The sequence below is a fragment of the Pedobacter sp. UC225_61 genome (assembly GCF_044452285.1).
Taxonomy (GTDB): Bacteria; Bacteroidota; Bacteroidia; order Sphingobacteriales; family Sphingobacteriaceae; genus Pedobacter.
The window spans coordinates 2,710,563-2,768,233 of the sequence record NZ_JBIOAL010000001.1; the positions used below are offsets into that span (position 1 = coordinate 2,710,563).

Genomic DNA, 57,671 nt, shown 5'->3' on the forward strand with positions numbered 1-57,671 from the left:
ATTGGTCGACTTTCTGCTAGCAAAGCTTTAAAATTGATTAATAAGTCAAAACTAAATCAAGAACCCTCAAAACGTATTGAACTTTTTATACCAGTTTATAGCAAAAAAGGAAAATCATTTCCAAAAAAATATTATAGCAGTCTGCATCAAAAATTAACTGATAAATTTGGTGGATTAACTATGTATTCAAGAGTTCCAGTTACTGGTTTTTGGAAAGAGAATTCATCGGCTACTCTTAAAGAAGATATAATTGTTTATGAAGTATTAGCCTCAGAAATTGATGAGAAGTTTTGGGATAAATTAAAAAAGTGGGCATTAAAAACCTTTAATCAAGATGAAATCATGATTCATGTTTCCTCTATAAGCACTATTTAGTTATTTCTTCCTCTCCAGATTTTTTCTAGGAGGACCACACAAAACATTTCCTTCTAGGTCAAATCTTCCCCCATGGCAGGGACAATCCCAGCTTTTTTCTACAGCATTAAAATTTACAATACATCCTGCATGAGTACAAACAGGATTTAAAATAGTCACTTTTCCATTTTTATGTTTATACAGCGCTAACTTTTCGCCATTATAATCAGCAACTGTGCCGCTTTCACTTTCCATTTCTTTTAACGTAGAAATAGATTCAGTATTAAATCTATCTGCTACAAAATGCCAAGCTACATTTGCGTTTTCTTGAACAAGTTCTGTAAACCCGGCAATTGGTTTAATTCTAGCAGCAGAAAATAGTTCTTTAAATTCATTTTTCTTACCTAAAATTTCATCACTAATGAGTATCCCAGATAACGTGCCAAACATCATTCCATTGCCGTTAAAACCTGTAGCAACGTATATGTTTTCTTCTCCTGGCATTTTACCAATGTAAGGTAATCCATCTGCTGGAACATAGTATTGAGAAGACCATCTATAAGAGATTTCTTTCACATCAAAATACTGTTTAACATAGCTTTCCAATTCTTTAAAAGCACTATCTGCATCGCCTTGACCAGTTTTATGATCCTCACCACCTACTAAAAGATATTTTTGTCCTTCAATTTCATGTGTTCTAAAATAGTGGTACGGTTCCATCATATCGTAAGCCAATTCATTAGGATAGTTTTCATCTGTTAAAGTTAGTCCAATAACATAACTACGGTATGGAGCACATTTAAAGCTAAATGAATTTACTCCTGGAACTGCATGTGTTGCATATACTAAATGTTGTGCTTTAAAAATCATATGATCTGCAACTGCATATACAAATTCTCCTTTCTTTTCAACCTCATTAATAAAAGTACGTTCAACTATTACACCACCATTTTTTTCAAACGCTTCTGCTAGTTTTTGAATATACTTTATTGGATGGAATTGGCCTTGTTTTTTAAACAATATAGCCGACGTGAAAGGGATTGGGAGACTAATTTTATCTGCTTGCTCAACTTCAATGCCAGCTCTTTTAGATGCTTCCAAAATCTCTTTTACTTCTTTACTTTGTTTTTCATCTTGAGCAAATAAATAGGCATTTTTTTCTGCTAAATCACATTCAATTTTTAAATCCTTTGCTAACTTTTTTATTAACGAAAAAGCTTCTTTTCCTGCTTTGGCTACCAGCTTTGAATTTTCTTTACCAAAATCAGATTCTATTTCTGGATAAGTAGCATCAAAAAAAGTATTTAAATGCGCACTCGTACCCCCTGTAGTTCCAAAACCAATGTTGCCACGCTCTAGTATTAAGCATTTTTTTCCTTGTTGTTGTAGCAATAATGCAGTTGTTAAACCGGTTATTCCACCTCCAATAATGAGTACATCAAATAGCTGATGTTTTTCATGATTAGCTGAATTTATTTTTTTTACCTGCTTATCTGCTTGCCATGGGCTAACTGTAATACTATCTCTTGAAATCATAATTGCAACGATTAAGTTTTTTAAAATGATAACAATCTTTACATAAATAGGTTCTCAAAATGTGTGATAAGCTGTTTTGGATAATTTATTTTTTTCAAAACCATTTTTTCAAAACCATTTTTTTTTTACAAGGTTAATTTAACAGGATGACATTAAATAATAAATTATGAAAGCAGCTGTATTCCATAAACCAGGCGATATCCGTTATGATAGCGTTGATGATCCCAGAATTGAAGATTCTAGGGATGTAATTTTAAAGGTAACTTCCACCGCTATATGTGGATCTGATCTTCATATTTTGAGTGGAGCCGTGCCACAGGCCAATAATATGGTTATGGGGCATGAGTTTATGGGGATCGTGGAAGAAGTAGGTTCTGCTATTACAAATTTAAAAAGAGGTGATCGAGTAGTGGTCCCGTTTCCAATTGCTTGTGGACATTGTTTTTTCTGTACTCATGAAGCTTCACCAGCTTGTGAAAATTCAAACTATAAACATTACGGTCCAAATGGAGATATGATGGGGCAGAAGGGAGGAGCGTTATTTGGTTATACTGATTTGTATGGTGGATATTCAGGTGGACAAGCAGAATATGTACGAGTACCATACGCAGATATTAGTCCAAGAATTGTTCCTGATGATATGAGCGATGAGCAAGTTTTATTTCTAACCGATATTTTCCCCACTGGATGGAGTGCGATAGATTGGGCTCAATTAAAAGGTGGAGAAGTTGTAGCCATATTTGGCTCTGGTCCAGTTGGGTTAATGGCACAAAAAGCAGCTTGGTTAAATGGTGCAAGTAGAGTAATTGCTATTGATCCTCTTGATTACAGACTAGAAAAAGCTAAAACAGTAAATAAAGTAGAAACATTAAATCCCCACAAAGTAAACGTAGTTGATGCAATTAGAGAAATGACGAATGGTAGAGGGGCTGATGTATGTGTTGATGCAGTTGGATTTGAACCAGAACGTAGTTTTGTAGATAAGTTTAAAGCAACCATCAATTTTGAAAAAGGTTCTATTAAGGTTTTAGAGATGTGCTTTGAGGCTGTTCGTAGAATGGGAACCGTTTCTATAATGGGCGTTTATGGGTCAACCTATGATAATTTTCCACTACATAGGGTTTTTGATAAAGGTATAACCATTAAACAAGGACAAGCGCCAGTACTCAATTACATTGATCATTTAATCGATTTGGTAAGTACTAAGAAAGTTGTTTTGGATGATATTATCACACATACTGTTCCTTTATCAAAAGTGAGTGAAGCATATGCCATGTTTGATGATAAAACAGATAATTGTGTAAAAGTTGTACTTAAACCATAAATTAAATGCCTTCATCAGTTGTTGAACATATTAGATACGATGCTGACAAGAAAGACTTATTTGTAGTTTTTGTATCTGGCGATGTATATCGTTATAAGGATGTACCTGAAAAGATTTATAAAAACTTTAAAGCCTCAATTTCAAAAGGAACTTTTTTAAATAGAACCATCAAAAAGAAGTTTGAAATGGAAAAAGTTGAGGACTAACATATAAAAAAGAATTACTAACATAAAAATCAAATATCATGGAAAATCAAAATCAAAACAGTGAAGATTTAAATAATCAATCACAAACAGAAAATCAATGGAGTCAAAAAAATGAAAGCCAAAATCAAGAAGAAAATTCTGGAGAAAATTCAACACAAGGAGAATTTAATAATCAGAATAGTGGTTCACAAGGTGGCTCAGGTCAAACGCAAAATAATGATTTAGGCAATTCAACTTCACAACAAAATCAAGGCTCAAGTGCAAGTGATAGTGGGTGGAGTCAAGACAGAAATAGCAGTCAGTCAGGAATGAATAGCATGGATCAACAACAACAAGGTTCTGATGCCGATTATGCTTCAAGTGCGCCAGGCACTCAAAATACTGCCTCAGGACAACAAACGCAAAATTCTGGACAACAGAATGGAGAAGATCCTAATGATAATGCAGATTTAGAAAATCGTAATGATCAAAGTGGAGAAAGTAGTTTAGATAGAGATGAGCGCAGTGGAGGATCAGCACTATAAAATGAAAATCAATAGTGTGTAGGGCAATTGAATTTTTTTAATTGCCCTATTTTTTTAACGGTTACAAACAAAATTCTACATCCCTGGCAATTTTAATCCAGCATCTTTAATATCAGCAATTAATTTCTCTTGAAAAGCGAATTTAGTATCCATAAATCCATGAGATTTTACCCACACACTAATACTAACTTTATACCCATCCGTCTCTATTGATGAAATGCCTATTCTTCTTTCAGGTTTTTTCAGCATATCCTTATTCTCATCTATTACTTTATTAATTAATTGCTTTACAGTGCCAAAATCGATTGAATTCATAAACTTAAGCTCTATATCTAATCGTCTACTTCCAATCCGACTTATGTTTACAATTACTTCATTAGAAAGCTTGCTATTCGGATAAATTACAGTTCTGTTATCAAATGTAGTGACTATGGTATAAAAAATCTGAATAGAGGTAACTGTTCCTTCTATTCCAGAAGCGATAATATTATCGCCAACAGCAAAAGGTTTAAGTAAAAGTATAATTACACCGCTAGCAAAATTTTGTAACGTACCTGATAATGCTAAACCTAAAGCAACACCCATTGCGCCAATTAGAGCAGCAAATACAGTCATTTGGATGCCAATAATTTGCATTACGCCTAGCACAAGCAAAACACGCAAAACAACGATAACTAAATTAAGCAAGAAAGGCTTTAAGGAAGGATCAATTTCTTTCTGATGCATTCTAGATGTTAACCATCGAGAAAGTATTTTTATTAACCAAAGCCCAATAAATAAAACTAAAATGCCAAATATAAAACTTGGACCCTTTTGAATTATCCAAGTGTAAAGCTTATCACTAAACTTATGTATGTTAAAGTCCATGTTAAAGGAACAAAAAGCAAATTAAATTGTTTAAAAGATGGGCTATAAATCATAATAATATCCACATTGATTAGTGAGACACAACAAATAAATAGGTGAGAAAAAGGTTAAATTAAGAAACATGGATGTAAAAACAATTATTGGATTTAGTGCTGGAATACTGACCGCTATATCCTCTATTCCTCAAATTGTGAAGATATTTAAAGAGAAAAAAGCACAAGCAGTTTCACCGTTAATGTTCTTTGTATTATTAGCAGGGAATCTATTGTGGTGTTGGTATGGGATAGTGTTAAACGAATTACCAATTACCCTAACTAATGCGTTTTCTGCAGTATGCGATATATTGATGATCGTATTAAATTATAGATATTCCAAAAAGTAATAAGAGTACTATTACCATTACACAAAAAAAGTCACGAAATTCCGTGACTTTTCTTATTGTGTAGTTGATTTCTTATTCAGCTGCTGCCTGCTCGTTCACAAATCCTTCTGCAATTGTTGTTAAAGCAACATCTGTAGCTTTTTCGTTTTCTAACGTTTGTGATAATAAATCTACCACATCTGTATGTCCCATGTTTTCTGCAAATACGCGAAGCGTTCCGTAGGTTGCAATTTCATAGTGTTCTACCTTCTGTGCAGCAAGAATTAAACCCGCATCACGAATCATCGTGCCCGAATCCGTGTCTTCTATAATTCCGTTAGCCTCTTCAAGAAGACCTGCCATCGCATCACATTTCTTAGCAGTTGCTTTTTCTCCCAAAAGCTCAAATACTTGTTCTAACGTGCTAATGTGTTGTTCTGTTTCAGCAGTATGTTTTTCAAAAGCTGCTGCTAGATCTGGACTAGTTGACGCTTTTTTCATTTTAGGAAGAGCTTTTGCTAAATGTTTCTCTGCCCAATAAATATCTTTTAATTCGTCAACAAAGAATTCATGAAATTCTGAATCTTCCATTTTTCCGGTCTTTCCGGTCGGTTTTTTTGTAGTTGCCATATTTGTTCTTTTTTAGGTATGTATTTTTGTTATTGTACTTTATTAACAGGGTCTATAAAAAAAGGTTTTACAAATTTTTATTCTTTTTTTATTTGTTATTTGCCTGTTTCCATATGTGGTGCATCTACTGGTTTTGACTCTGGAGAACCTTTTTGACGTAGATAAATAGTTAAAAATACAATTGCGGCTACGGAAAGAAATTCGCTTTGCCAATTCTGAAAGGTTTCGAACCAAAATTCACTTTGTCCTAAGTAGCTATAAATTGTATCTAGTGGTAAATGCTTTGCAGCTTGTTCTGCATTATGAGATTTTAAGCTACCATATAAATGCATTGCCCAGCTAAAAAGGAAAAGAATAGCAAAGCAGATTGAAAGAGACATGCTATACAATTTAAGTATCCAACCACCCTTTTTTACTGGCCAAGGAGCACCTTTAGTTACCTTTGGTTCTAGATCTACATCTTCAGGTTCATCTATTTTTTTAGATTCGGCCGATCCTTTTTGTCGAAGGCCAATAGTTAGCACAACATAAAGTGACATTTGAAGGAATTCCGATTCAAAATTCTCAAAAGTAGCTGAGATAAAATGACCGCTAAAAAGATAGGTTGAGAAAGACAATTGGTTTGCACCGAGATCTCTCATTTCATCATTATTCTCATGCCAACCTGTAATAGCTTGAGCGCCCAGCGTAATTAAAAATAATGTAGTAAATACAATGGTCAATGAGTTTCTATAAAAGAACGAGTGACTTGTTTTTTGTTTTTTCATGATTAACGTTTAAACGATTAATTCAGATTTTTTAACAACAGTTGAGCAACACGCTCAACAGTATCATTAATAATTGCTTCAGAGTTGCCTGAGAACACATGTCGATCTGTAAAAAAAGATTCCCCATTTTTTATGGCATGAATAAACATTGTTCCGACAGGTTTTTCAAAAGTTTCGCTGCCACCTGGTGCTGGAAGACCCGTAACTCCAATATGTATATCTGCATCAATAAGATGGGTTAAACCCAATGCAATAGCTTCGGTTACTTGAGCAGATTCTGGGGTATATTTTTCAATGATTTCACTATCTACACCCAAAATATCTGTTTTAAGTGAGGCATCGTAACACACTAATCCTCCTTTTAGGTATTTACCCGCATCAGCTGGCATAGAAAATTCGGCACACAAACGACCAGCAGTTGCGCTTTCTGCAAAAGCAATAGTAAGTCGTTTTTCAATTAAAAGTTTGGCTACTTCTTTAATGTTTTCCTTCATTTATATCCAAATTTTTAAATATTCAAACTGTTTACCAACTTAAGTAAGGTACTTTTGTCAAGTATAACCTTATTATTATTGCTATTTTTTCAGTTTAACAAACTATATGTTAATTAGTTTTGTTTACATGGTATAATAGAGACTTTATTTATTACCATTTAAGATAGTTGATAAAGAACAAGTCGATTAATACAAACGAATAATGATTACTTGTATGCTTTACAACGATGCCAAGTAAATTTTTGAATTATTTTTTACATTTGATCACAAGGTCACTCTTTTTGTTAGTACGTTAACAGATATAACTCAAGTAAAAAAATATGATTTTTGAACAGCTTGTTAAAGAGTCGCCTCTTGCCATGTATACTTGTGATGCAAGTGGACGCGTTACTTTTTTTAATAAAGCGGCAGCAATTCTTTGGGGAAGAGAACCCGAACTTTTAAAAGAATATTGGTGTGGATCTTGGAAGATTTATTATCCAGATGGTAGGCCAATGGATTTGGATAGTTGCCCTATGGCACTTACACTGAAACAAGGTAAACCACATGCTGGAGAAGAGATCGTTATTCAACAGTCAGATGGTGCATTCCGTTCACTATTAGTTTATCCATCACCTGTTTTTGATGAAAATAACGTACTATTAGGTGCATACAACACATTAGTAGATATAACTGATAAAAAATCAAGCGATGAGAAGCATGAAATCTTATCTGCTATTGTAGAATCTTCTGATGATGCAATACTAAGTAAAGGATTAGATGGAGTGATTAGGAGCTGGAATGTTGGAGCGCAAAAAATATTTGGATATACTGAAGAGGAAATGATTGGCAAACACATTAGTGTAATCATTCCTCCTCGCTTAATTAGCGAAGAAGAAGTCATCATCTCTAATATAAAAGCAGGCAATAAGATTGATCATTTTCATACAGTTAGGGTACACAAAGATGGGCATGAGATTGAGATTTCTCTAACAGTATCCCCAATTAAAGATGCTTTCGGAAATATTATGGGTGCTTCTAAAGTGGCAAGAGATATTTCTGAATTAAAAAGAGCTGAACGACAAGCTTACCAATTTGCAAAAAGACAAACCCTATTAAATTCTATAGGTACGGCTATTTCAGAAAAGTTAGATGTGAAAGAAATTTTGCAAAGAGTAACCGATGCAACTACGGAGATTACTGGTGCTGCATTTGGAGCTTTCTTTTACAATACTTACGATGAAAGTGGTGAGTCTTTTATGCTTTTTACACTTTCTGGTGCTCCAAGAGAAGCTTTCGAAAAGTTTGGTATGCCTCGTAATACTGCTATTTTTCATCCTACTTTTTCAGGAGAAAGTATTGTTCGACTAGACGATGTAAGAGAAGATCCTAGATATGGTAAGAATTCCCCACATTATGGGATGCCAGCTGGCCACCTTGCAGTAGTAAGCTATCTTGCCGTTCCAGTTATCTCCACGTCTGGTGACGTGATTGGTGGTTTGTTTTTTGGTCACCCAGAGGTAGGTGTTTTCAAAGCAGAGCATGAAGAGATATTAGCGAGTGTAGCTTCTCAGGCTGCGGTTGCATTAGATAATTCCAAATTATTCGAAGAAGTCAAAGCATTGTCTGAGAAAAAAGATGAGTTTATTGCTCTCGCTAGTCATGAACTTAAAACTCCACTTACATCTTTAAAGGGTTATCTGCAGATGCTACAAAAAGAAAAAGGAAGTAAAATGGCCGAGTTTTTTGTAGACAAATCGCTAAAGCAATTGGAAAGACTTGGCGCTTTAATAGGAGATTTGCTAGATGTTTCTAAAGTTGAGGCTGGACAACTTCAATTCAATTTCGAGTTTTTCGATCTTCATAAAATAGTAAAGGATATTATAGAAACTTTCCACTATAACAGCACTTCACACCTAATTTCCTTTTCAGGATTTCAAGAAAAGCTAATGGTTTGGGGGGATCAACAACGAATAGAACAAGTAATTATCAATTTGTTGAACAATGCTATTAAGTATTCACCACAAGCAAACGAGGTATTTGTTGTGCTTGAAAAGAAAGAAGATCAAGCAGTAATAAAAGTACAGGATAAAGGAATTGGACTAAGTAAACAGCAACAAAAAGGGATCTTTAAACGGTTTTTTAGAGCCGAAGGAGTTGCGCATATCGCTGGACTAGGATTAGGTCTTTATATTAGCAAAGAAATTATAGATAGGCATGAAGGGTCTTTTAGTGTGAAAAGTGAGATAGGAGTGGGATCTGAATTTGGTTTCAGCATTCCTATAAAAAATGTTGAGGGTTAAAACAATTTGCACAAAATTTGTGTTCTTGCTTCGAACCAAACAGCGCCAAAATGGAGAAAAAGATGATCTACTTAGTAGAAGACGACCAAGATATTAGTGAAATGATTGTTATACTACTTACGGAATTCAACTTAGATGTAAAAAGCAGCTCTACACTCTCCGAATTTCGCAGAATGATTTCAACAGAAGTACCAGATCTAATCTTAATGGATATCATGCTTCCCGATGGAAATGGCATCGATGAATGTAGAGAGTTAAAAGAGGGAAATGATTTTAAAAATATCCCCTTACTTTTGATGTCAGCTCATGCCCAAAGCAAGATAGTTGTACAAGAATGTCCTGCAGATGGTTTTATCCCAAAACCTTTTGATATCTACGATTTTATGACTCAAGTTAACGCCAAACTTTCTAAGGCATCGTAAGTTTAATTAAGCTATAGTATTGCTTTTAAAGGATTAATACCTAAAATATTCATTTAATCATTTATGATATTTTAGGTAATATTGCATACCTATATGTATAATCGTATAGTAGGCAAATCATCCTTTCTAAACTACATGTCGAAATTAAGTAATTTCAATTTTATATATCCTAAATCTAAAAATAGAGAAGTAACTTTTTGGACGAATCTTATTGGCAATCCTATTCAATTTTCTTTACAAAGTAGAATATTTCATTCTATTAGTATAGTTCTTATCGCTATCTCCCTCATTTATTCTCCGTACAATTTGTTTGCAGGCTTATACATAGGATCAATCTCTGCCTTCTTAATTGGATTATTTTTTCTTCATCAATATTATTATTCTAGGTTTTACAACAAACCTCATAATAATACTCTTTTCGGATTAATAGGATTGTTGGTATTCGGATTAAATTATTTTACCAATTCAGGTATTGATGGTTCTACAGATTTAATTTGGCCAGCATATTTATTAGTTATATTGGCCATTTCACCCTATAAACAGCACTTAAGGTGGCTAATTATTTATGTGCTGTTTTTTTTAGCATTACATACTGTTGAATATTATTATCCCTATTTAATTAACCATCCATTTACCGCTGGCAAAGGTCAATTTATGGATAGAATTACGGTATTTCCACTGCCTGTAGTCGTTGTTTACGTTATAATCAGATTTATAAGGCGCAGTTACGATGTGGAGCGTAAAGCCGCAGAAGAAAAAACAATAGCTGTTGAAATTAGCAATCAGCAAATTCTACAACAGAAAAGTGAATTAGAGCAACGAAATATAGAGAAGGATAAATTAATGTCTATCATATCCCATGATGTGAGGACCCCTCTAATGAATATTCAAAGCTATTTCACTTTGTTAAATGAAAATATGTTAGGTGCTGAAGAGCGGATTGTTCTAGAGAAATCTCTAGAGAGCACAACCAATCATACCATTACTATGCTCTCTAATTTATTGAGTTGGTCTAAATCGCAATTAGAAGGTCCTTTTATTCAACTTGTAGTAGTAAATGTTTATGAAGTGCTATCCAATACCATACAAATGGAAAAAGTTCAGGCATTAAAAAAAGATATTGCCATAATTGATACAATTCCTAAACATCTAATGATAATGGCAGATGTAGATATGTTGCAACTGGTAGTGCGCAATCTCATTAGCAATGCAGTAAAATTTACACCAACTGGTGGATTAATAAACATTAATGCTGAAGTAGTTTCTAATGAATGTAAAATCACAGTCAGTGATAATGGAAAAGGTATTGATCTAATTGACCAAGAAACTATTTTTTCAATTAAAGCGGCACCAACTTATGGAACAAATAATGAAAAAGGAGTAGGCTTGGGTTTGGTTTTGTGTAAGGAATTTATAGAACGTTTAGGGGGCAGAATCGAATTTAAAAGTAAGCTAGGAGAAGGCTCTCAATTCTTTATATTCTTACCATTAACTAAAATATAACCACATATTTAATTCCTTAATATTAATGAAGAAACAAGTTAAAAGTGTACTATTATTTGTCTTGTACATGGTAAGCTGTTATCCTGCTGCTGCACAAAACAAGGCAAATACAATAAGGCCTACCGAAGTATGGCCTGATAAGCAAGGAAATCATATCCAAGCACATGGTGGAGGAATCATTAAAGTAAAAAATCAGTATTACTGGTATGGCGAACAGCGTAGAAAAGGTTTAGATACCAATTATAGATACGTAAGTTGTTATGCCTCTAAAGATTTAGTTAATTGGGTGTTTAAGGGTGATGCACTAAAAGCCACTAAACCTGATAGTGCCTTAGGTAGTTGGCTAATAGAACGACCTAAAGTATTCTACAACACCAAAACAAAAAAATATGTAATGTACATGCATGTAGATGGGCAGGTGCGTACGCTTGAAAATGGAGTGCTTAAAATGAGTAAAAGCGCATATGTATATGCAAGAGTAGGCGTTGCAGTTAGTAATTCGGCAACTGGACCTTTCAAAATTATTAAAACGTTTCGTCCACTTGGCCATGAAAGCCGTGATATAGGTCAGTTTATTGACGATGATGGCAGTGCTTATTTAGTATTTGAAGACAGGCCATATGGCTTTAGGATTGCTAAATTATCAGCTGATTATCTTGAGGTAGAAAAAGAAATGAGCCTTATTCCAAAGCATATGGAAGGTGGGGCCATTGTACATTATAACGGTTTATATTACGCCATTGGATCAGCATTAACAGGTTGGGATCCAAATCCTAATAAATATGCAACTGCAAAAAGTTTGTCAGGTCCATGGTCAGATTTTAAAGATATTGCACCACCAGAAACAAAAACATATGGTTCACAATCTACAATGATGATTAAAGTAATAGGCTCTAAAGCTACAACTGTTATATTTATGGGTGATATATGGAAACCGAAGACACAATGGGATTCACGTTATTTATGGATGCCTTTAGAAATTGGTGATGGAAAATTAACATTGCCAAAACCACAGCCATGGACACTTAATATTAAAACTGGTGAAGCAAAGTTGATTAATCCTTAAGGCAAAAGATAATTAAATCAGTATAATTGTACAATTGCAGAAAATGTTTTAACTTAACTAAAAAAAGTATCATGAAAAATCTGAGAAAATCTTTGTCTTTAATTTTATTGTTAGCGGCTTCAGTAAGTGTTTATGCACAAAAAGCTAGTCCTGCAGCTACAGCTACTGGGAAAATAGGAGATGCAACAGTTAAAATTTCCTATAGCAGTCCAGCAGTAAAAGAAAGAAAAATTTGGGGCGAATTAGTTCCTTACAACAAGATTTGGAGAGCAGGAGCAAATGAAGCAACCATTTTCGAAACTGATAAAGCGTTGAAAATAGAAGGCAAAGAGCTTCCTGCAGGCAAGTACAGCGTCTATATGTTGCCAACAGAAAGTCAATGGACCATTATTTTTAATTCACAAGTTGGGCAGTGGGGTATCACTCGTGCTGGCGAAACAACAAATGATCCAAAAAAGGACGTTTTAAAAGTTATGGTAAAACCTATGAAATCTAAAGCATTTAATGAAAGAATGACCTATGAAGTTAACAAAAAAGGTTTTTCATTGAACTGGGAAAATCTTACTGTTCCTGTAAAAATAAAATAGTAAAAAATTAGTCATCCAATTGAGCACTGGATGCTAATGAGCTTGTTTTTTAATTGTAACATCTAGAAGAATTTATGAGGATAAACTAAAAGATGAAATTATTAATTATAGTCTGAGCAACTATAATGCATCTTGTCTAGATAATTAAAAGATGAAGCTTATCGTTGCACTTGCAACGAACAGAACCCGCCAATAGGTGGGTTTTGTTGTTTAAGACAACTTTGCAGTAAGCCATACACGATAAATTTACCAACACTTCTCCTACACATCTCCTAGTATGCTCCTACGTTTCTCCTACAAAACCCGGTTTGAGAAGAACAAACCTAGGGTAAACCTCGAACAAGAGTAGAACAAAGTATCTTTTAGACTGATATTTTCAGACATTTAAAGACATTTTCGGACATCTATTTTTTGTGTATCGATAAAGAATTTAATAGGTGAGATCAATTGCTAGTTCTATTGTATATCTAGGTGTCAATAATTCTTGTTTTTCAATAAGTTGTTTCAATTATAAATCGAGAGAATTATAATTGAAACAAATTTGATACGTATACCTTTTCTGGTGATGCAGAATAAGTTACATTTTCGTCGTATTTTTTTTATCTTAGTTCTCGTAATAATTAAGTATACTTAAGCCATATTCGAATACTAGTAGAGAAATAATTTTATTTGTTAGATAAACCATACGTCAAAGTGATATTCAACTATAAAAAAAATGCAGACAGAAAGAAGAGAATTCTGATTGTAGAAGATGAACCCATTAGCGTTTTATTGATTGAAAGAATACTAAAACCTTTTCCGTTTGAGGTAGTAGTTGCAATAAATGGTTTAGATGCAGTTGAAAAATTTAAAGCCGAAGAGTTTGATTTAGTAATTATGGATTTGTACATGCCTGAAATGGATGGATTTGAGGCTTCTAAAATCATAAGATCCTTATCTAAAAACGTTCCTATAATTGTGATATCTACCACAATTATAAATGAAGAGGAATTGAAAAGAGATATAGGAATTGATTATTTACTAGCAAAACCTTTAAACGTTGATAAGTTTAAAGATTTCATTCACATGCTGTTGTTAGCCTAAGTTTGTTTTTTAAGAAGGAGTATTTCCCTTTTTTACTTCAGATTTCACAACTGATTTTTTAGCAGATTTTAATGGGCTGTCAGTTTTCTCAGCCGAAGTGCTCTGAATTACTTGGCCATCTTTAGCAATCTCTTTTGAAAGTTTTACTGCACTTTTTTCAATTGCTTTATTTATCTTTTTAGAGCTTTTACCAAGTTTCTCAGCAAACTCTTTTAGGTTTTGAATTAAACTTAACTTAATTTCTTTTTGTGCAGTTTTTCTTAATGATTTAGCAAGAGCCTTTGATTTATCCTTTTTCATGAAATGTGATTTCTGCAAATTTATGTTATTGCAAAATCAATTTCATATTATGTTTATGTTAACTGGAGTAGTAAAACTTAACATTATGTGCTACTCTTATTTCAAATTAAATTATAATAAAAAATAATTTCATATTCTATATTAAACAAATGGCTTATTTTAGGAAATATTAATGCTGACAAATCTTAATAGCATTAGAAAACTGTTTCATGATTAAAAAACAATATAGCTGGTTAGTTGCAGGGTTAATTTTTGCCATATTTTGGGCTTCGGCATCTACGGCAACAAAAATTGGATTAGCTGTTGCACAACCATTAGTAATTGCAGTTACACGTTTTGGCATGGCTGCAATCATCATGCTATTTGTTTCTCATTTTGTACAAAAAAATAGATTGCCAAAAGGAAAAGAATGGCTTCAAATTAGTATTTATGGGATATTAAATATTAGTATTTATTTAGGCTTGTACGTTGTTGCAATGCAAAAAGTAACTGCTGGAATTGGAGCTTTAGCTGTTGCAATAAATCCAGTATTTATTAGTTTTTTCTCTGTTATATTTCTCAATAAAAAACTAACCCTTGCACTTCTTTTAGGATTAATGATATGTACTCTTGGTGTAGTTTGTGCCGCATGGCCTTTATTTGAAAATGCATCTGTAACTACCGAAGGTTTATTAATTCTTTTAGTAAGTATGCTTTCTTATGCTTTGGCAGCAATTTATTTTTCGGCAAAGAAATGGAATGATTTAAGTCTACTCACCATAAATGGATGGCAAACCTGCATAGGAGGGTTATTGCTATTGCCTTTTGTTATTTTCTTTTATAACGACCAACTCAACCATTTTGATTTAAAGTTCTGGTCTTCTGTTACTTGGTTAGCAATACCTGTTTCTATTGTAGCAGTACAACTTTGGCTCTGGCTATTAAAAACAAACGCCGTTAAAGCAGGATTATGGTTATTTCTATGTCCATTATTTGGATTTATAATTGCCGCCATACTAGCAAACGAAGCAATCAGCTTATATACTTTCATAGGTGTTATATTAGTTTTAGGCGGTTTATTTATAGCCAAGAAAACGAATTAGCATTATTTTAGACACATATAAAAGCACATGCAATGAGAACCACTTTTAATACATTAGTTTTTCTTTTACTGGTTATAACAAGTATAGCACAAGTAAAATATATTCCTGTTTTTGTTTCCGGACAAGAAGGACATAAAAGTTATAGAATACCTGCTATTGTTACCTTAAAAAATGGCGATTTATTAGCTTTTGCTGAAGGAAGAGTTCATGATGCTGGGGATTTTGGCGATATTAATATTGTTTTAAAACGTAGTACGAATAAAGGAAAAACGTGGTCGGCTTTACAAACTGTAGTTGATTACGATAAATTTCAAGCTGGAAACCCAGCTCCAGTAATTGATTTTACTGATCCTAAATACCCTAAAGGAAGGATCTTCTTGTTCTATAATACAGGTAATAATCACGAAGGTGAGGTTAGAAAAGGAAATGGCTTAAGAGAAGTTTGGTATAAAACTTCTATTGATGGTGGTTTAAACTGGTCTGAACCTGTTAATATCACCACACAAGTTCATAAACCTAAAATGCCACAAATAAATCCAAACTATAATTTTTCAGAAGATTGGCGCAGTTATGCAAATACACCTGGTCATGCAATGCAATTTGATAGTGGAACTTACAAGGGGCGCATTTTTGTAGCAGCTAATCATTCTGCAGGAGCTCCCCAAAATGCTGGTAAAGATTATCTAGCTCATGGTTACTACACAGATGATCACGGTGCGACTTTTAAAGTTTCAGAAAACATAAGTTTTTTAGGTAGTAATGAAGCAATGGCGGCTCAACTTTCTGGAGATGATATGGTGATGAATATTCGAAATCAGCAAGGAAATGTGAGACAAAGAATTATTGCGATTAGCAAAAACGGTGGTCAAACTTGGGATAAAACCTTTTTCGACTCAAATTTACCAGATCCAGTTTGCCAAGGAAGTACACTATCGTTTTTAGATAAAAAAGGAAATAGAATTTTATTCGTTTGCAATGCAGCAGATGTTAAAAAGCGAGATAATTTAACATTAAGAATGAGTAAGGATGATGGACACAGTTGGGAGAAAAGTATTGTAATCGCAAAAAGTCCTGAAGGTTATAAAGGCAATAGCTATGCTGCTTATTCTGATATTGTTCAACTTAAAAAGAACAGTATAGGTGTGTTGTTTGAAAAAGATGAATATAAGACGATTGTATTTGCAGTGCAGAAATGGTAAATATGCGCAGATTTATTTTCTTAATTTTAGCTGTCGTTACCAGCAACTTAAGCGCACAAATTGCATTAATTCCCCAACCTACTTCAATATATTTAAAAGAGGGAGCATTTCCAATTGCTCATGTAAAAACCATTTATATCTCATCTGAATTAGTAAGAAAAGAAGCACTCGTTCTAAAAGAAGTTTTACAAGGAATGGGGATTTCGACTACAATTAAGAATGGGAATGTTAAAAGAATAGCACCCTACATTAGTTTATCCTTACTTAAATCTACCCCAAAAAAGGAAGCATACCAGTTAAGCATAAAGGCAAATCGAATCGCAATTAATGCAGGACATCAAGCTGGTGTTTTTTATGGCATTCAAACGTTAAAGCAATTAAGTGTCAATAAATCTTCTATTCCGACTGTCGAAATTAAAGATTCACCAGCTTTTGCTTGGCGTGGTTACATGGTAGATGTTGGTCGAAACTTCCAATCTATCGCTTTGCTAAAACAACAAATTGATGCTATGGCAGCATATAAATTAAATATCTTTCATTTTCATTTTACGGAAGATATTGCTTGGCGTTTGGCGAGTAAGCAATATCCACAGCTTACAGATTCGGCTAATATGATTAGGAATAAAGGTAAATTTTATACAGAAAAGGAGTTTAAAGAGCTAATCAACTATTGTAAAGATAGACATATCACATTGGTGCCTGAGATCGATATGCCTGGGCATAGTGCTGCGTTTAAAAGAGCAATGGGGGTAGATATGCAGAGCGATTCAGGTGTGCACATGCTTAAAAATATCCTTAAAGAATTTTTTACAACGTATAATTTACCTTACTTCCACATTGGTGCAGATGAAGTAAAAATTACCAATAAGAACTTCGTGCCTGAGATCAGTGCATTTGTAGAGTCGTTTGGTAAAAAAACAATTGGTTGGGAGCCAGGCGGTAATTTTAATAAAAATACGATTAGACAATTGTGGATGGATGATGCAGCTGTGACTGCTGGTAACAATGATATTCAGTATATCGATTCTAGACACCTTTATTTAAATCATATGGATCCGCTAGAAAGTGTCGTGACTATTTTTAATAGGCAATTATGTGGTGTAGATAGAGGCAATACTCGAGCTTTAGGCGCTACACTTTGCCTTTGGCCAGACAGAAAAATAGCTAACGAAGAGGATGCAATAAAAATGAATGCTATTTATCCAGCTATGCTTGCTTTTGCAGAAAGAGTATGGTTGGGTGGTGGTTATGAAGGTTGGGTTTCTAATCTGAATTTAAATGGAGATAAAGCGTTTAATCTTTTTAAGGATTTTGAAAATCGTTTGCTCATTCATAAGAAACAATATTTTAAAAATCTACCTTTCCCTTATCAGCAACAAAGTAAGTTAACTTGGCAATTATACGGGCCATTTAAAAATGGTGGGGACTTAACAAAACAATTCAGTCCAGAATTACCAGATTTCAATTTAGATAAAGAAAAACAAACGTTAATAGCTATAGGTGGAACAATTATTTTAAGGCATTGGTGGGCACCAAAAATAAAAGCAGTTTTGCCAGAACCTACCGAAAATACAACGTGGTACGCTTTTACTAAAATTTGGTCAGATAGAGATGCCATTAAAGATTTTTGGATAGGATTTAATAATCTTTCCAGATCGCCAGCTACAGATAGTCCACAAGATGGAACTTGGGACAATCACAAAAGTGAAATTTGGCTTAATGGAAAACTTATATCTCCTCCAAATTGGAAAAACGCAGGACAAAAAGGCGATTCTGAAATTCCATTAATTGATGAAGGTTACGAGTACAGAAAACCAATGGCTTTGCAATTAAAAAAAGGTTGGAATATGATTAGAATTAAAGCTCCAATAGGTAGCTTTAAAGCAAAAAATTGGCAGAATCCAGAAAAATGGATGTTTACTTTTATTGAAACACCAACAAATTAAAATTACGATAAGCTTTATCACTATGGATCATAAGTATATAAGAAAATTAGTATTTAGTATTGGAATTGCACTAGGAATTTGTTTCTCCTTAAAAAGTCAAGCTCAAATCTTTAATAAAAATAATTATGTAACTATAAATCCAACAGATGATTCTATAACAATTGTAAACAAAGCGGCTCGTGTTACGCCATCGGCAAGACAACTACGTTGGCAAGAATTAGAATTAACTGCTTTTATTCATTTTGGTATGAATACGTTTACCAATAAAGAATGGGGAGATGGAACTGAAAATCCCTCGTTATTTAATCCAAAGAAACTAGATGCAAAGCAATGGGTAAAAGTTTGTAAAGAAGCTGGATTTAAACAGATCATTCTTACGGCAAAACACCACGATGGTTTCTGTTTGTGGCCTAGCAAATACACCGAACATTCTGTGAAAAGCAGTCCTTGGAAGGATGGAAAAGGAGATGTGGTAAAAGAAGTTGCTGAAGCTTGTAAGGAATATGGAATAGGTTTTGGAATTTATCTTTCACCTTGGGATCGCAATTCTAAATATTTTGGAAGCTTAAAATACAATGACTATTTTATCAATCAATTAACAGAGCTATTAACTAATTATGGGCGAGTGGATGAGGTGTGGTTTGATGGTGCGAATGGAGAAGGACCATCTGGTGAAAAGCAGGTATATGAATACAATCGCTGGTATGAACTTATCCGTAAACTGCAACCAAAAGCAACCATTGCAGTCTCTGGACCTGATGTACGTTGGGTAGGAACAGAAACTGGTTATGGACGAGAAACCGAATGGAGTATTGTGCCTGCGAATGAATTAAGTGTAGAAAAAATTGCAGAAAGCTCACAAAAAAAAGTAGAATTTGCCCCTCGAGATTTGATGTCTAAAGATTTAGGAAGCAGAGAGAAAATAGTAAAAGCAAAGAGCTTGGTATGGTATCCAGCAGAAATTGACGTTTCTATCAGACCTGGGTGGTTTTATCATTCAACTGAAGATGATAAAGTAAAAACACCAGAGAAATTAACAGATATCTATTTCAGTTCGGTGGGTAGAAATGGCGTGCTGTTGCTTAACATTCCACCAACAACAGATGGGCTAATTAGTGACAGCGATATAAAAGCATTAGACGGATTTAAAGAACATTTAAATAAAACGTTTAACACAAATTTATTAGCTGTAGGATTGAAAGAAAAAGGCAATAAAAATAACGTATTGGATAATAATTCAAATACCTATTGGTCCACCAAAGCAAAAGATAACACACTCACAGTTTCATTTAAAATGAATAATGCTCAAAAATTTGATGTGTTGTTGTTGCAAGAAAACTTGAAAATTGGACAAAGAGTAGAAAAATTTGTACTGGAATATAAAGTTGGTAAGGAATGGAAACTAATTACAGAAGGAACTACAATTGGTTTTAAACGATTATTGCGCTTCCCAGAAGTAACCGCTTCTGAAGTTAGGTTAAGAATTCTATCATCGAGATTAAATCCAGCTCTTGCAGAAATAGGCTTATACAAACAAGCAGCATTCTAATATTACGATAATTAAGAAGGCAATTCTTTCTCCTCTTTTTGAGTGATTATTTTTTGTTTCTTTAAATCTATTCGAATCAAATTGTATAAACTCATATATACATTAGCTATCCAAACAATAGAAAAACCAGCGATAATATACCCACGCCAATCAGGATAAATTAGCGTGAAATTGGTCATTAATAACATCAAAATAGTAACATAATGACTAAAGCAATATTCACAAGTAAACAAGTAAAAGAATTTGCGTTGATATAGCTTTTTGCAATTAGTTGATTTATCTACACAAAATTCTCTTATTTCTCTAAAAACCTCTTCTTTAGTAACAGTCCATGCAATACAAGCAACAGGTATAGCCAAAATGAAAATTATTTCCATAGGTTAAAATATCTTTCCAATAAAACCTAAAATAGAGCTATTATGTTTGGATATTGCTAATTTTTTAAAACCTTTTTTACCATGGTAGGCTTTTATAGGAAATCAATTGTTATGAAAAATCAAAGTAAAGTACCTGCCCAACCAATAAATCCAGTTTCTAGAAAAACGAATGAAGAAATAGATGAAGATGAAAATGGAAATCTGATTATTGATGGAAAATATACCGAAGAAACAAAATCAGTTCCAACAGTTGAACATGTGGACAATGATTTACCTAAAGATAAGAATAGTTAGTATTGGATTGCTGCGAAATTAACAACACGTAGTAACATCACATTCTTGTCAACTCTTTTCTTTTCTCAAAAATTCGGGAAACACCTCTCTATATTTGTACATGAGCATTCCATTTTCAGTTTTAGATTTAGCAACAGTTATACAAGGTAAAACACCAGCCGACACTTTTGAAAATAGTGTAGCACTTGCTCAGCATGCAGAGAAGTTGGGTTATACACGGTATTGGTTTGCAGAACATCATAATATGGTTAGTGTTGCAAGTTCAGCAACATCAGTACTAATTGGCCACATTGCAGGACATACCAAAACCATTAGAGTTGGTTCTGGTGGCATTATGTTACCCAATCATTCGCCTTTAATTGTAGCAGAACAATTTGGTACGTTGGCTACATTATACCCTAATAGAATAGATTTAGGTCTAGGTAGGGCTCCAGGTACAGATCAATTAACCGCAATGGAAATTAGAGGAGAACGTTTTTCTGCACCGCATAGTTTCCCTCAAGATGTATTAAAACTACAAAAGTATTTGTCCAGTGATAATAGTCTTAGTAAAGTAAGAGCTATACCAGGTGAAGGAGCCGAAGTGCCAATTTGGATTTTAGGTTCAAGTACAGAGAGTGCACATTTAGCGGCATCCTATGGCTTACCTTACGCTTTTGCAAGTCACTTCGCACCAACTTATTTTTTAGAAGCAATTAAAATATACCGACAAAACTTCCGTCCGTCAGCTACGCTGCAAGAACCGTATGTAATGTCTTGTGTAAATGTAGTTGCAGCAGATACTGATGCTGAGGCAGAGCGATTAGCAACATCCCTAAAACAATTATTTATGGGAATTGTAACTGGAAAGCGTAGATTATTACAACCGCCAATTGATAACATGGATGACGTTTGGAATGATATGGAGGAAGAAGCTGTAAATCAGATGTTGGCAGTTGCTTTTATTGGCGGACCAGAAAAACTAACTGCACAAATGGAATCGTTTAGAGCACAAACTCAAATCGATGAAATTATGGTAACATCTCATATTTATGATCACCAAGCTAGATTACACTCCTATAAGCTTTTTGCAGAAATAGTAAAGAGTATATAAAAGTGTTCGTCATTCCCTTGAAAACGGGAATAACAAAGTGCTCACTCTTGCTAATCATAAAGCGTTAGAAAAATAGTGAACCAACTAATTCGTTAAAATAGTAATGGGATTACTCAATAACTTATGGATAGGACATTTATCTGCTATTTGTAGCAAACGTTCATGTTGTTCGCTTGTTAAATCTCCAGTAAATTCTATTTTGCGAGTAATGGTGGTCTCTTTTGTAATTTGATCCTCTTTGCAAATGGCCAACTCAATTTTAATAGTATCTAAGGCAATTTCTTTCCGATCAGCATACATTCGAATGGTAATTGCTGTACAACTACCCAAACTTGCTAAAAGTAAAGCACCCGGAGACATTCCTTCATCAGTACCACCTAAATTTGCTGGTTCATCAGCATAAATAAAATGACCGCCAGAATAAATTTTGGATCTATAGTTGGATCTATCTAACTCAATAATAGCCGTAATCTGCAAACTACTCATATGTATAATATAATCATTAAATTTAGCGTAAACATAACATAAAATGGAAGAACAAAACGAACTACAACAACGATTAATAAACTTTCAATCCTTTACAGGAAAAGAAATTACCACATCACCTTCACATTTTATGAATTGGTTAAAACCCACCTTAATTAGTGCAGAGAAAGGAACATTGCATTGTAGTTATATCGTTAGAAAAGAAATGACCAATCCATATGGCATATTACATGGTGGTATTACAGCGGGTATTATTGACGATTTAATTGGTGCAACTGTATATATTTTAGGCTTAAATGCTCGATTTACCACTGTAAATAATTCAATAGATTATTTTGCTCCTGCTAATGAAGGTGATGAAATTACCGCTAAAACAACAGTAGTAAAACAAGGAAAAACAATTATTAATCTACAATGCGAAGTGTTTTTACCATCAAAAAAACGTTTGATTGCGAAAGGTTATTCAAATATGCTAAATATAGGGTAGGAGTAGGCCAATAGTTCATTAACCAATAATTTAGATGCTATACATCTTCACCATTAACAATAAGATATTATGCTATAAAACATTTCTTGTTATTAATTTAACTTTTACTAAACATTTTAAAGTGAGCTTTGTTATATCATAACCCTAAAACCAAAACTGCCATGTGGAATGATTATTTAAACCTCCAATTTGATGTTAAAGGTAAAACCTTTAAAGGGTTCTGTATGAAAATTCAAGATGATTTTCACCTTACCTATGCCGTAATACTAGAAGATTGTCACTCATTTTGCATCTGGCTTGATGATAAAACAGCTAAATGGTATTCCTCTAAATTCACAAATTTAGATCCAAGTGTTTTAGATCAAATTATAAATAGGTTAGGGGTTCAAGAAGAAGCCTTAGCGTAAGTACATTATACTCTCTTAATACAATTAACCACCTTCTTTATATAATTGAGAACATTTTGCATGCTCTTGCATGTTTTGGCGTAATAGTTTATTTTTTTAGCTGAAAACTTTGCAAATACCCGCATTTTTGATTTTAGCTATACTTTTCTTGCTTTTGTACTATAAATTAGTAGCAGCCCAAACTATTTAGATTTATTATTTATATCCTGTTTTATTGGCGTTTAATAAGTTAAATTTCTTAATTTTCAATTAATATTAATTTAACCTATACAACTATGAACAGAAAATTTATCTTAATTCTATTCGGGTTCTTGCTGTTTTCTTTGGTTACTTATGCCCAAAAAACAATTAGCGGCAAAGTAACCGATGCAACAGATGGCAGCGGAATTCCGGGTGTAAGTGTGCTTGTAAAAGGCACAACCGCTGGAGCAACCACCCAGCCTAATGGTACTTACACCATTAATGTACCAGCAAACGGTACAGTATTAGTGTTTACCTATTTAGGTTTCCAAACGCAAGAAATTACTATTGGTAACAGAACCGACATTAATGTTTCTTTAGCTTCAAGTACGCAAACTTTAGAAGGCGTAGTCGTGACTGCATTAGGCATCAAGCGTAGCGAAAAATCTATTGGTTATGCAACGCAACAAGTAAATGGCGATAACTTAACACTTACAAAAGAGCAAAACGTAATCGGTTCTTTGGCAGGTAAAGTTGCTGGTGTTCAGGTTACAGGTTCATCTGGCGCAAGCTTAGGGGGTACGCAAAAAATTAAATTAAGAAGTGTTAACTCTATCACCGGCGGTGGACAACCTTTAATGGTAGTAGATGGTACACCAATTTCTAACGCTAATTTTGGTGGTTCAGAAAACGGTGTAGATTATGGTAACGTTGCTCAAGATATTAATCCAGAGGATATTGACAACGTTAGCGTTTTAAAAGGACCAGCAGCATCAGCATTGTATGGTATTAGAGGCCAATACGGTGTAATTATGATTACTACTAAAAAAGGATCGAAAGGTGCAAAAAAAGTAAACATTAGTGTTAATTCTGCTTTCTCCATAGAAAAAACAGCTAACTTTTTGGAATTGCAAAATATCTATGGTGTGGGTAATAATCAAACTTTTCAAACGCTTACCGGTGGTCAGAAATATGTAAATGGAAATGATGAAAGCTGGGGACCTGCTATGGACGGAACTCCTGTAAGACAATTTTACAGTTTTTACCCTCAAGATCCTCGCTTTGGACAATTAACTCCTTTTGTTCCACATCCTAATAATGTGAAAGATTTTTACGAAACTGGACATAACATAAATAACGGGATTTCTATTTCTGGCGGTAGCGAAAACATGGATTACAGAATTAGCTATAACAATGCGTATATCAATGGTGTAATTCCTAATACGTGGTTAAAACGTAATAACCTAAGCTTAAGTTCATCCTTAAAAGTTACCGATAAATTAACCGTAGGTGCAAATGTAAATTATGCAAATAACAATGGTCAACGCCCAACCCAAGGGTACCAAGGTTCATTTACAGGAGCAACACAATGGTTTCAACGTAATATAGACATTAACGAATTGCGTAATTACAAATATGCAGATGGAACTATTTTAAATTGGAATGTGAATCCAAACACATCCACAGGTATTGTCACTAACAACAAACCTAGTGATTGGAATAATCCATTTTTTGATGCGTATGAGGTATTAAATAATGATAGTCGTGATCGTTTATTTGGCGATGTAAATGCAAGCTATCAAGTATTACCAGAATTAAAATTGAGTGGTTTTGTACGTTCAGATATGTTTACTCAAAACATTACCCACAAAGAACCACTGGGTGGTCGTTTAGTAGATAGTTATCAAATTGGTAAATACCAGAACGAAGAAAATAACTATGAGTTTTTAGGTCAGTATACCAAAACTTTTAATGATATCTCTGTTAATTTGAATTTAGGAGCTAACTTATTTACCAATAGATATTCAAGTCAATATCAAGCAACAGTTGGAGGTCTATCAAGTCCAGGATGGTATTCTGCAGCAGCATCAATAGATCGCCCAACAAGTACCTCGTTTTTGAGAACTAAACAAGTAAGAAGTGTGTACGCCATGGGTTCATTTGGATATAAAGACACATACTTTTTAGATGCATCAATTCGTAATGATATTTCTTCGGCTTTGCCAGATAATAATAATTCATATTGGTACCCATCAGTTTCTGGAAGTTTAGTATTTAGCGAATTAACAGATTGGAAAGCGCTATCGTTTGGTAAATTAAGAGCTAGTTATGCAATTGCAGGCTCAGATTTGAGCCCTTATCAAACAGCGTTTACTTACGGCTCTGGAGCAAACTACGGTGCAACACCAGCTATTAACACGTTATTAGTGCCAGATAAGTTAAATAATCCTAACATTAAACCTTCATTTGCAAACTCATTTGAAGTAGGTATGGATTTAAAATTCTTTAACAATCGTTTAGGAGCAGAATTTACCTACTACAACCAACAAAATAAAGACCAAATCATCAGTCTTTCAGTTTCTGGAGCAAGTGGATACGATCAAACTGTAGTTAATGCAGGTTCAATCCGTAACAAAGGAATAGAAATCGCATTAACAGGTCGACCAATACAATCGAAGTTATTTACCTGGGACATGAGTTTAAACTTTGCTCGTAACAAGAATAAAATCGAAGAATTATATCCAGGTATCACCGTATTACAAAACGATTTAAACACCTATTCAAGTCAAACGGTGTACTTAAACTCAACTCAAGGTCAATCATTTGGTAATTTAATGGGCCCAGGGTATAAAATAGATCCAGGAACTGGAAAAGTTTTATTAGGTACAGATAACATGCCTTTATTTGATACGCTTAAAGATTTTGGAACCGTTCTGCCAGATTTTACGGGTGGTCTTAGCAACACTTTCAAAGTTTGGAAGTTTGATTTAGCAGCAAATATCGATTTCCAAAAAGGTGGACAATTTATGAGCTGGTCTAAAATGTTAGCCGCTAAATCTGGTCAGGCTGCAGAAACTGCTGCTATAAACGATAAAGGTTTCAACGTTCGCGATGCAATTGCAGCAGGTGGTGGTGTAAAAGTAAATGGTATATCACAAGCAACAGGTCAAGAAGTTACAGCCTATGTGGATGCTAGAACCTACTACAGAACAAATTTAGGAACACGTATTTACGATGAATGGATTTACAGCGCATCTTACATTAAATTACGTGAAGTAAGTGTAGGCTACAATTTTGAACCAAAACTATTAGCCAAAACTCCATTTAAATCGGCAAAACTTGCAGTTATCGCACGTAATCCAGTTATGATTTGGCAAAAAGCACCAAAAGGAGTAGATCCATCAGAACTATCATCAGGCAGCACATCAATTAGCTGGATAGAAAAAGGTGAATTACAAACCGTACGTTCTTATGGTGTTAACTTAAGCCTTACATTTTAATTTTAAGCATATGAAAAATACATATAAATCAATTTACATCTGCTTGCTAGCCATAGTAATGCTAGGCAGTTGTAAGAAATTCGATGAATCTATAAACACAGATCCAAATAACCCAACAAAAGCATCTGGTACGCAATTAATTGCAAATGCCGAATTGTATTTGCCAGGGTTAAGTTCATCACCTTATGGTGTACATTATCCACAATACTTATCTAATACTTCATTTACAGATAATAGTAGATATGTAACTGTAAATTTTAACTTTTCTGGTCTATATACAGGTCCGTTAATGAACCTTGAAAATGTTATTAACAACACAGGTTTAGATGCAATAGAAGGTCCTGTAGTTAACCAAATAGCAGTAGCTAAAATATTAAAAGCATACTTCTTTTGGCACATGACAGATAGGTGGGGCGATATTCCTTACGACGAAGCACTAAAAGGAGCTGCAATCTTTACACCAAAGTACGATAAACAACAAGCCATATACAACAGGTTGTTTACATTATTGGATGAAGCAAATGCAGCTATTGTAACAGGAAACATTAAAAATGATATTGTATATGGTGGCGATGTTGCAAAATGGAAAAGATTAGGTAATACCATTCATGCGTTAATGGCACTAAGATTAAGTAAAGTAGATGCTGTAAAAGGTGCTGCAGAATTTAACAAAGCTGTAACTAACGGAATGATGATTGCAAATACCGATAACCTTTCTTATCCGCATTTAGCAGATCAAAACAACGAAAACTATTGGTACAACCAATTTACACGTTTAGGTAGAAACTGGTTTGCCGTAAGTAAACCCGTGGTAGATTACATGCAACCGTTAAACGACCCACGTTTATCTGTTTATGCAAATAAACCAACTAATACAGCCATTACAACTTATGTAGGGTTAGAGTATGGTTTGCCAGGTTCAACTACCGTAACCATTGCTAATTACAGCTTGTTAGGGAGTAACTTACGTCTGCAAAACTCACCAGTAGCCTTAGTTACCTATGCACAATCATTATTTGCCATGGCCGAAGCTGCTAAAAGAGGTTGGATTGGCGGTACAGATGTAACCGCTAAACAGAACTACGATAATGCCGTTACAGAATCGATTAGACAATGGACAGGTTCAACAACTTCAGTAAGTACATATTTAGCACAAACAGATGTTGCCTACGATCCGGTAAATGCCTTAATGAAAATTGGTAACCAACGTTGGATACACTTGTTTTTACATGGTTACGAAGGTTGGGCAGAATGGAGAAGAACAGGTTTCCCAACTTTCTTAGCTCCAGCTCCTTCAAATAATGGTGCTCAAATTCCACGACGTGAAGCCTATGGAACTCAAGAGCGTTCTATTAATGCAGCAAATTATAATGCAGCAGTAAGTGCATTTCCTTATGGTGGAGCCGATGATTTAAATGCTAGAGTATGGTGGGATAAACCATAATTAGTTAATTAAAACAGAATATCATCCTAAGTTTATTGAATGATAAGTTAAGTTGATATTCCATCATCTGAAACATAAAAAGTCCCGTTCATATAGAGCGGGACTTTTTTTACCGTCATTTCGACCGTAGTGGAGAAATCTTTGAACTATCAACTGCACCGCTTAAACTAGCAACTGCATGGAGTAAACTATCAACTGCACAGCTTGAACTATCAACTGCACCGCTTAAACTAGCAACTGCATGGAGTAAACTGTCAACTGCACTGCTTGAACTGCTCACTGCACTGCTTGAACTATCAACTGCACTGCTTGATCTGCTCACTGCACCGCTTGAACTGCTCACTGCACTGCTTGAACTGTCAACTGCACCGCTTGAACTATCAACTGCAGCTACTAAACACCTTAACTATGTCCGAAAAACAAATAACACAAGCCGATAGCAGTACAAATACCTACAAAATCAGCCAATAACATTGCCCAAACGGAATAACGACTGTTTTTCACATTAACAGCGCCAAAGTAAACTGCAATTACATAAAAAGTAGTATCAGAAGAACCCTGTAAAATAGCCGATAACTTACCCGCAAACGAATCTACACCATGCGTTTCCATGGTGCTAATCATCATTCCACGAGCACCGCTACCACTTAAAGGCTTAATGAGTGCAGTCGGAATACCATCTATAAATCGAGTATCTGCACCCATAGCTGAAAATACACTCTTAAACCCATCAATCACCAGGTCAAAAGTTCCGCTGGTGCGCAATAAACTAATAGCAATTAACATCCCAACTAAATAGGGTATAATGCGAATAGCAGTATCAAAACCGCCTTTTGCACCCTCTACAAAAGCATCAAAAATGTCAATCTTTTTATATAAACCACCCAAAACAATAGATAAGAAAATAAGCAATAACAAACCATTACTCAGTAAACCAGAAAAGGATTGTAAACCTGCAGTACTTAAATTAACTAGGTAAAGCACCATCACAGCAATTAAGGCAGAAATACCCAATACCCAACCTAAAATAATAGGCTGAAAAATATTTATCTTTTGTTTAAAAGAAACAATCAACATCGCTGCAATAGTAGCTACAAACGTAGCAATCATACAAGGGATAAATATTTCGGTTGGATTTACAGATTTTAAAGATGCTCGAATGGCAATAATACTTACTGGAATTAAAGTCAATCCAGAAGCATGTAAGCACAAAAACATAATTTGTGCATTCGATGCAGTATCCTTATGCGGATTAAGTTCTTGTAAACTTTCCATCGCTTTAATGCCAAAAGGAGTTGCTGCATTATCTAAGCCCAACAAATTAGCAGAAAAGTTCATGACCATGTGGCCAGTTGCAGGGTGCCCTTTAGGTACATCTGGGAATATTTTCGAAAAGAATGGACCAATTATTCTAGATAATAAACGAATACCACCAGCTTTTTCAGCAATACTCATAAAGCCCATAAATAAAGCCATTACCCCAATTAAGCCGATACAAATATTTACAGCGTTTAAACAAGTTTGTATAACCCCATCTACCTTAGTTAAATTTGTTGGATCATCGGCTTTGCCAATAACCATCCAACTGAAAATATCTGTTTGTCCGAAAAAGAAACATTTAATACAGGCTACGAGTATAGCTACAATAATAAAACCTGACCAAATTCTACTTAATGCCATTTGCTTTTAATTTGATGTTGAATGTAGTATTTTTTAGAATAATTTATAACCTCCAACCTAATCTTTTTTAAAGAGGAGATTTCCATTTTCGAAAGATAATATAGTTTTATCCCCATCAAGTAATTCAAAATTAGCTGGTTGATACAATGTGATATTTCCATTTAAGGATAGGGAAGGTGAAGAATAATTTTGATACGCATCGCAAAAACTTAAATCTCCAATATCCTGAATGCTGTAGGTTTTAAAAGTACTACAACCATTACTACTTGGACATTCCTCGTAGTTAATGCCTATACTTACTTCAATTCCATCCAATACAATCCCGTGAATTAACACATGAAAAATTTGCTTATTGTTTTTAGGAATAACAAAGTAATTTTTCAAATCTTGCTGACTATAACTTTTTGTAGCAATGGAAAATAATCCCGATAGGATAGCTATGAAATAATGTTTTCTAATTTCTTGCTTCTCGTAATCGTTTGTATATCCACCAGCTTCAATTAAAATGGTTGAAGTGCCAGCTTTTTGAAAATTGTCTCCAAAAGCACGAGGTTCAAATTCATCATCAAATAAACCAATGTGTTTTGGTAGAAGTTGATCTAAATCGCTAAACATATCTGCAATCACCAACATTGCATTTTTTCGAGTTTCGTTAATGTTTAACTCTTCATCAAAAGCCGGAGCTAAAAAAGATAAAGTAGCAGGTTTTAAAGTTCCAGTTACACTCCATAACGTAACTTGATCGTGTAGATTAAAACCGAAATCAGGCTTAATAGCTGCTCTGCATTGTTTCAATACTTTCGCCTCGGGTGATACTTCTTTTAAAAAATCACGATTAATATCAATTTGCTGTGAATTTCTTCTCGTAAAAACTTCCGCACCATCAGGATTAACCATTGGAAGAATGAACAGTTGACATTTTTCTGATATCAGTTGTGCTAATGGATGATTGCTTTGCAAAAAATTAAAGAGATCAAATAAAGCCATTGTACCTGTAGCTTCATCGCCATGCATTTGGCTCCATAGCATTATTTTAGTAAAGCCGTTTCCGTATTTAACAAGATTAATGCTTTTACCTTTTACCGATTGACCAAGCTCCTTAATTTCAAAATCAGCTGGTAATTGGTTTACTAAATCAACTATTGTGTTATGCTTAAAAAAGCGGTCTTTCAACCGCTTTTCTTTAACTGTTTCGTAAGTATCAAATACAGATTTTATCATTGTTAACCGAAAACTAATTAGGGTTTATCATCTGTTAGCTCAAAACCCCAAGTTCTACCTTTATCTACAGCAGATACTCCGCTTGTCATCCATACCGGAGCTTTAGCACCTTTTAAATAGTAATCAAAAAACTGTTGCTCTCTAATTTGAATATCTTTTCTGTTCTGACGTTGCACCAAATTGTGCGCTTCGTTGTTGTAATTTAACAACCAAACCGGTTTGCCTAAACGTTTTAAACCTGTAAACATCTCAATACCTTGGTACCAAGGCACAGCTCCATCCGCATCATTACTCATAATAACAACAGGTGTTTTTACTTTAGGTAAATTAAATAATGGTGAATTTTCTATGTACAATTCAGGTTTTTCCCATAAGGTAGCACCAATTCTACTTTGCGTTTTTTCATATTGAAACTGTCTGTTCATACCGCTTTCCCAGCGAATACCACCATAAGCAGATGTCATGTTTACTACTGGTGCACCAGCCCAAGCAGCAGCGTACATATCTGTTGCGGTAATTAAATGTGCAACTTGGTAACCGCCCCAACTCTGACCTTGAATACCAATTTTAGTTCCATCTACCCATGCATTTTTCTTTAAACTTTCTACACCTGAATTGATAAATTCTTCTGCAGACTTACCAGGGTGACCAGTTTCATAACTAATGTCTGGTGCAAAAACCAAATAACCATTACTTACAAAAAACGGAATATTTAAACGCGATGGCGTAGGAGCAGGGGCATTATAAGTATATAATCCTTCTGAAAGTTTTTCATAAAAATAAACTAGCATTGGGTACTTTTTAGTTGGATCGAAGTTTTCTGGTTTGTATAAAATACCTTCAGATTTATATCCTTTTGGTGTAGTCCATTTCACCAATTCTGCAGTGCCCCAATTGTAATTAGCTTGCTGAGGATTTGTGCTACTTAACTTCAACGCTGTTTTTAAATTATCTTTTGATAGATAAACATCAGGCGAAATAGTGTAATTTCCTTTATCAAAAAGGATAGCATCTGCATCTTTCGCTTTCACTAAATTAGAATATTTAAATGGAGCCATAATCACTAATTCAGGCGCTTTGTTATCATTCAATGCCTTGCGATAAAAACCATTTTCTTTAGTCGTATTGTTAAATGCATCTAACCATAGTACTTCTTTTTTAGTAAGAAATTTAGCATCAGGATTAATTCTTTCTACACGGAATGTGATATTATTAGTTCTACCAAAACCGTTGGTTAAATTCTTAGCTGAAGTTCCATCAGGAGAAAATTGCCAAATATCATAGCGATCGTACAATAAAACTGCTTTATCTTCTTCTAACCATCCTGCAACGCCATAACTATTTGGATCATCAGGTACATCATTCTCTTCATCGTAAAATTTCGCCGTCATGTTAGCCGTAATAATGTATGTTTTTCCAGTAGCCACTTGGTAGGTTTTCCAAAGTTTCACTTTCTTATCATAATATAGAATGTAATTGCCGTCAGGCGATGCAGAAGCATTTCCATCTAAGCTTTCTATAATTTTTTTACGAACACCAGTTTTAACATCCACTAAATAATAATCACGTATCGAACCACCAGTCCACTGAGATGGAATACGATTTCCATAATCTGTTGATGCCAATACAAAGGCAGCATTTCCTTCATTTACCAAATTAGCATCAGGAAGTTTTGCATCAGTTAAAGGCACAATTTTAGGGTCAGTGCCATAAATATCAATTGTAGTTAAGTAGCTTCTTTTAGCTTCGCGATCTGCGTTTTTTAATTGCATTGGTTGCAAATAATCATCTTTATACCCCCAAATATCCAACTTGGCATTTTCGAAATCTACTAATGTTGTATCTTTTGCCTTTTTAATTGGCGCAATACCGAAAAATAATCTATTTCCATCTTTACTAAAAGTAACTCTTCCATCACCACTCACTGCAAATTTTGCAGGCATGCCTGGCATATCGTTATCCACTAAAATTTGAGCAGTATCAAGTGTTAACGAATTATAGTAAACATTAAAGTCTTTAATTTCTGTTTTCTCAGGACTAGTTTCTCCTAAAAAAGCCAAGTGTTCACTTTCATCATCAAACGTAAAATTCTTAAAGTTTCCTTTGCCTTTTACTAGACTTTTTAATAGTCCACTTTCTGTATTTAATAAGAATACGCCTTGTGGAGCTGTTTTATCCTTTTTAGATCCAGTACAAGCAAAAACCAATTGCTTACCATCTTTACTAAATGCATAATCGCTCACAAACTTGTACGTTCTTTCTACACCAGTAGTTAAATTTTTTACAATTAAATCTGTTCCTTCCTTTGCAGTAGCACCAGCAGGTTCGTCATCTGCAAAATAATCTTCTTCACTATCGTTTTTTTGCTCAGTAGTTGGAGTTACAGGCTTTACTTTTTTACTAGTATCAGGAGTTTTTTCCAAGTTGTAAGCTAATATAGCAGCTCCATTTTCTGGAAACCTGAAAGATTTTACTCTAGGTATTTTAATGATGGCTAACGTAGTTAAGTTGGCAATGCCTAAAGTATCTTTCGTCATCTCGTCTGGTTTTTTCTTTTTGATTTTAGCCAACCGAGTGTCTTTATACCAAGGTTTAATGGCAAAAGCTGCAAATTTAGAATCGGCACTAAATAAAGTAGAATTAGATCGTACTTCGAAACCTAATTGAGGTGGAGTTCCTCTCGAAACCTGTATTTTTTGTGCAGTTGCACTATTTTGGAAATATAAATTTGCATCTCCTTCTTGCTGATTGATAACATATGCAGCCCACAATCCATTATTCGAAAACTGTTTTGCGCCTACAGCTTCCCATTTATCATAAACAGAATGATCTAGTGGCTTCTTTTGTGCATAAACTACACTAGCAAATAATAAAAAAAGTAAGGTTAATTTTTTTTGCATGATTATAAAATAGTTATGAGAGTAAATCTTATCTGACTTTAAAAATTGCAAATTTTATGCATAATTCTACTATGTGTATATCAAATTTTACAAAAGTATCGTGTTTTTTCATTTGTTCATTACTTGTTTCCAAACTTGATTGAAAATATTAAGCAAAAAAAACCGCAAATGTTCAGATAAAATCTGCGCATTTGCGGCTATTTACTTTAGTAGTTTTAGTTAAAAGCTACCAACTGTAATTATTTTCCTTTTTTCTCTTGCGTTTTAGCTTGTGCTTGTGTACGCATATAATCATCTAAACGAGATTGGAATTTAGATTTTTTCTTTTCACTTTGTGGTTTTGCTTTATTTTCTTGCAAAATAGCATGAATTTTATCATCGTTAACCATTCTTCTAATTAAGTATTGTTGTAAGAAGGTTAGCATGTTAGCTAAGAAATAATAATAGTTTAAGCCTGATGGATAGCTATTTAACACACCTAAGAAAATGATTGGCATAATGTAACCAATGTATTTCATCTGTCCAGTTGCACCAGAAATTTGGTTATTAAAGTAGGTGTAAATCAATGTCGAGATGGTCATCAACACACACATTAAACTTAAGTGATCACCAATAAATGGAACAGTAAAACCAAATTTTATAAAATCATCATAAGTAGATAAGTCGTGCATCCATAAGAAAGTTTGACCTCTTAATTCGAATAAATTAGGGAAGAAGAAGAAGAACGCCATTACAAAAGGCAACTGCAATAACATTGGTAAACATCCACCTAATGGATTTACCCCCACTTTTTTATAGAGTTTTAAATATTCTTGTTGCAAAAGCGTAGCATTATCTTCACCAACTTTGGCTTTAATTTCATCCATTTCTGGCTTCAAAATTCTCATTTTAGCCATTGAGATGTAAGATTTATAGGTTAATGGCGACATCGCTAATTTTAGCAAAATAGTTAATACTAGAATAATCAAGCCGTAACCCCAACCAAAGCTTTCTAAAAACTGGAATACTGGTAATACTATAAAACGGTTGATATATTTTAAAGGCCAATAACCCATATCAACTTGTTTCTCTATACTTTGACCTTGTGCTTTTAAGTTGTCAAATTTGTTATTACCGAAGTAAAACTTCATTGCATAACTCTCTGCAGCTAAGTTTTTAAATGGCAATTGCATATTAGCACCATACCATTTAATTTTTCCAGGTTCTGTGCTGATTTTAACTTCTAGATCACCTTTTTCAAAAGGAACTTGCGGAATCAACACTGCTGAGAAAAACTGTTGTTTAAATGAGAACCATTCTATTTTCCCTTCTTTAAGTTCTTCTTTAACATCTTTCCCTACATTTAAATGATCAGGATTTTTATCTGTGTATTTATAGAAAGGAGCTGAATGTTCTTGCTCTTTTTTAGCAGATTTTTCTTGTTCTAATAAAGTGGTTTCCCAATTTAAAGTAACCGTATTTCCTTGTACAGCTTGGTTTAAACCATTTAGGTTAATGTTAAAATCAACATTGTTGCCATTCGGTTTTAAGCCATATACAAACTCAATGTATTTATCCGCACTATAGTTAGCACGCATACTAATGTTGGTTGCTGTTTGTGTAGCAGTAAAATACAAATTGTTGGTATTTACAATTTTACCGTCAATGTTAAGATTTAAACCAAATTTATTATCTGAGCCGTTAAATAAAATTAATGGCTTACCACCGTAGGTATGTTCTTTTTTAACTTCAACAGATAATATTTTACCACCTAAATTAGTGAAGGTTAATTTCAAATTATCGTTTTCTAAAACTGAAGTTTGTGCGGTGCCAGCAATATTGCCGCCAAATGGACCTGATAAAGTTGCGGAATCTGGTTTTGCTGGTGTTGTTGGTTGTGCTACAACCGGTGTAGTTTTTACTCCAGCTTTTGCTAATGAGTCTGCAGTAATTTTAGCTCTTTCTTTTTTGATATCAGCCTCGCTAGGCTTCATGAAAAAAACAGCTGCTCCTAAAATAACCATGATCAGGAACAGACCTGTAAATGTATTTCTATCCATTATGTTGTTTTAAACTTGTATTATATTGTTTTCTTTTTGGCGTGCTCCATTGCAGCGGCGACAAATTTAACAAAAAGTGGGTGAGGATTTGCAACAGTTGACTTTAATTCTGGATGAAATTGTCCACCAACGAAAAAAGGATGGTTTTTTAACTCTACAATCTCTACTAAATTGCTATCAGGATTAACACCAGAAGCTATCATTCCAGCATCTTCATATTGCTGTAAATATTTATTGTTAAACTCATAGCGATGTCTGTGTCTTTCAGTAATATGCTGTTTTCCGTATGCTGAGAAGGCTTTTGTTCCTTTTTTAACATCGCATGGATATGCACCTAAACGCATTGTTCCACCTTTTAATGTGATGTTTTTCTGTTCTTCCATCATGTTAATTACAGGATGTTCAGAATTTTCATCAATTTCTGTTGTATTTGCATTTTTCAGGCCTAAAATATTGCGACCATATTCAATTACTGCACATTGCATTCCTAAACAGATACCAAAGAACGGAATTTCGTTTTCTCTTACGAATTTAATTGCTTCAATTTTTCCTTCAATACCACGACTACCAAATCCTGGAGCTACTAAAACACCTTGCAAATGGCCTAATTTTTCTTTTACATTATCAGGGTAAATGCTTTCTGATGGAATATATTCAACGCGAACTTTACATTCATTTTTTGCGCCTGCATGAATAAATGCTTCGGTAATAGATTTATACGCATCTGGTAATTCTACATATTTACCAACTAAACCAATTCTAACATCCGCAGTAGGATTTTTTAAACGACCCAAGAAATCTTTCCAGCTTTCCATGTCAGGTTCGTTTTTAGTTGGCAATTTTAATTTAGCTAAAACTGTTTTATCCAACTGCTCTTTCATCATCAACAAAGGCACACTATAAATAGAAGATGCATCTATAGATTCGATTACAGCATTCACATTAACATTACAGAAAAGGGCAATTTTTTTACGAATATCCGCACTAATATGGTGTTCTGTACGGCAAACTAAAATATCAGGTTGGATACCATATTCTAGTAATGCTTTAACAGAGTGTTGTGTAGGTTTTGTTTTTAGTTCTCCAGCTGCAGCTAAATAGGGAACTAAAGTTAAGTGAATAACAATTGCATTATTTGAACCTTCTTCCCATTTAAACTGACGAACCGCCTCTACAAATGGTAAGGATTCTATATCCCCAACTGTTCCACCAATTTCAGTAATAACAATATCGTAATCCCCACTTTCGCCCAAAATACGCATGTTACGTTTAATTTCGTCGGTAATGTGCGGTACAACTTGAACGGTTTTTCCTAAATAATCGCCTTGTCTTTCTTTATTGATTACATTTTGATAAATACGACCTGTGGTAATATTATTTGCTTGAGAAGTTGGTGTGTTTAAAAAACGCTCATAGTGGCCTAAGTCCAAATCTGTTTCGGCTCCATCTTCAGTAACATAGCACTCGCCATGTTCGTAAGGATTTAATGTGCCCGGATCAATGTTGATATAAGGGTCGAATTTTTGAATGGTTACTCGGTAACCTCTTGCTTGTAAAAGTTTGGCTAATGAAGCGGAGATGATGCCCTTACCTAATGAGGAAGTAACACCGCCCGTAACAAAAATATACTTAGTCATGTTTGTGAGTTTGTGAAATTAAGCGGGCTTTATGGCCTTTTTAATTGTTTTTGTACGGGATACAAAGCTACACAAAAATATGATTTGAGTGACTAAATGTTTAAATAAATTATTTGATTGATAGTGAGTGACTAATCGGAAAAGTAGTTAAAAAAAATGTCCAGACTAAGCTGGACATTTAATTAAAGATAGTTTGTAACTATTTTTCGATCATTTTGTAATAACGTACATAGTCAACTTCCATTTTTTGTGGGAAAATGGAATCATCAATTCCTTGAGCGCCACCCCAATCGCCACCAATGGCTAAATTTAACAACAAGTGAAATCTTTTATCGAAAGGCCAAACTTTGTAACCAGTACCTTCATTGGCAAATTCGAATACCATTGCATCATCGTAATAACCACGAATAGCGTAGGGGGTCCAATCAACTCTGTATTTATGAAAAGCAGTACTTGCGTCAGAAATAGTTTTGGTACTTGTTTTTTGAGTGTTAATCTTAAAATAATAAGCTTCTGTATGTGTTGTGAAATGCACATTATTTTGATCGTAACCAACATGTTCCATGATATCTATTTCACCAGATTTAGGCCAATCTCCGTAGGTTCTATCTGTTGGCAACATCCAAATTGCGGGCCAGGTGCCTTTTCCAGTTGGTAATTTTGCGCTAACTTCAATTCTGCCATACAATACATCTAGTTTATTTCTGGTTACTAAACGAGCAGAGGTATAAGCCATACCATTCATACTTTCTTTTTTGGCTGTTATACTCAATTTTCCATCAGCTACGCTAGCGTTGGCTAATGCATTTGTATAATATTCTTTCTCGTTATTTCCCCAACCAGAGCCACCAAGATCATAATCCCATTTTGCAGTTGCAGGTAAACCTGTATAATCAAATTCATCTGCCCAAAACGGTGTACTTTCAAAAGCCCAATTTTTATCTACCACAACAACGGGTGCTGGTGGAATAATAACAGGTTCTTCTACTTCTTTACCAGATGAGCACGATTGACAAGAAAATATGAAACCAGCTGAGAGTGCAATTAAGAAATATGCATTTTTAATTTTTCTATAAATCATAGTAACTTAGTTTATAAAGCCTGGTTGAAAAACCAGGCTTTTTTGTTTCTATTTAAATTCGAAATCGTCAATATAGAAAATTCCTGGATTTGGATGTCCTTCACCACCTAATTGTACTACAATTTTATCGTACAAAGTTTCTGATGCCCAACCAGAGTAATCAAACTCCAATTGCACCCAAGTATTGTACTGTGCCGGAGTAATTGTTTTTACAACTTCTAATTGGGTTGTCCATGCGTTGCCACCCAATAATGAGTTTTGCAATTTAATAGAAACTGTTGATCCAACTTTTGTAAAATCGTTTCCTCCAGGGAAAAATACTTTTAATTTAATTTTATTTTTTGTGGTTAAATCGAAACGATAAGGCATGGTAACGTTTAAGTTTCCATACTGACCATCAGAACCAGTTCTTTTCTCGTAATAACCAACCTTAGCAGATGTATTTACTGGGAATTTTGATGGATTATCGTAAGATCTAGTATAATCCATGTTCTCTGCATTCCATGTAATTGAAGAAGTGCTTTGGAAGTCATCAGTAAGATTAGCTGCTTGCATTGGTTTTTGAACTGGAGGTACAACTGGTCTTACATACCCTTTTCTAATCAATTTCAAATACCAAGCGTTACCAGCATTCGATTTATCTAAACATCTCAACCACATTTCATCATCAGTTAATGAAAGAATTTGATATTGAGATACACCTAAATAATAGGCTATAAATCCATTATTGCTAATCGTGATATATTTAACACCATTTACTGTAGTAACTAACCATGTTAAATTGGTAGGAGGTGTGTAGTTTACTGTAGGGTCATTGGTCCCTGTTGGTCCACCAATACCAGGTGCATTTGAAGCATTGGCAAAAGTAGTTCCATTATTAGCATAGGTGTACTTCAATGAATTCATGTTAAATGTCATCTCATCATCGTAAAACCCATTAGTGGCTTTCTCATTTGGATTCGCTTGATACCAATCTGGGAATTGAGAGCCAATAGGACCTACACCTAAATGACCTTGTTGTGTTTGATCAATTACCCAGGTTTTACCCGTTAAATTAGATAAACCACCAGAAAGTGTCGTAAATGCAGGGTCGGTAAGCATAGCTGGATTTGTATTAGCAACGACAACTGTTTTAGTGCTCGATGCATATCCACCATCAGTTACAATGGTTAATTTAACAGTATATGTTCCAGCTAAAGGATATGAAGCTTGTGCATCTGTACCTTCAGCAGTTGCTCCATTTCCAAAATCCCAAATGGCTCTAAAACCTGGACTAGTACTTTTAAAATTAATAATATTAGCATTTGTAGACGTTGGGGTTGCCGTGAATTGAACTTGTGCTGAAGTAGGAGCAGCACCCAATTCTTTCATAGAATCTTCTTTCTTACAAGAACCCAATATAGTCAACATCAGACCTAAACTAAGCCAGATTGATGTTTTTATCGTGTTTTTTAATGATTTCATTTTTTTAATGATTAATTAATATAACCTGGATTTTGTTTAATAACTCCTTTAGTAACATCAATTTCTGTTTGAGGAATTGGCAAATATTCGCTTTTGTTAGCTTTAAAGCCGACCGGACCTAAAACAGTAACTGCTTTACCGGTACGCACTAAGTCAAAGAAACGGTGTCCTTCAGTAGCTAATTCTAATCTACGTTCGTTATAAATATTATCTAACGTAGCTGGAACAGATGTTAAGCCAACTCTACCTCTAACTGCATCTAATAATTCTTTAGCTCTTGTAGGGTTTGAACCTGCTTTCACTAAAGCTTCAGCTTGCATTAAATAAGTATCTGCTAATCTAATTTCAATTTCATTAATTGGCCAATTTTGTTCGGCAACACCACTCGCAGAGCGGAAAGTTTTTAATGGTGCATACTTTTTAATGAAATAATCTGTGTTTTGGTAACGAGCATTGTAAGTTGCACCTGCCGCTTTTAATGCAGCACCATCAATAATGGTAGCAGCAAAACGTGGATCAGTTTTTAATGCGTTTACTAAATCTAAAGTTACTGGACAGAAACCCCAACCGCTTGAGTAAGTGTCGCCATTATAACTATCCATACCAATAAACTGAGTACCAACATTACCTTCACCACCGTTAATCCAACCCCAATCTGACCATGCAGCATTGTTTGAGTGAGGGATTTCTAGGATTGATTCTGAATTGAATTTATTTGCAGGATTAAAAATATCAGCATAATTTCCCAATAAAGCATAACCATATGCATTTCCAACTTTATTAACATCCTCAAACAAAGTAATAGCTTCAGCTAATTTTGCATTATCATTTTCATACAATAATACTTTTGCTAGTTGCGCTTTTGCAGCACCCATTGAAATTCTTCCTTTTTCTGTAGCAGAGATTATTGGAGGTAAACCTGGATAAGCTTCTCTTAAATCTTTTTCTATCTGAGCATAAATTTGAGCAGGAGTAGACTGAACTTGTTTGTATAAATCATCAGTTGCTAAAACCGAAGTGATTAAAGGAACCCTTCCAAAGAAACGAACTAAATCGAAATAGAAATAAGCTCTTAAAAATTTAGCTTCAGCAGTTACTCTTGTTTTAAATGCAGCACTTAATGTAGTTGCTTTTTCAATTTTACTTAATATTAAGTTAGCACGATTAATTCCAGTATAATTTTTACTCCATAATCCGCCTTGTGGGCCAATTCTTGGGTCCATTTTGAAATTATCATAAGCAACCCAATTCGGTTGATCTGAGGCATTACTTCCTCCAGCCCAGCAATCATCAGAAGCTGCACTTAATAAAGGCATTTTCATAGTATATCCACCAGTTGTTCCCCATTGGGTAACATCATAAACAGAGATAATTCCCTGCATTACTTCGGTTTCATTTTTGTAAAAATTGTCTTCTAATGCAGTTCCTTTCGGCGTTAGCTCCAGAAAGTCTTTTTTACATGATACGAAAATCTGCATTACCGCAACTATTGCGATGGTACATTTTATATATTTTTTGTTCATCATTTCTATAATTAAAATCCAACATTTAAACCAGCGAAGAACGTTCTAGCTTGTGGGTAAAATCCACGATCTACACCGTAACTGCCACCACCAATTTCTGGATCATAGCCTGTATATTTAGTTAGGGTTAACAAGTTATTAGCCATCACATAAAACCTGAGTTTATTTAATCCAGCTTTGCTAACCAATTTAGTTGGTAATGAATAACCTATTTGCAAGGTTTTAATTCTAAAATATGAACCATCTTCAATAAATAAACTAGAAACACGGCTATAGTTCTTGTTGTCATCAGCTAAAGTAAGTCGAGGTGTTGTATTGCTAGTACCTGGTCCTGTCCATCTATTTAAAATAGCAGTGGTGTAATTTGCTGTTGGTAAATCAAATCTTCTTAATGCATTGAATATTTGGTTACCAGCAACCCCTTGTCCCAAAACAACTAAATCAAAACCTTTATAACCAGCACTAAAAGTTAATCCGTAAGTGAAATCTGGAGTTGGATCACCAATAATCTCTCTATCATCATCACTAATTAAACCATCGTTATTTAAATCACGGAATTTAATATCTCCAGGTTTTGCATTAGGCTGAATTAATCCACCTGCGCTATTTTTGTAATTGTTTACATCAGTTTGGGTTTGGAATAAACCATCGCTTCTATATCCATAGAAAGAACCAATCGCATGACCAACTTTAGTACGAGTAACTTCTAAACCTTGAGGTGTAACTGTTTGTCCACCTAAGAATTCTTTATCATCTCCTAAGAAATCAATGTTATTTGTTAATAATGAGGCATTTGCTACAACTCTAAAAGAGAAATCACCTATTTTTTTGTTATATCCTAGTTCAAGTTCGAAACCTTTATTAGATAAATCTGCAATATTACCAATAGGGCCAGAGTTACCTACATAACCTGGAACCGCAATTTGCAATAACATACCTGACGTTTTTTTGTGGTACCAATCTGCAGTAACCGTAAAATTGCCAAATAATGTTGCATCCATACCAATATCTGTAGATGAAGTTTCTTCCCATCTTAAATCAGGATTAGATAAAGCATCAGGACTTACGCCATTATTTAAGCCTGCTGAAGTTCCTAAAGTGTAATTTCTTCCACCGCTAACAGTTGATAAGTATCTAAAATCTCCAATATTATCATTACCAGTAACACCATAAGATCCTCTAAATTTCAAGAAAGTAACCACTTTGTTTTTAGGGAAGAAGCTTTCGTTACTTGTAATCCAGCCCACAGAACCTGATGGGAAATAACCATATTTATTGTTTGGTCCGAAACGTGATGAACCATCTCTACGAACAATACCAGTAAACAAATAACGCTCGTTATAATTATAGGTTAAACGACCAAACATTGAATTCAAGGTATTTAAGTATTCTCCACCATAAAATACATCATTCGTTCTAGAAACTGGGAACTGTAATGAAGCATCTTTAATGTTATTAACAGGAATACCGTCTTTAGATCCACCATTGGTTTCTCCTTTATTTTTTTGTGCTGAATAGCCCAATAAAACTGTGAAGTTATGCTTCTGAATAGCTTTAGTATAGCTAATTGTGTTTTCTAATGACCAGAATAAACCTCTATTATTATTTCTATTGTAAGAAGTAATTGTAGTCTGATTGATAGAATTTAAGTAGTAAATGGGGGTGAAGCTTTCGCTACCCCAGAAGGCTAAATCAACACCACCTTGTGATTTTAATTTTAAACCTTTAATAATTTCTACTTCAACAAATGCATTACCAACAATTTTATCAGACCAACCTTTACCTTGTGCAACTGCTAGGGCTGCTAAGGGATTTAAGATTTCTGATTGCGCATAACTAGAAATTCCATAAGGAAAGCCTTGTGCATTTCTAACTACAGGATTACCCGTATATAATGGCAAGTTGTATTTTGCTGGATCTGTTTCTACAATTGGAGTAAGAGGGTCAATATTTATTGCTCTATTTAATGGTGAGCCGTATTCAGTATTAGTTGAAACACCAACAGAATTTGTACGAGTATATCCAATAGTTTGCCCAAATCTAATCGCTTTAGCTAACTGATGTTCTGAATTAATACGAGCAGTAAATCTTTTGTAATTGGAATTATCGGATGCTACAATACCATCTTGATCAAAATAACCAAAAGAGCTGTAATATGTAGATTTTTCATTTCCACCACTTAAACTTAACTCGTGATTTTGAATTTTAGCACTCGTATTAAATACTGCTGATTGCCAATCTGTACCTACACCGTACTGAGATGGGTTAGGAAAACGTGGTGTACCAACAGATGGATTTGCAGCGAACTCTGCTTCATTATATAAAGTAGCATATTGAGTTGCGTTTAATAAATCCAATTTTCTTGAAGGAGCTTGTGTACCTAAATAAGTATTGTAACTAACTCTCGTTTTTCCGTCTTTATTTCCTTTTTTAGTAGTAACAAGAACTACACCATTTGCTGCTCTAGCTCCGTAAATAGCTGCAGAAGCTGCATCCTTTAGTACCTCAATAGATTCGATATCAGCTTGATTAAGATAATCAATACCTCCGCCAACCTGTACTCCGTCTACAATATATAAGGCCTCACTGTTGTTAATTGAAGTTGTACCTCTAATACGTAATGTAGCTCCGTCACCTGGTTGTCCAGAACTTGTAGTAATTGTTAAACCAGCTGTTCTACCTTGTAAAGATTGCTCAATACGTGTAACAGGCATATTCTCTAGGTCTGAAGCTTTCACTTGTGAAATTGCTCCTGTTACCACACTTTTCTTTTGAGTTCCATAACCAACTACAACAACTTCTTCTAATTCACCCTGTGAATCTGCCATTGCAATAGCAATTGGTTGAGTGTTATTAACTACAAACGTTTGCGTAGCCATACCAATTTGAGAAAATTCTAAAACCGAACCAGGTTTAGGAACTTTAATTCTAAATACACCATCTGCGCCAGTAGCAACACCAGTGTTTGTTCCCTGAATTTTTACGGATACTCCGGGTAGAGGTAACCCATCACTTTTGGAAGTTACTTTTCCTGACACATCAATTTCCTGTGCTCGAAGGCTCAGTGAAAAGAATAGGGAAAAGATCAAAAGAATGAACGTAGATTTTCCTTTCATAACAAATAATTTAAGTTTATATTTTGGTTAGTTCTATTTGCTAATCCTCAGGAGTAATCCGTCAATTTTAGCAAACGTCTTGTAACAAATATATAGCGTGAATTGACTAATAATGAAAAATAGACCCACAACAATACCCATACAACAGCGACTTTTTTCTTTAAAATTAGTATGAAAACGCATTATTGAACTACAACATTGATAAATTTAGTATCTTAAGCAATAATTAACTGTAATTAGTTACAACCAAATATTTACTATAAGGCCTTGATGAAATGAGATATTTTTTTCTGATCTTTTTGTTGGCAATCTTGCCTCAATTTTATTTAAAAGCACAAGACCCAATTGGCTTACCTCAGGTTAGTAGTTATTCTAGTTTAGAGTATAAAGGGGGAACTCAAAATTGGGGGATCGCTCAAGACCGGAATGGAATTTTATATTTCGCAAATAACGAAGGTCTATTAACATATAATGGTGCATATTGGAAAATCTATCCAACACCAAATAAGACAATTATTAGATCAGTTAAAATTGATGTAGATGGTAAGATCTATATTGGTGGTCAAGATGAAATTGGATATTTCTCACCAAATGAATACGGTGTATTAACTTATCATTCTTTAAAATACCTTATCCCAACTAAAGATAGGCAGTTTGCAGATGTATGGGATATTGTTTTTAATGGTAAAGAAATTTATTTTAGAACAGTAAATAAAATAATTCGCTTTAATGCTAATAAAGTTGATGTCTATCCTACACCAATTGCTTGGGTTTACATGGGGAAAGTAGAGCATAGAGTTTATGCTCAAGAAATAAATATTGGATTAAAAGTATTTAATGCTGGAAAATGGGATGTCATTTGCAATGACAAAAGAATTATAAGCGGGAATGTTACTTCTGTTTTACCTTATAATGGAGATACATTATTAATTACTACTTTAAATGATGGTCTTTTTCTCTTGATAGGAAAAGAATTAATTAATAAGAAAACTGCAGAAGATAAAATTTTTTATAACGATAGGATTAATGGCGCCATCCAAATTAATAAAGATTTATATGCATTGGGAACTACCTCCTCAGGATTACTGATTATTAATCGTAAAGGTTCTTTAATTAGGCAATTTTCATACACTGAGGGATTGTACAATAGTAATATTAGAAATATATTATTGGATCAACATCAAAATTTGTGGCTCGGTCTTGATGATGGGATTTCATTTATTGCCTTTAATAGTGCAATAAAGCATATTTATCCCGATAGGAAAAAACAAGTTTCTAGTTATGCCAGTAGAATTTTTGATGATAGACTTTATGTAGGGACATCAAATGGGGTCTTTTCTGCTCCAATAAACACGAAACAAGAAGATTTAAGCAATTCTCAGTCTCAATTCTCAGAAGTAGTAAACACTAAAGGTCAAACATGGGGCTTAGCGGAAATAAATAAGCACCTTTTATTGGCAAATGAAGATGGAACATCAGTAATTGATGGTAATAATGCTAAACAATTATATAAAGGATTGGGAACTTGGCTGTTTTCGCCAATTGCAAAAGGTAATAGTAATGTTATTGCTGGAACTTATACAGGACTACAATATATTAGTTATAAAGATAATGAGTTTAGTAATAGAGGAACAATAGCTGCTTTAAATGAACCTTTAAGGTTTATGGCTGTGGATGAAAAATTGAATTGTATTTGGGCTTCACACCCTTACCGAGGCATTTTTAAGATAGATCTATCGCCAGATAAGCAAAAAATGATTAAAACAACATTGCTAACACAAAAAGATGGTTTGCCTTTTACCCTATATAATTATGTATTTAAGGTAAAAAATCGAATAGTTGCAGCAACAGCTGATGGTATTTATGAATACGATTCAGCCAAGAAAAAATTTAAACCTAGTCAATTTTTTAGGCCAATTTTTAAAAAGCTATCTATTCAATATTTAAATGAAGATCCAGATGGAAATATCTGGTTTGTAACCACAAAAAAAGTAGGAGTAGTTGACTTTAATAAAACTCGAAATAGTAGTTTTACTATTGTTGAATTTCCTGAATTAACCTCTAAAATTGTTGCGGGCTTTGAAAACATCTATCCTTATAATGATCGAAATATATTTATAGGAGCAAATAAAGGGTTGATTCATATAGACTATAGAAAATATGCTGCCAATATTTTTAAACCAAATGTATTATTAGGTCAAATTCGTATCGCGGGTAAAACTGATAGCGTTTTTTTTGGTGGGTATTTTACTGGAGAAAGAAGGGCTAAACAGAAATTATCGTTTGAATATAACTCTCTTCATTTTGAATATGCATCAACTTTGTTTGAACAAAAGGAGAATATAGAATTTAGTTATAAACTACAAGGGTATGATGATGATTGGTCTGTGTGGAGTAGTAAAAGTGAAAAAGATTATACCAATTTAGCTCATGGCAAATATGTTTTTTGGGTTAAAGCTAGAAATAATCTAGGAAATGAATCTAAATCAATAAGCTATGCATTTACTATTTCTCCTGCTTGGTATAGGAGTAATGTTGCTTATGTTTTTTACTTCGTGCTATTTATTTATATGTTGTACTTATTAATTAAGGTTCAAGAAAAGGAACATAAAAAACAACAAGATAATCTAAGGCAAAAACATCAATTAGAAATAGAGAGAAACGAACAACAAATTACTAAACTTCAAAAAAAGCAACTAGAAGCAGATGTAGAATTTAAGAATAAAGAGTTAGCAACTACAACAATGCACTTGGTTCAAAGGGGTAAATTATTATCTAAAATAGGAGATGAGCTTTTGCCTTTAGTACAAGAAACTACAAGCAAGGATACTGCTAATGATTTAAAAAAAGTAATCCGATTATTAAACGAGGCAAAAAAACTAGATAACGATTGGGAGCAATTTTCAATACATTTTGACCATGTACACGCAAATTTCTTAAGTAATTTAAAGGAAAAATATCCAAATCTTAGTCCTAGTGATTTAAAACTATGTGCCTATTTAAAACTCAATTTATCGTCAAAAGAAATCTCTCAATTATTAAATATAACGCCGAGAGCTGTAGAGGTAAGTAGATATAGGCTAAGAAAAAAATTGAATTTAAAACCAGAAGTAAATCTATTCGATTTTCTTTTAAATACTTCTCCAAAAAGCACTTAGCAACATTTATAATATATTTTTACTTTTTGATCTTTTGCTGACCAAGCAATATAGATTTTAGTATCTTTCCCTAAACGATAATCGAAACCATTTAATTTACTTGCTTTTAATTCTTCGTAAAAAGCTTTATCAGGTGTATTATTGTCAGGCTTTTCTTGTTCTGTAATGGCTGGCATTAAGAAATGTTCTTCATCTAAAAAGAAGTTAACCTCATCCTCTAAAAACTTGATTTTCTCATCTTCCTTTTTTAAATCGGCACTGGCTAAATAGCTTTTTAATAGTTCTTCAGCTTTAATCTCTTTTTTATAAACCTGTGCACTTTTATAGCTTGTAATTGTAAACAACAAGCTCATGTTTTTAGATTCAGTTCCTTTTAAAGCAATTTTAAAAGTGTCTAGTTGTGCAGTATCTGTAAATGATTTTAGAGCAGTTTTTTCTATATTGATAGCTACTTTCTTTTCATTTTTAGTAGTGCAAGAAGTGATTACAAAGGCAACAAATAGAAGCGGTAAAGGAAAGCTTTTCATAGGAATTGATTTACTTCGAAGATAAAAAAATATCCTATAAAATTATTTTTTGTAAATCTTCTGGAGTATCAATTGCAATGGTTTCTATGTTGGTTATTTTTGTTTTAATCTGATAACCATTTTCTAACCAACGCAATTGCTCTAAACTTTCGGCCAATTCTAAAGACGATGGTGATAATTTGGTGATTTCCAACAGTGTTGACGTTTTATAGCCATAAATACCAATGTGTTTATAAAATTGGTGTGCTGTTGCCCAATTCTCTTTTTCCGCATTACGAATGAAAGGTATTGGGTGGCGACTAAAATAAATAGCTTGTTGATTAGAATTAATTACAACTTTTGGAATATTGGTATTTAAAAGTTCAGTATCCTCATCAATTTTTTTGATCAGCGTCGCTAGTTCGACATTTTCATCGTCAAAACATGAACTCACTAAAGAAATTTGCGTCGGATCTATAAATGGCTCATCACCCTGGATATTTATCACTACATCAAAATCTGGCAGTTTTTTTACAACTTCTGCACAACGATCTGTTCCACTTTGATGATTAGGGTTAGTTAATATAAAATTACCACCAAACCGTTTAACTTCTGCTGCAATGCGTTCATCATCAGTGGCAACGACTATTTTATCTAAATCGGATTTTAAGGCTTGCTCATACACTCGTTGTATCATGGTTTTGCCTCCAATATCAACTAATGGCTTCCCAGGAAATCGGGTAGAAGCAAAGCGAACAGGAATAATTCCGAGAACTTTCAAAGTAACTAATTATAAAAATATAACAGATAATATAGGGATTAAAAGTAATAGGGCTAACACGAAATAAGATATGGGATGAGCAAAATTAAATGTCCAACCTAAACTTTCAACCTGCTTCCGAACTATAAATCTCGAAATCATTTTTATTGAAATAAAACATTCCAAATTTCCAATTCGATGGATTGTCATGTTGAAAGTCTTTCATGGTTATAATATTTAAAATAATCCGTTAATTTCGGCTTCTATAGACTGAATAACAGTTCCTAAATCTTCAGGATTATTAGTGAAATCAAGTTTATCCTTATCTAAAACTAACAATTTACCTAAATCATACCCTTTAATCCAAGCCTCATATTTTTCATTCAATTTCGATAAATAATCAATACGAATACTAGCTTCATACTCTCTACCACGCCTTTGAATATTGTTAACTAGAGTCGGTACAGAAGCTCTTAAATATACCAATAAATCCGGTGGTTTAATAAATGAGGTAATATTGCTAAAAATAGCTTTATAATTATCGTGATCTCTCGATGTCATTAATCCCATTTCATGCAAATTTTCTGCAAAAATATGGGCATCTTCATATATCGTACGATCTTGAATTACATTGCGTTTATTACTATCAATCTCAACAATTTGTTGAAAACGGCTATTTAAAAAATAGATTTGTAAATTAAAGCTCCAACGTTTCATGTCGCTATAAAAATCTTCCAAATAAGGGTTATTATCTACTGCTTCGTATAGAGCTTCCCATCCGTAACTTTTGGCAAGTAAACTAGTTAAAGTCGTTTTTCCTGCGCCAATATTTCCAACTATTGCTATGTGCATATTTTATTTAAGATATGAGATTTAGATGTAAGAGTTGAGATTTTAATGAATCTAAACCGCTCATTTCAAATCTATCAATTAAAAACTTTTAAACCCAATTAATTCTCTAACTTCTCTGATGGTTTTTTGTGCGCTTTCTCTTGCCTTTAAAGCGCCATGTTTTGCCACTTGGCGAAGATAAGAAGTATCTGCAGCAATTTCATTAATACGTTCACGCATTGGTGCTGTAGTAATAATCATATCTTCAGCTAATTGCTTTTTAAAATCGCCATAACGAATAGCCATTTTATTGTATTGGTCTTCGAAATGAGTTAGGGTATCTTCGGAAGAAACAATTTTCATTAAATCGAATAAATTCTGAATAGCTTCTGGTTTTTCTTGAAACTCTGCAGTTGGGCCACTATCAGTAACCGCTCTTGAAACTTTTTTACGAATAATTTCAGGGCTATCTGATAAATAAACTGCATTTCCTTCACCCTCAGATTTTCCCATTTTCCCTTTTCCATCTAAGCCAGGAACTTTTACTAAACTTTTAGAATAGCTAAACGCATAAGGTTCAGGAAAATAATCTTGATTATATAACCTGTTAAATCGGTTACCAAACGTACGAGCCATTTCTAAATGTTGTTCCTGATCTTTACCTACTGGAACTTTTGTGGCTTTATGTATCAAAATATCTGCAGCCATTAAAACTGGATACGTTAATAAACCTGCATTTACATTATCTGGGTTTCCACGAACTTTATCTTTAAAAGAAGTGCTTCTTTCCAATTCGCCCATGTAAGCATTCATGTTTAGATATAAATACAATTCTGCAATTTCAGGTACATCAGATTGGATATAAATCGTTGTTTCTTCTGGATCTATCCCACTAGCTAAATATTCTACCAAAACATGCCTCACATTTCCATGTAAATCTGCTGGAGTAGGATGTGTAGTTAATGAATGCAAATCGGCAATAAAAAAGTAACAATTGTACTCATGTTGCATTTGTACAAAGTTTTTTACCGCACCGTAATAATTTCCTATATGTAATTTTCCTGTAGAACGTATTCCGCTTACAACCGTTTCTTTGATCATGGCCCGAAATTAAGAAAAAACCTATAAATAGATTGCCGTAATTTGTATTTTTGATTTCGATGATTAAACTACTCCGAAAAATACATTACATATACTCAGTATTTAGCATTGTTTTTTTCTTTATTCTTTTTCGACCTCTTTATTATTTAGGTACACGTAATCCTAAATATTATTCGTTTTTAAATAAAATTAGAAAATTTCATTCATTCATTTGCACTGCTATAACCGGTACTTTTTTTAATTTTGAATTTGAAAAAAAGCTAGATAACAAACAGACCTATATTTATTGCGCAAATCATACTTCAAATTTAGATATTGTGATTTTTTGTCTATTAGCAAAAGGGCGATATCATTTCATGGGGAAAGAAGAGTTATTGAAAAACCCTGTATTAGGTATGTTTTTTAAAACAATAGATATTCCAGTTTCTCGAGAAAGTAAGATTTCTGCTTTTAGAGCATTTAAAAGAGCTGGTGAAAATCTAGAAAAGGAGATGAGCTTAATTATCTTCCCAGAAGGAAGAATTGATGATGCATATCCGCCAGTTTTACAAGAATTTAAAAATGGTCCATTTAGATTAGCTATTGAAAAAAATATCCCTATTGTCCCTGTGTCTATTATAAATGTGTGGAAATTGATGTGGGATGATGGTATGAAATATGGAACCAAACCAGGTATAGGAGATATTTATGTTCATGAACCCATTTTAACCAGTATATTGGGCATAGAAAATGCAGATATTTTAAAAGATGAGGTTTTTAAAAAGATTAACAGTAGATTATAGTAATGAAAATAGATAAACAAACGGTTCATAAAGTTGCTGATTTAGCTAGGATTGCTATAAAAGATAACGAGGTTGATACATTAACAGTAGAAATGAATAAGATACTTACTTTTATGGAAAAGCTTAACGAGTTAGACACTACTGGTGTAAAACCGTTGGTTTACATGAATGAAGAAGTTAATGTTTGGCGGGAAGATAATGCAAAGCAAGAAATTAGTGTGGCTAACGGATTAAAAAATGCAGCTACACACAATGAAAGTTTCTTCTTAGTGCCTAAAATAATAGAAAAATAAACACAGCTGTAACATTGGCTAGGCAAAGCTGGTCTAAAAAGAAAAAACAATGCAGAACACACTCATTACCATAAAAGATATAGGTCGTAAATACGTTATCGGTTCAGAAGTTATTCACGCGTTAAAATCAGTAACGCTATCCATTAATAAAGGAGAATTTGTTGCATTAATGGGCCCTTCAGGTTCTGGTAAATCAACTTTGATGAATATTTTGGGATGTTTAGATACACCAAGCAAAGGCGACTATATTTTGAACGGAATTAATGTTAGTCATATGACTGATAATGAGTTAGCTGAAGTTCGTAATAAAGAAATTGGTTTCGTTTTTCAAACGTTTAACTTATTGCCTCGTTCTACTTCTTTAGATAATGTTGCTTTACCTTTAATTTATGCAGGTGCAAGTAAAAAGGAGCGTGATGAACGTGCTACAAAAGCATTAGAAAATGTAGGCCTAGGTAATCGTGTAACGCACAAACCAAATGAACTTTCTGGTGGTCAACGTCAACGTGTAGCTGTTGCAAGAGCATTAATTAACAATCCTTCCATTATATTGGCCGATGAGCCGACGGGTAACTTAGATACTAAGACCTCAATTGAGATTATGGGTTTACTAGAGGAAATTCATAGTAAAGGAAATACGATTATCTTGGTTACACACGAGGAAGATATCGCACAACATGCACACCGAATTGTACGTATGCGTGACGGTTTGATTGAGAAAGATTATTTAAATGAAGACATCAAAACAGTTTCACCTCGTTTAACTAATTTGGAACAAAAAGGTGATGATTTTGAGAAAATAAATTAAGCATAGGCTTAGAGTTATATATCAAAAACTTTCAACCTTTTATTTTACGTATGAAAATTTACACAAAAACAGGCGATAAAGGTCAAACTTCATTAATTGGTGGCACTCGAGTACCTAAATTTCATGTGCGCATTGAAAGTTATGGTACCGTTGATGAATTAAATTCGTACATCGGTTTAATTATGTGTCAGGATATTGATAGGCATCATCAGCAAATATTGAAAGAGATTCAAGATAGGTTATTCACAATTGGTTCATCGTTAGCATCAGATCCTGAACGCTCAAAAATGAAAATTCCTGATTTACTCGAAAGTGATATCACGCTTTTAGAAAATGAAATGGATACGATGAATGAACTCTTGCCCGAACTAAAACATTTTATCCTGCCAGGTGGTAATACAGTTGTATCTTATTGTCATTTAGCACGTTGTGTATGTCGTAGAGCGGAAAGATTAACTGTGCAATTAGCGGCAGAAAGTTTTGTTGACAACAATATTACAATCTATTTGAATAGATTAAGTGATTATTTATTTGTTTTGGCACGTAAACTGAGCGCTGATACTAAAACAGCAGAAATCATCTGGATACCACGAATTTAAATGGTGGAAAAAAATATTTGTTTTGCTCATTTTTTTTAACATACTTTTGCGCTTTCAGAATTTAGAATAAATTAATATTAAGAATATGTATTGGACATTAGAACTCGCATCGCACTTGGAAGACGCTCCATGGCCTGCAACAAAAGACGAATTAATAGATTACGGTATTCGTTCTGGTGCACCTGTAGAGGTGATTGAAAATTTACAAGCCTTAGAAGATGATGGTGAGCCCTACGAAACAATAGAGGAAATTTGGCCAGATTATCCTACCAAAGATGACTTCTTCTTTAATGAAGATGAATATTAAATGATTAAAAGTCTCAAATTTCTTTGAGACTTTTTTATTTTCCAGAACAATTTAGAGCCATCGGTTGTTAATGTTTTAAATCAAATAAAAGGTATTAAACTTAAAATCACTAAAAACTAAATCTCATGGGAAATCTACTTTATGTAATCGCAGTAATTTTGGTAATCATCTGGGCAATCAGCTTCATAGGAGGTTACTATACGGGTGGTATTATTCACATTCTATTAGTAATAGCAATCATAGCTATTATTTTAAGAGTAATTAGAGGCGCCGCCTAGAATAAATTCATCTATCAATGTGGAATAAGCTTTAATAAAGGTAAAACTTTGTTAAAGCTTATTTATTTTAGTAAGAAATTTGCTAATTCTAAATCTTCTGGATAAGTGATTTTTAAATTATTTCTTTCTCCTTCTATTAAATTTATTTTAAAACCAGCTTTTTCAACTACACTCGCATCATCGGTAAATTTAGATTTATAATGTTGCTGGTATCCTTTTCTAAGTTGACTGATTTCAAAGGTTTGAGGTGTTTGGATTAAAACAAGTTCATCTCGGTTGATTATTTTGCTTTTTTCGTTGTTTTCCTTCACTCTTCTCACCGAATCGCTAGGTTTGATGCATGTGATAGCATTTCCTATATTTTCAGCAATTTCGTAAGCTTTAGCAATAAGTTTCGAACTAACCAAGGGCCTAACAGCATCATGTACAGCTACAATTCCTTCTCCTTTAATTGCCATTAAACCATTTCTCACAGAGTGAAACCTTTCATCCCCACCTTTAATTAAAATATGAGGAATATTGAAATTATATTTTAAGCAGAGCTCTTCCCAATATTGATGAAGATCGGCATTTAAAACAAGAATAATTTCGGGTTTGAAAGAAGAGGAGTAAAAAGCCGATAATGTGTGCATGAGCACTGGCTTATTCTTTAGCAATAAAAACTGCTTAGCAATTGTGTTCTGCATTCTTTTTCCAGAACCTCCACCAACAATTATTGCATAATATTTCATTTCGGTAGGTAGATATTAGTATAAAGTATTTAAATAGTTTTGTTAAATACTTTATACTAAATACTTTATACTAAATACTTATAGCTATATAATTAGCATCGCATCACCATAGCTATAAAAGCGATACTTCTCTTTTAACGCTACTTGGTAGGCATTCATTACATTTTCATAACCTCCAAAAGCACTTACCATCATTAATAAGGTAGATTCTGGTGTATGGAAATTTGTAATCATACAGTTTGCAATACTAAAATCGTATGGAGGGAAGATGAATTTACTAGTCCAATCGTTAGCAGGCTTTAATTTTCTGCCAGATGAAACTGCCGATTCTATAGCACGCATTGATGTTGTACCAACAGCGCAAATTCTTCTCTTTTCATCCAATGCTTTGTTTACTGTATCAACCGCAGGTTGCTCAATAATAAATTGCTCAGAATCCATTTTATGTTTAGTCAAATCTTCAACCTCAACAGGTCTAAAAGTTCCCAAACCAACATGTAATGTCACTTCAGCAAATTCAACACCTTTTAATTCTAAGCGTTTCATTAACTCTCTGCTAAAGTGTAAACCAGCAGTTGGAGCGGCAACAGCACCTTCGTTTTTAGCATAAATCGTTTGATAGCGCTCTTTATCCTGTGCCGTAGCTTTACGTTTAATGTATTTTGGAAGTGGTGTTTCTCCTAAAATTTCAACATTTCTTCTAAACTCTTCGTCAGTACCATCAAATAAGAAACGAATAGTACGACCACGTGATGTTGTATTATCCACAACTTCAGCAACTAATAAATCGTCATCACCGAAGTATAGTTTATTTCCAACGCGGATTTTACGAGCTGGATCTACTAGAACGTCCCATAAACGTAATTCTTTATTTAATTCACGTAATAAAAATACTTCGATTGTAGCACCAGTTTTTTCTTTATTTCCGTATAAACGAGCAGGAAATACTTTTGTATTGTTAAGGATCATAACATCCTTATCATCAAAATATCCTAAAACATCTTTGAAAATCTTATGCTCAATCTTGCCACTATCTTTGTGTAAAACCATTAAACGGGCTTCGTCTCTTTGTTCTGCAGGATTGTTCGCTAAAAGCGATTCAGGTAAATTAAACTTAAATTGAGATAACTTCATGTTTTTTGATGTAGTAAATTAGGGCGCAAATTTACAAATTATAATTCTGTTTTTTATAATTAATAATTATGACTAATTGCAGCAAAATTATTTTTAATGTATTTTTTATATTATAGTTGAGTAACTGTAACCTTTTTAGGTATTTTTGGTCTAAACAGTATGATAATGATATTTAGACTAATTGGCGAAAGTTTCAGGTTTGCTTGGGACGCACTTCGTCAGAATAAACTGAGAACTGCGCTATCTTTATTAGGGATAACAATTGGTATTTTTATCATTATTGCAGTTTCGACAGGCGTTGACACCATGCGCAATAAAATTCAAAGTAGTGTAGATAAATTAGGATCTAATACGTTATTTGTGCAAAAATGGCCATGGATTTTTAGTGGGAATTTCCCTTGGTGGAAATATGTAAATCGTCCAGAGCCATCATTAAGAGATTATTTAGCGCTTAAAGATCGCATGGATATGGCTCAAGGTGTATCCTATGAAGTTTCAGCAAATAGTCGTACGTTAAAATATCGTAGTAATTCAGTTGAGGGAGCAAGTTTAAATGCCGCCTCTCAGGAATACGATAAAACTTGGGATTTAGAATTTCAAGATGGAAGATATTTTACAGAAAATGAAAGTAAATCTGGTTCGCCAGTTTGCATTATAGGGGCTGAAATTGCTGAAGGTTTATTTGATGGTGAAGAACCGGTCGGTAAGCAAATTAAAGTAATGGGGCGGAGGGTTACTGTTGTTGGGGTATTTAAAAAAGAAGGTGAAGACATGATGGGTATGTCGCAAGATAAAAATGTGCTTATTCCATTGAACCTAGCTAAAGGTATTTTCGATATTAATAATGAAAGATATAACCCTCAGGTTACTGTACGAGGAAAGGAGAACATTGCACTAGAAGAAGTTGAGGCAGAATTGAAAGGTCAAATGCGTTCTATTCGTCGTTTAAAGCCTGGTCAAGAGGATGATTTTTCTTTAAATAAAACAACTATGCTTTCTAATCAATTAGATATCATGTTTGGTGTAGTAGATATTGCAGGTTTAATTATTGGCGGATTTTCTGTTCTAGTAGGTGGTTTTGGAATTGCAAACATCATGTTTGTTTCTGTAAAAGAACGCACCAATATTATTGGTATCCAAAAATCACTTGGAGCAAAAAATTACTTTATTTTATTGCAATTTGTATTTGAAGCAGTAGCATTATGTTTAATGGGAGGACTTTTAGGGTTAGGAATGGTGTATTTGCTTACACTTCTATTTACGCATGTTTTTGATGTTGAAGTAATTTTATACTTAAAAAATGTGGCAAAAGGTATTGGATGGTCTGTAGGAATTGGTTTAATAGCCGGTTTCTGGCCAGCGTTTTCTGCATCGCGATTAGATCCAGTAGAGGCAATACGATCTTAATAAAATTAAAATATAGAATAACATAAAAAAGGAGCACCAACTTGGAGCTCCTTTTCTTATTGAATAGTTTTGAAATTTAGTTTAATAAGGCTAATGCGGCTTTAATTCTTCTTAACGCTTCTACTAAACTTTCATCTGAGGCAGCATAAGATAAACGGATGTAATTGTTGTTTCCAAATGAATC

At 33.9% G+C, this 57,671-nt stretch carries 54 protein-coding genes (2 of these 54 cut by a window edge); 29 read left to right on the forward strand and 25 right to left on the reverse strand.

Translation table 11 applies throughout. From position 1 onward, the window contains the following. On the forward strand, positions 1-375 hold the final stretch of the coding sequence (locus tag ACHMWN_RS12375) for an inorganic diphosphatase (protein ID WP_397301474.1). The gene continues 420 nt to the left of window position 1, outside the view; only the last 375 of its 795 coding nucleotides appear in the window; its start codon lies off the left edge, out of view; the stop codon is at positions 373-375. On the opposite strand, the gene ACHMWN_RS12380 is transcribed toward ACHMWN_RS12375, so the two are convergent. Continuing rightward, positions 376-1,890: an FAD-dependent oxidoreductase gene (locus ACHMWN_RS12380; protein WP_397301476.1), complete on the reverse strand. Its 1,515-nt coding sequence runs from the start codon at positions 1,888-1,890 to the stop codon at positions 376-378. Positions 1,891-2,056: 166 nt separating this feature from the next. On the opposite strand from ACHMWN_RS12380, the gene ACHMWN_RS12385 reads away from it, so the two are divergent. The 3 genes from ACHMWN_RS12385 to ACHMWN_RS12395 are packed head-to-tail and all read left to right on the forward strand — an operon-like array spanning position 2,057 to position 3,944. Beyond that, positions 2,057-3,214, forward strand: coding sequence for a zinc-dependent alcohol dehydrogenase (locus ACHMWN_RS12385; protein ID WP_397301477.1), 1,158 nt, complete (start codon positions 2,057-2,059; stop codon positions 3,212-3,214). Positions 3,215-3,219: 5 nt separating this feature from the next. Next, entirely contained in the window at positions 3,220-3,420 is a 201-nt protein-coding gene (locus tag ACHMWN_RS12390; protein ID WP_397301479.1) for a KTSC domain-containing protein, read from the forward strand. A gap of 38 nt (positions 3,421-3,458) precedes the next feature. After that, positions 3,459-3,944 carry a hypothetical protein gene (locus ACHMWN_RS12395; protein ID WP_397301481.1) on the forward strand — a complete coding sequence of 162 codons (486 nt, stop codon included), beginning with the start codon at positions 3,459-3,461 and terminating at the stop codon, positions 3,942-3,944. Positions 3,945-4,019: 75 nt separating this feature from the next. On the opposite strand, the gene ACHMWN_RS12400 is transcribed toward ACHMWN_RS12395, so the two are convergent. Beyond that, complete coding sequence (locus ACHMWN_RS12400) at positions 4,020-4,811, reverse strand: mechanosensitive ion channel family protein (RefSeq protein ID WP_397301483.1); 792 nt, start codon at positions 4,809-4,811, stop codon at positions 4,020-4,022. 121 nt (positions 4,812-4,932) lie between these two features. Here ACHMWN_RS12400 and ACHMWN_RS12405 point away from each other — a divergent pair, with 121 nt between their 5' ends. Continuing rightward, the gene (locus ACHMWN_RS12405; protein WP_397301486.1) at positions 4,933-5,193 is read left to right on the forward strand and encodes a SemiSWEET family sugar transporter; all 261 of its coding nucleotides are present in this window, start codon (positions 4,933-4,935) and stop codon (positions 5,191-5,193) included. Positions 5,194-5,265: 72 nt separating this feature from the next. On the opposite strand, the gene ACHMWN_RS12410 is transcribed toward ACHMWN_RS12405, so the two are convergent. The 3 genes from ACHMWN_RS12410 to ACHMWN_RS12420 form a co-directional block, all read right to left on the reverse strand. Continuing rightward, positions 5,266-5,802: a ferritin-like domain-containing protein gene (locus tag ACHMWN_RS12410; RefSeq protein ID WP_397301489.1), complete on the reverse strand. Its 537-nt coding sequence runs from the start codon at positions 5,800-5,802 to the stop codon at positions 5,266-5,268. Positions 5,803-5,897: 95 nt separating this feature from the next. Further along, positions 5,898-6,569: a DUF6766 family protein gene (locus tag ACHMWN_RS12415; RefSeq protein ID WP_397301492.1), complete on the reverse strand. Its 672-nt coding sequence runs from the start codon at positions 6,567-6,569 to the stop codon at positions 5,898-5,900. A 17-nt stretch (positions 6,570-6,586) separates the two neighbouring features. Further along, complete coding sequence (locus tag ACHMWN_RS12420; protein ID WP_397301494.1) at positions 6,587-7,063, reverse strand: CinA family protein; 477 nt, start codon at positions 7,061-7,063, stop codon at positions 6,587-6,589. Positions 7,064-7,383: 320 nt separating this feature from the next. Between ACHMWN_RS12420 and ACHMWN_RS12425 the strand changes: the two genes are divergently transcribed. The 6 genes from ACHMWN_RS12425 to ACHMWN_RS12450 all read left to right on the forward strand — a co-directional run bounded on the left by ACHMWN_RS12425 (position 7,384) and on the right by ACHMWN_RS12450 (position 14,006). Then, a complete protein-coding gene (locus ACHMWN_RS12425) occupies positions 7,384-9,345 on the forward strand; it encodes a PAS domain S-box protein (protein WP_397301497.1) in 1,962 nt (653 codons plus the stop codon). A gap of 50 nt (positions 9,346-9,395) precedes the next feature. Continuing rightward, complete coding sequence (locus ACHMWN_RS12430) at positions 9,396-9,767, forward strand: response regulator transcription factor (protein WP_397301500.1); 372 nt, start codon at positions 9,396-9,398, stop codon at positions 9,765-9,767. 135 nt (positions 9,768-9,902) lie between these two features. Then, on the forward strand, positions 9,903-11,270 hold the full coding sequence (locus ACHMWN_RS12435; protein WP_397301502.1) for a sensor histidine kinase: 1,368 nt from the start codon (positions 9,903-9,905) through the stop codon (positions 11,268-11,270). Positions 11,271-11,295: 25 nt separating this feature from the next. Beyond that, the gene (locus ACHMWN_RS12440; RefSeq protein ID WP_397301505.1) at positions 11,296-12,336 is read left to right on the forward strand and encodes a family 43 glycosylhydrolase; all 1,041 of its coding nucleotides are present in this window, start codon (positions 11,296-11,298) and stop codon (positions 12,334-12,336) included. 71 nt (positions 12,337-12,407) lie between these two features. After that, a complete protein-coding gene (locus tag ACHMWN_RS12445; RefSeq protein WP_397301507.1) occupies positions 12,408-12,923 on the forward strand; it encodes a DUF2911 domain-containing protein in 516 nt (171 codons plus the stop codon). A gap of 669 nt (positions 12,924-13,592) precedes the next feature. Then, complete coding sequence (locus tag ACHMWN_RS12450; protein WP_397301510.1) at positions 13,593-14,006, forward strand: response regulator; 414 nt, start codon at positions 13,593-13,595, stop codon at positions 14,004-14,006. Positions 14,007-14,015: 9 nt separating this feature from the next. Here the strand turns inward: ACHMWN_RS12450 and ACHMWN_RS12455 are convergent, their stop codons facing one another. Beyond that, complete coding sequence (locus ACHMWN_RS12455) at positions 14,016-14,306, reverse strand: hypothetical protein (RefSeq protein WP_397301512.1); 291 nt, start codon at positions 14,304-14,306, stop codon at positions 14,016-14,018. A 209-nt stretch (positions 14,307-14,515) separates the two neighbouring features. On the opposite strand from ACHMWN_RS12455, the gene ACHMWN_RS12460 reads away from it, so the two are divergent. The 4 genes from ACHMWN_RS12460 to ACHMWN_RS12475 are packed head-to-tail and all read left to right on the forward strand — an operon-like array spanning position 14,516 to position 20,082. Beyond that, positions 14,516-15,388 (forward strand): DMT family transporter, encoded by an 873-nt coding sequence (locus tag ACHMWN_RS12460; protein WP_397301515.1) that lies wholly within the window; start codon positions 14,516-14,518, stop codon positions 15,386-15,388. Positions 15,389-15,420: 32 nt separating this feature from the next. Beyond that, the gene (locus tag ACHMWN_RS12465) at positions 15,421-16,587 is read left to right on the forward strand and encodes an exo-alpha-sialidase (protein WP_397301518.1); all 1,167 of its coding nucleotides are present in this window, start codon (positions 15,421-15,423) and stop codon (positions 16,585-16,587) included. Between the two features lie 2 nt (positions 16,588-16,589). Next, entirely contained in the window at positions 16,590-18,533 is a 1,944-nt protein-coding gene (locus tag ACHMWN_RS12470) for a family 20 glycosylhydrolase (protein WP_397301520.1), read from the forward strand. Between the two features lie 22 nt (positions 18,534-18,555). Next, positions 18,556-20,082, forward strand: coding sequence for an alpha-L-fucosidase (locus ACHMWN_RS12475; RefSeq protein ID WP_397301523.1), 1,527 nt, complete (start codon positions 18,556-18,558; stop codon positions 20,080-20,082). Positions 20,083-20,093: 11 nt separating this feature from the next. Here the strand turns inward: ACHMWN_RS12475 and ACHMWN_RS12480 are convergent, their stop codons facing one another. After that, complete coding sequence (locus ACHMWN_RS12480; RefSeq protein ID WP_397301524.1) at positions 20,094-20,459, reverse strand: hypothetical protein; 366 nt, start codon at positions 20,457-20,459, stop codon at positions 20,094-20,096. A gap of 111 nt (positions 20,460-20,570) precedes the next feature. Between ACHMWN_RS12480 and ACHMWN_RS12485 the strand changes: the two genes are divergently transcribed. Together ACHMWN_RS12485 and ACHMWN_RS12490 are read left to right on the forward strand one after the other, a co-directional pair. Continuing rightward, positions 20,571-20,753 (forward strand): hypothetical protein, encoded by a 183-nt coding sequence (locus ACHMWN_RS12485; protein ID WP_397301527.1) that lies wholly within the window; start codon positions 20,571-20,573, stop codon positions 20,751-20,753. 100 nt (positions 20,754-20,853) lie between these two features. Further along, positions 20,854-21,846, forward strand: coding sequence for an LLM class flavin-dependent oxidoreductase (locus tag ACHMWN_RS12490; RefSeq protein WP_397301530.1), 993 nt, complete (start codon positions 20,854-20,856; stop codon positions 21,844-21,846). Positions 21,847-21,930: 84 nt separating this feature from the next. Here the strand turns inward: ACHMWN_RS12490 and ACHMWN_RS12495 are convergent, their stop codons facing one another. After that, a complete protein-coding gene (locus ACHMWN_RS12495; protein WP_397301533.1) occupies positions 21,931-22,332 on the reverse strand; it encodes an OsmC family protein in 402 nt (133 codons plus the stop codon). A 43-nt stretch (positions 22,333-22,375) separates the two neighbouring features. Here ACHMWN_RS12495 and ACHMWN_RS12500 point away from each other — a divergent pair, with 43 nt between their 5' ends. The 4 genes from ACHMWN_RS12500 (at position 22,376) to ACHMWN_RS12515 (ending at position 28,131) form a co-directional block, all read left to right on the forward strand. Next, positions 22,376-22,819, forward strand: a complete 444-nt coding sequence (locus ACHMWN_RS12500) for a PaaI family thioesterase (RefSeq protein ID WP_397301536.1) — start codon at positions 22,376-22,378, stop codon at positions 22,817-22,819. Positions 22,820-23,043: 224 nt separating this feature from the next. Further along, positions 23,044-23,226: a hypothetical protein gene (locus tag ACHMWN_RS12505; RefSeq protein WP_397301538.1), complete on the forward strand. Its 183-nt coding sequence runs from the start codon at positions 23,044-23,046 to the stop codon at positions 23,224-23,226. A 275-nt stretch (positions 23,227-23,501) separates the two neighbouring features. Beyond that, positions 23,502-26,687 (forward strand): SusC/RagA family TonB-linked outer membrane protein, encoded by a 3,186-nt coding sequence (locus tag ACHMWN_RS12510; RefSeq protein WP_397301541.1) that lies wholly within the window; start codon positions 23,502-23,504, stop codon positions 26,685-26,687. Positions 26,688-26,697: 10 nt separating this feature from the next. Further along, the gene (locus ACHMWN_RS12515) at positions 26,698-28,131 is read left to right on the forward strand and encodes a SusD/RagB family nutrient-binding outer membrane lipoprotein (protein WP_397301542.1); all 1,434 of its coding nucleotides are present in this window, start codon (positions 26,698-26,700) and stop codon (positions 28,129-28,131) included. 115 nt (positions 28,132-28,246) lie between these two features. On the opposite strand, the gene ACHMWN_RS12520 is transcribed toward ACHMWN_RS12515, so the two are convergent. The 10 genes from ACHMWN_RS12520 to ACHMWN_RS12565 all read right to left on the reverse strand — a co-directional run bounded on the left by ACHMWN_RS12520 (position 28,247) and on the right by ACHMWN_RS12565 (position 44,792). After that, a complete protein-coding gene (locus tag ACHMWN_RS12520) occupies positions 28,247-28,474 on the reverse strand; it encodes a hypothetical protein (RefSeq protein WP_397301545.1) in 228 nt (75 codons plus the stop codon). Positions 28,475-28,533: 59 nt separating this feature from the next. Next, a complete protein-coding gene (locus ACHMWN_RS12525; RefSeq protein ID WP_397301546.1) occupies positions 28,534-29,811 on the reverse strand; it encodes a nucleoside recognition domain-containing protein in 1,278 nt (425 codons plus the stop codon). Positions 29,812-29,868: 57 nt separating this feature from the next. After that, positions 29,869-31,032: a M14 family zinc carboxypeptidase gene (locus ACHMWN_RS12530; RefSeq protein WP_397301549.1), complete on the reverse strand. Its 1,164-nt coding sequence runs from the start codon at positions 31,030-31,032 to the stop codon at positions 29,869-29,871. 17 nt (positions 31,033-31,049) lie between these two features. Next, entirely contained in the window at positions 31,050-33,932 is a 2,883-nt protein-coding gene (locus ACHMWN_RS12535; protein ID WP_397301551.1) for a prolyl oligopeptidase family serine peptidase, read from the reverse strand. 239 nt (positions 33,933-34,171) lie between these two features. Continuing rightward, positions 34,172-35,971 (reverse strand): membrane protein insertase YidC, encoded by a 1,800-nt coding sequence (yidC, locus tag ACHMWN_RS12540; RefSeq protein WP_397301552.1) that lies wholly within the window; start codon positions 35,969-35,971, stop codon positions 34,172-34,174. A 20-nt stretch (positions 35,972-35,991) separates the two neighbouring features. Then, positions 35,992-37,608, reverse strand: a complete 1,617-nt coding sequence (locus tag ACHMWN_RS12545) for a CTP synthase (protein WP_397301555.1) — start codon at positions 37,606-37,608, stop codon at positions 35,992-35,994. A gap of 199 nt (positions 37,609-37,807) precedes the next feature. Continuing rightward, positions 37,808-38,689 (reverse strand): family 16 glycosylhydrolase, encoded by an 882-nt coding sequence (locus ACHMWN_RS12550; RefSeq protein WP_397301558.1) that lies wholly within the window; start codon positions 38,687-38,689, stop codon positions 37,808-37,810. Positions 38,690-38,737: 48 nt separating this feature from the next. Beyond that, positions 38,738-40,153: a PKD domain-containing protein gene (locus ACHMWN_RS12555; RefSeq protein WP_397301560.1), complete on the reverse strand. Its 1,416-nt coding sequence runs from the start codon at positions 40,151-40,153 to the stop codon at positions 38,738-38,740. A gap of 11 nt (positions 40,154-40,164) precedes the next feature. After that, on the reverse strand, positions 40,165-41,676 hold the full coding sequence (locus ACHMWN_RS12560) for a RagB/SusD family nutrient uptake outer membrane protein (RefSeq protein WP_397301563.1): 1,512 nt from the start codon (positions 41,674-41,676) through the stop codon (positions 40,165-40,167). An 11-nt stretch (positions 41,677-41,687) separates the two neighbouring features. Next, entirely contained in the window at positions 41,688-44,792 is a 3,105-nt protein-coding gene (locus ACHMWN_RS12565; protein ID WP_397301566.1) for a SusC/RagA family TonB-linked outer membrane protein, read from the reverse strand. Between the two features lie 275 nt (positions 44,793-45,067). On the opposite strand from ACHMWN_RS12565, the gene ACHMWN_RS12570 reads away from it, so the two are divergent. Beyond that, the gene (locus ACHMWN_RS12570) at positions 45,068-47,950 is read left to right on the forward strand and encodes a triple tyrosine motif-containing protein (RefSeq protein WP_397301569.1); all 2,883 of its coding nucleotides are present in this window, start codon (positions 45,068-45,070) and stop codon (positions 47,948-47,950) included. Here ACHMWN_RS12570 and ACHMWN_RS12575 read toward each other — a convergent pair. The 4 genes from ACHMWN_RS12575 to trpS all read right to left on the reverse strand — a co-directional run bounded on the left by ACHMWN_RS12575 (position 47,947) and on the right by trpS (position 51,148). Further along, positions 47,947-48,477 carry a hypothetical protein gene (locus ACHMWN_RS12575; protein WP_397301572.1) on the reverse strand — a complete coding sequence of 177 codons (531 nt, stop codon included), beginning with the start codon at positions 48,475-48,477 and terminating at the stop codon, positions 47,947-47,949. The genes ACHMWN_RS12570 and ACHMWN_RS12575 overlap by 4 nt on opposite strands. 34 nt (positions 48,478-48,511) lie before the next feature. Beyond that, positions 48,512-49,237 carry a 3-deoxy-manno-octulosonate cytidylyltransferase gene (gene kdsB / locus ACHMWN_RS12580; protein WP_397301575.1) on the reverse strand — a complete coding sequence of 242 codons (726 nt, stop codon included), beginning with the start codon at positions 49,235-49,237 and terminating at the stop codon, positions 48,512-48,514. Between the two features lie 216 nt (positions 49,238-49,453). Then, complete coding sequence (locus tag ACHMWN_RS12585) at positions 49,454-50,068, reverse strand: deoxynucleoside kinase (protein ID WP_397301577.1); 615 nt, start codon at positions 50,066-50,068, stop codon at positions 49,454-49,456. Between the two features lie 78 nt (positions 50,069-50,146). Beyond that, the gene (trpS, locus tag ACHMWN_RS12590) at positions 50,147-51,148 is read right to left on the reverse strand and encodes a tryptophan--tRNA ligase (protein ID WP_397301579.1); all 1,002 of its coding nucleotides are present in this window, start codon (positions 51,146-51,148) and stop codon (positions 50,147-50,149) included. Positions 51,149-51,207: 59 nt separating this feature from the next. Between trpS and ACHMWN_RS12595 the strand changes: the two genes are divergently transcribed. The 6 genes from ACHMWN_RS12595 (at position 51,208) to ACHMWN_RS12620 (ending at position 54,215) form a co-directional block, all read left to right on the forward strand. Beyond that, complete coding sequence (locus ACHMWN_RS12595) at positions 51,208-51,930, forward strand: lysophospholipid acyltransferase family protein (RefSeq protein WP_397301581.1); 723 nt, start codon at positions 51,208-51,210, stop codon at positions 51,928-51,930. Between the two features lie 2 nt (positions 51,931-51,932). Further along, positions 51,933-52,223, forward strand: coding sequence for an Asp-tRNA(Asn)/Glu-tRNA(Gln) amidotransferase subunit GatC (gatC, locus tag ACHMWN_RS12600; RefSeq protein ID WP_397301584.1), 291 nt, complete (start codon positions 51,933-51,935; stop codon positions 52,221-52,223). A 49-nt stretch (positions 52,224-52,272) separates the two neighbouring features. Further along, positions 52,273-53,031: an ABC transporter ATP-binding protein gene (locus tag ACHMWN_RS12605; protein WP_397301587.1), complete on the forward strand. Its 759-nt coding sequence runs from the start codon at positions 52,273-52,275 to the stop codon at positions 53,029-53,031. 50 nt (positions 53,032-53,081) lie between these two features. Beyond that, the gene (locus ACHMWN_RS12610) at positions 53,082-53,630 is read left to right on the forward strand and encodes a cob(I)yrinic acid a,c-diamide adenosyltransferase (protein WP_397301590.1); all 549 of its coding nucleotides are present in this window, start codon (positions 53,082-53,084) and stop codon (positions 53,628-53,630) included. An 85-nt stretch (positions 53,631-53,715) separates the two neighbouring features. After that, entirely contained in the window at positions 53,716-53,937 is a 222-nt protein-coding gene (locus ACHMWN_RS12615; protein ID WP_008240955.1) for a DUF2795 domain-containing protein, read from the forward strand. A gap of 125 nt (positions 53,938-54,062) precedes the next feature. Further along, entirely contained in the window at positions 54,063-54,215 is a 153-nt protein-coding gene (locus tag ACHMWN_RS12620) for a lmo0937 family membrane protein (protein ID WP_372818832.1), read from the forward strand. Between the two features lie 62 nt (positions 54,216-54,277). Here the strand turns inward: ACHMWN_RS12620 and ACHMWN_RS12625 are convergent, their stop codons facing one another. Continuing rightward, positions 54,278-54,946 carry a 2-C-methyl-D-erythritol 4-phosphate cytidylyltransferase gene (locus ACHMWN_RS12625; RefSeq protein ID WP_397301596.1) on the reverse strand — a complete coding sequence of 223 codons (669 nt, stop codon included), beginning with the start codon at positions 54,944-54,946 and terminating at the stop codon, positions 54,278-54,280. Positions 54,947-55,030: 84 nt separating this feature from the next. Next, the gene (queA, locus tag ACHMWN_RS12630) at positions 55,031-56,080 is read right to left on the reverse strand and encodes a tRNA preQ1(34) S-adenosylmethionine ribosyltransferase-isomerase QueA (RefSeq protein ID WP_173268870.1); all 1,050 of its coding nucleotides are present in this window, start codon (positions 56,078-56,080) and stop codon (positions 55,031-55,033) included. Between the two features lie 159 nt (positions 56,081-56,239). On the opposite strand from queA, the gene ACHMWN_RS12635 reads away from it, so the two are divergent. Beyond that, complete coding sequence (locus ACHMWN_RS12635) at positions 56,240-57,487, forward strand: ABC transporter permease (protein ID WP_397301600.1); 1,248 nt, start codon at positions 56,240-56,242, stop codon at positions 57,485-57,487. A 76-nt stretch (positions 57,488-57,563) separates the two neighbouring features. Here ACHMWN_RS12635 and ACHMWN_RS12640 read toward each other — a convergent pair whose 3' ends face one another. Then, positions 57,564-57,671 carry the 3' portion of a pyridoxal phosphate-dependent aminotransferase gene (locus tag ACHMWN_RS12640; RefSeq protein WP_397301603.1) on the reverse strand. Its footprint extends 1,089 nt past the window's final position, so only the last 108 of its 1,197 coding nucleotides appear in the window; its start codon lies off the right edge, out of view; it ends in the stop codon at positions 57,564-57,566.

Bases quoted from the DNA above. Each gene is read 5' to 3' on its own strand.
- ACHMWN_RS12380 (WP_397301476.1), bottom strand. From the start codon at position 1,890: ATGATTTCAAGAGATAGTATTACAGTTAGCCCATGGCAAGCAGATAAG.
- ACHMWN_RS12385 (WP_397301477.1), top strand. From the start codon at position 2,057: ATGAAAGCAGCTGTATTCCATAAACCAGGCGATATCCGTTATGATAGC.
- ACHMWN_RS12390 (WP_397301479.1), top strand. From the start codon at position 3,220: ATGCCTTCATCAGTTGTTGAACATATTAGATACGATGCTGACAAGAAA.
- ACHMWN_RS12395 (WP_397301481.1), top strand. From the start codon at position 3,459: ATGGAAAATCAAAATCAAAACAGTGAAGATTTAAATAATCAATCACAA.
- ACHMWN_RS12400 (WP_397301483.1), bottom strand. From the start codon at position 4,811: ATGGACTTTAACATACATAAGTTTAGTGATAAGCTTTACACTTGGATA.
- ACHMWN_RS12405 (WP_397301486.1), top strand. From the start codon at position 4,933: ATGGATGTAAAAACAATTATTGGATTTAGTGCTGGAATACTGACCGCT.
- ACHMWN_RS12410 (WP_397301489.1), bottom strand. From the start codon at position 5,802: ATGGCAACTACAAAAAAACCGACCGGAAAGACCGGAAAAATGGAAGAT.
- ACHMWN_RS12415 (WP_397301492.1), bottom strand. From the start codon at position 6,569: ATGAAAAAACAAAAAACAAGTCACTCGTTCTTTTATAGAAACTCATTG.
- ACHMWN_RS12420 (WP_397301494.1), bottom strand. From the start codon at position 7,063: ATGAAGGAAAACATTAAAGAAGTAGCCAAACTTTTAATTGAAAAACGA.
- ACHMWN_RS12425 (WP_397301497.1), top strand. From the start codon at position 7,384: ATGATTTTTGAACAGCTTGTTAAAGAGTCGCCTCTTGCCATGTATACT.
- ACHMWN_RS12430 (WP_397301500.1), top strand. From the start codon at position 9,396: ATGGAGAAAAAGATGATCTACTTAGTAGAAGACGACCAAGATATTAGT.
- ACHMWN_RS12435 (WP_397301502.1), top strand. From the start codon at position 9,903: ATGTCGAAATTAAGTAATTTCAATTTTATATATCCTAAATCTAAAAAT.
- ACHMWN_RS12440 (WP_397301505.1), top strand. From the start codon at position 11,296: ATGAAGAAACAAGTTAAAAGTGTACTATTATTTGTCTTGTACATGGTA.
- ACHMWN_RS12445 (WP_397301507.1), top strand. From the start codon at position 12,408: ATGAAAAATCTGAGAAAATCTTTGTCTTTAATTTTATTGTTAGCGGCT.
- ACHMWN_RS12455 (WP_397301512.1), bottom strand. From the start codon at position 14,306: ATGAAAAAGGATAAATCAAAGGCTCTTGCTAAATCATTAAGAAAAACT.
- ACHMWN_RS12460 (WP_397301515.1), top strand. From the start codon at position 14,516: ATGATTAAAAAACAATATAGCTGGTTAGTTGCAGGGTTAATTTTTGCC.
- ACHMWN_RS12465 (WP_397301518.1), top strand. From the start codon at position 15,421: ATGAGAACCACTTTTAATACATTAGTTTTTCTTTTACTGGTTATAACA.
- ACHMWN_RS12470 (WP_397301520.1), top strand. From the start codon at position 16,590: ATGCGCAGATTTATTTTCTTAATTTTAGCTGTCGTTACCAGCAACTTA.
- ACHMWN_RS12475 (WP_397301523.1), top strand. From the start codon at position 18,556: ATGGATCATAAGTATATAAGAAAATTAGTATTTAGTATTGGAATTGCA.
- ACHMWN_RS12480 (WP_397301524.1), bottom strand. From the start codon at position 20,459: ATGGAAATAATTTTCATTTTGGCTATACCTGTTGCTTGTATTGCATGG.
- ACHMWN_RS12485 (WP_397301527.1), top strand. From the start codon at position 20,571: ATGAAAAATCAAAGTAAAGTACCTGCCCAACCAATAAATCCAGTTTCT.
- ACHMWN_RS12490 (WP_397301530.1), top strand. From the start codon at position 20,854: ATGAGCATTCCATTTTCAGTTTTAGATTTAGCAACAGTTATACAAGGT.
- ACHMWN_RS12495 (WP_397301533.1), bottom strand. From the start codon at position 22,332: ATGAGTAGTTTGCAGATTACGGCTATTATTGAGTTAGATAGATCCAAC.
- ACHMWN_RS12500 (WP_397301536.1), top strand. From the start codon at position 22,376: ATGGAAGAACAAAACGAACTACAACAACGATTAATAAACTTTCAATCC.
- ACHMWN_RS12505 (WP_397301538.1), top strand. From the start codon at position 23,044: ATGAAAATTCAAGATGATTTTCACCTTACCTATGCCGTAATACTAGAA.
- ACHMWN_RS12510 (WP_397301541.1), top strand. From the start codon at position 23,502: ATGAACAGAAAATTTATCTTAATTCTATTCGGGTTCTTGCTGTTTTCT.
- ACHMWN_RS12515 (WP_397301542.1), top strand. From the start codon at position 26,698: ATGAAAAATACATATAAATCAATTTACATCTGCTTGCTAGCCATAGTA.
- ACHMWN_RS12525 (WP_397301546.1), bottom strand. From the start codon at position 29,811: ATGGCATTAAGTAGAATTTGGTCAGGTTTTATTATTGTAGCTATACTC.
- ACHMWN_RS12530 (WP_397301549.1), bottom strand. From the start codon at position 31,032: ATGATAAAATCTGTATTTGATACTTACGAAACAGTTAAAGAAAAGCGG.
- ACHMWN_RS12535 (WP_397301551.1), bottom strand. From the start codon at position 33,932: ATGCAAAAAAAATTAACCTTACTTTTTTTATTATTTGCTAGTGTAGTT.
- yidC (WP_397301552.1), bottom strand. From the start codon at position 35,971: ATGGATAGAAATACATTTACAGGTCTGTTCCTGATCATGGTTATTTTA.
- ACHMWN_RS12545 (WP_397301555.1), bottom strand. From the start codon at position 37,608: ATGACTAAGTATATTTTTGTTACGGGCGGTGTTACTTCCTCATTAGGT.
- ACHMWN_RS12550 (WP_397301558.1), bottom strand. From the start codon at position 38,689: ATGATTTATAGAAAAATTAAAAATGCATATTTCTTAATTGCACTCTCA.
- ACHMWN_RS12555 (WP_397301560.1), bottom strand. From the start codon at position 40,153: ATGAAATCATTAAAAAACACGATAAAAACATCAATCTGGCTTAGTTTA.
- ACHMWN_RS12560 (WP_397301563.1), bottom strand. From the start codon at position 41,676: ATGAACAAAAAATATATAAAATGTACCATCGCAATAGTTGCGGTAATG.
- ACHMWN_RS12565 (WP_397301566.1), bottom strand. From the start codon at position 44,792: ATGAAAGGAAAATCTACGTTCATTCTTTTGATCTTTTCCCTATTCTTT.
- ACHMWN_RS12570 (WP_397301569.1), top strand. From the start codon at position 45,068: ATGAGATATTTTTTTCTGATCTTTTTGTTGGCAATCTTGCCTCAATTT.
- ACHMWN_RS12575 (WP_397301572.1), bottom strand. From the start codon at position 48,477: ATGAAAAGCTTTCCTTTACCGCTTCTATTTGTTGCCTTTGTAATCACT.
- ACHMWN_RS12585 (WP_397301577.1), bottom strand. From the start codon at position 50,068: ATGCACATAGCAATAGTTGGAAATATTGGCGCAGGAAAAACGACTTTA.
- trpS (WP_397301579.1), bottom strand. From the start codon at position 51,148: ATGATCAAAGAAACGGTTGTAAGCGGAATACGTTCTACAGGAAAATTA.
- ACHMWN_RS12595 (WP_397301581.1), top strand. From the start codon at position 51,208: ATGATTAAACTACTCCGAAAAATACATTACATATACTCAGTATTTAGC.
- gatC (WP_397301584.1), top strand. From the start codon at position 51,933: ATGAAAATAGATAAACAAACGGTTCATAAAGTTGCTGATTTAGCTAGG.
- ACHMWN_RS12605 (WP_397301587.1), top strand. From the start codon at position 52,273: ATGCAGAACACACTCATTACCATAAAAGATATAGGTCGTAAATACGTT.
- ACHMWN_RS12610 (WP_397301590.1), top strand. From the start codon at position 53,082: ATGAAAATTTACACAAAAACAGGCGATAAAGGTCAAACTTCATTAATT.
- ACHMWN_RS12615 (WP_008240955.1), top strand. From the start codon at position 53,716: ATGTATTGGACATTAGAACTCGCATCGCACTTGGAAGACGCTCCATGG.
- ACHMWN_RS12620 (WP_372818832.1), top strand. From the start codon at position 54,063: ATGGGAAATCTACTTTATGTAATCGCAGTAATTTTGGTAATCATCTGG.
- ACHMWN_RS12625 (WP_397301596.1), bottom strand. From the start codon at position 54,946: ATGAAATATTATGCAATAATTGTTGGTGGAGGTTCTGGAAAAAGAATG.
- queA (WP_173268870.1), bottom strand. From the start codon at position 56,080: ATGAAGTTATCTCAATTTAAGTTTAATTTACCTGAATCGCTTTTAGCG.
- ACHMWN_RS12635 (WP_397301600.1), top strand. From the start codon at position 56,240: ATGATAATGATATTTAGACTAATTGGCGAAAGTTTCAGGTTTGCTTGG.